A 56,640-nucleotide genomic window follows, 5' to 3' on the forward strand; every position below is an offset into this window, starting at 1 on the left:
GGACAAGAAGGCTGGAGGCGTTCTACAGTTCGGAACCGAGCTCATTACCTCAGGGGATGGCTCCATCGCTGCTCTGCTGGGTGCCTCCCCCGGTGCGTCCACCGCTGCGCCCATCATGCTCAAGCTGATGCAACAGTGCTTCCCCACCCAGTTTGATGGTTGGGCACCCCGTATCAAGGAGCTAGTACCCGGTTTTGGTGTGCAGCTCAACGATAACCACGATCTAGCTGACGAGCTATTTGCTCACACCGCTAAGGTCCTGGGAATCAATAACTAACCCTTTGGGTAACTGCCGCGGCCGTCATGCGACGGTCGCGGTATTTTTTGCCCATAATCCTTGGTCCAGCACACAGGAACCTGCAAAGTGAAGCGGCCCCTTGTGCTGATAGGATGTCTACTGAGTAATTCCCCTGCACCCTGAAGGAACACACGATGTCTCTCGAAGAACAGACCATCAGCCGAGCCGCCACTAAGGGCGAGCATCGGCAAACCCCCAAGCCTGCCAAATTGACAGACGTCAGCGGTAAAAACTGGAAGTACATTTTCAAGCGCTCTTTCAGCGAGTTCATGAATGATGGGTGCACCGATCTCGCTGCAGCTCTCACCTACTTCACCGTGCTGTCCATCTTCCCCGGTCTGCTTGCCGTTGTTTCTCTGCTGGGTGTTTTTGGTCAGGGACAGCAGACCACCGATGCAATTCTCAATTTTCTTCAGGACTACGCTCCGGCAGATATGCTGGCCGTCATTGAACAGCCCATCACTCAGCTCACCTCGTCATCTGCAGCGGGTATCGCTCTGATTACCGGTATCGTGGGTGCACTGTGGACTGCCTCAGGTTTTGTGGGTGCTTTTGGGCGCGCTATGAACAAGATCTACGGTGTACTCGAAGGGCGCCCCATCTGGAAGCTTCGCCCCTTCAACCTGCTGGTGACCTTTGTTCTAGTGCTCATGGTAGTAGCCATGATGCTGGTTTTGCTCTCAAGCGAAGACGTCCTCAACACCATCCAGGACGCTGTTCCAGCTATCGAACTGGGCGGCTTCATCGGTATCTGGATGTGGTTGCGCTACCCCGTAATGCTGGTGATCGCTGTGGTACTTATCAGCCTGCTCTACTACGCTACCCCCAACGTTAAGCAGCCTAAGATTCGCTTCCTCACCCCCGGTGCAGCCATTGCGCTGGTCACCATGGGCCTGGCTGGTTTGGGTTTCAGCTTCTACGTCTCCAACTTCGGTTCCTACAACGCGACCTACGGTCTCATTGGTGGCGTCATCGTCATGCTTCTCTTCATCTGGATCATGAATAATGTGCTCCTGTTGGGCGCTCAGATCGACGCAGAGATTCAGCGCACCCGTGAGCTGCAGGCTGGCATTAAGGCCGAAGATGGGATTAAGCTGCCCCCTCGCGATGATACCCAGGCTATTAAAATTCAGCAGAAGAAGGACGACCTAGTTGAAGAGGGCCGCAAGATTAGGCTCTCCCATAACACGGTTGATTTTCAGCAGATGGCTGAGCAGAAGCAGGATGGTTCCAAGAAGTAGGCTGCGGTGACAACCCTAGCTTTTACACCTTTGGTGGGTGGACGCTCAGCGAAAGCTCCCGTGCTTCTAGTGCATGGTTTCGCGTCCACCCCTTACCATAACTGGGTTTCTACCGGGTGGGTGAGAACGCTTGAAGCTACTGGCTACCCCCTACATTTGGTGACGCTCCCCTACCATCGTTTGCAGGCGGTCGAAGAAGAAAACCTCCGACCAACAACCTTGCTTGACATCTCGTGGGGCGATCACCAGGACGCAGTGGCGGAGCTGTCAGAAAGCCTCAAAACCTATATCGAAGGTTTGGGGCAACCCGCGCACCTTATCGGCTTTTCGATAGGTGCGCGGGTTCTTTGGGATTTAGCAGCAACTTTCCCTCATCTAGCACTGACGCTAAACCTGGGAGCTATGCCGGTCAATAGCAGGCTTGATCAGGTGCATTCATCGCTGCTTGGCGAGACAGATATGCCAGAAGGCTTTGATAGCGTCCTCCCTTTTTCTCCCCTGGCCATAGAAAATCTTGTCTCATTTACCTCAGCACGTTTTCCCGCAGTGGCCCCAGAGATCATTCCTCAGTGCCCGGTCTTCATGTACGAGGGGAGTAAAGACGGTCTTGCTCATTCCCGCTCAGCCTTTGATTTGCTTCCCACGCACCAGGCAACCTGGCTTGAAGTAGCCGGACGGGACCACATCAACGTCCTCACCAGTGGGCAGGTCAGAAAACAAACCGTACGTTTCTTGAACGAGCACTGATGACGCGCTGCCGGTCAGACCAAGAATCCGCGGTGATGGTAACAGCGAGCCAGCCTCATCATATGGGATTCACGCACGCTCTTAGCCAAACTGGGGGTACTAGAAGTAGCGATGCGGTGTGGTCTTAGGTAGCGTTAGAGAATAAAGCCGGGAACACCGGTCAACACAGATAAGAACACGTCACCCCAATGCGTCTCAAGGAGCACTATGCAGACCGTTAAGGCCCTGGTGTCACTGGCCAAAAATGAGCCAGCCACCGTCACCACCATCAATGTGCCTGACCCCATCAAGGGAGAAGCCCTGGTCAAGGTGCTGTCCTGCGGGGTCTGCCAGACCGACCACCACTACGTTGAAGGTGGCGTTGGCGACAACTACCCCTACCTCCTGGGTCACGAATCAACCGGCATCGTTGAGGCCGTAGGCGAAGGCGTCACCAATGTAGCCCCCGGCGACCTTGTCATTCTTAACTGGCGTGCCGTATGCGGGGAATGCCGCGCCTGCGCCAAGGGTCAGCCGCAGTTCTGCTTCGCTACCCACAACGCTACCCAGAAGATGACTCTTGAAGATGGCACCGAACTTGAGCCTGCTCTGGGTATCGGCTCCTTTGCTGAGAAGACCCTGGTCGCTGCGGGTCAGTGCACCAAGATTAATGCTGAACTTACAGAGGAGCAGTATGCAGCTGTTGGGCTGCTGGGCTGCGGTGTGACCGCAGGCCTGGGTGCCGTGCTCAACACCGGTGCAGTCGCCCGCGGTGAGTCCGTTGCTGTGATCGGTTGCGGCGGCGTCGGTACTGCCGCTGTTGCCGGAGCTAAGTTGGGCGGGGCAACCACCATCATCGCTGTTGATATTGACGAAGCGAAACTGGCTCGCGCCAGGGAGCACGGCGCCACCCACACCGTGAACTCACAGCAGGAGGACGCGGTTGAAGCTATCCGTGAGCTCACCGGTGGCTTCGGTGCTGACCTTGTCATTGATGCAGTGGGTGTGCCGGCAACCTTCGAACAGGCTTTCTATGCCCGTGATCTCGCCGGCCGTTTAGTGCTGGTCGGTGTCCCTGCCCCCGGCGCCACCTGGACCATTCCCCTAGATGAGGTCTTTGGACGCGGTGGATCAATCAAGAGTGCTTGGTACGGTGATACCCTTCCCTCCCGTGACTTCCCCATGTTCGTTGACCACTACCTCGCCGGCAACCTAGATCTGGACGGCTTCGTCTCTGAACGAATCAGCCTGGAGCAGGTCAATGAAGCCTTCGAGACCATGAAGACCGGCCGAGTGCTACGCTCGGTGGTTGAATTCAAGTAGGAGCACTACTGTGACTGAACGTATCGAACGCGTTGTGACCTCGGGTACTTTCTCGCTGGACGGCGGCACCTGGGACGTTGATAACAACGTGTGGATTCTGGGGAATGACTCCTCAGTGATTATCATTGACCCCGCCCACGACGTTGATAAAATCGCGGCTAAGGTCGCGGGCCGAACGGTCGAGAAAATTCTGCTGACCCACGCCCATGATGATCATATTGGCTCAGCCAAAGAGGCATCCGACCGCTTTGGTGCACCCGTTTACCTTAACCCAGCGGACCGGGAGCTGTGGGCCATGGTGTACCCCTCCTGGGGTTTCGATGAAGAGCTGGAAGACGGTATGACTCTGGTCCTTGGAGATACCGAGCTCACCGTACTAGCGACCCCGGGGCACTCCCCCGGCTCGGTATGTTTCTACGCTCCCACCCTGAGCTGGGATAACAGTGAGGGCGTAGTTTTTTCAGGTGATACTCTCTTCAACGGTGGGCCCGGCGCAACCGGTCGCTCCTTCTCGAGTTTCGAGACCATCATTGAGTCGATCCGGCACAAGCTACTGACCCTACCGGAATCCACTGCGGTGCTAACAGGCCACGGTGATTCCACCGGCATTGGTCTGGAAGCACCCAATCTGGAGGCATGGATCGCTCGAGGACATTAGACTCTGCCTTCCATAACCCAACGCTGTGGCCCGGTCATCTTCTTAGGTGACCGGGCCACAGTTGAAGCAGCAGGCGATAACGGAGCACGAGCGGCTTTAGTCTTGCGGCAGGGGCGCTAAACGCTCCTCGTACATTCTGCGCCAGAGGAAGCCGTAGAGGTGCCCCAGTATAAAGAAGAAGACAGCGGCAATGAGGGGAACCAAAAGAGCGACCTGGTGGTTGTAGGACTCGCTCAGGTCGGCGGCCCACACAAAGCCCACGGCGATTCCGCCCAGGGAACATGCCTGCATGGTGCTCAGTGCTAAGTCCAGGTTGCTGCGGGCCGCTAAAGAAGTGAGCGCTGAATCCACTACTACCAGGCAAATACCGTAGGACAATCCCACCAGCACCAAGGCCAGCATCAGCCATTCGAGGGATGAGGGCAAGGAAAGAAGCAGGGTAGCTCCAGTCAGCCCCAAACCGCTGAGTAGCCAGGCTATCCACGTAAAGGCGGGTAGCCGTTCAAAGATGATGAAAAGAGCGCTGGCTACAGCGAAGAGACCCAGCAGGGCAATCAGGAAGCCGGTCACGCTTATCTGGTCGGTGGATAGAGCAAAAGCTACGATTGCTGCCTGGGTAGACCCCAGCACCGTGCCCAGACAAATCATGCCAGTTTGCGGAAGCCAGAGCAGGGAGCGGTTGCCACCGCGCAGAGGCTTGGGTTTACCTTCCACCATGTCTCGACGATCGATGGGCAGACTCCCTGGCCTCCAAAGAATCATGAGCAGCCCCAGAACATCGATAATAAGCACAGAAAAGAGGGTTGCCTGGGCATTAAAAACAAGGGTAGAAAGACCGGCAATCACGGCGCCCGCTGGTAGGGCAATGACGTCCAGCATGGTTTCAAGGGAGATGGAGACGTTAAGTTTACGTCTGTCCTTAGTTTTGAGGTACTCAGCACTCCAGTAGGTGCGCATGACGGTACCCAGCGGGACCGTGGTAATGCCGGTGAGGGCCGCTGCTAGCAAAAAACGGGAGATACTGCCACTCGTTCCCTCAGCAAAGCTCAAACTTTCCAGCAACAACCAGACCAGCGCCAAAATATTGAGCACGGTGACGGCGAAGAAGATTTTGTGTTGCCCCCAGCGGTCTGAAAGCTGCCGGTAGACCGGAATCATGAAAGCCGCGCTGATGCCAACAGTTCCGGCGGCGTAGCCCCCCAGCGTGGCTTCATTATTCTGGGAGGCCAGCATCATCATCACCGCCAGCATTACCATAGATGCCGGCAGTCTCATCAGCAGGGAGAAGATAAAGAAACGCCAGCCGTGCGTGAGCAGGATATTTTGCATACGTGTTTGGGCGTAGCGGGAGGAGACCCGCATACGGGTGCCCAGTTCGCTCACGGCCTGACGCGGGGTTCTAGGTTTTTCTGGCAACTTATTGCGGGTACGCAGAGAAGCGAAACCGCTCAGGGGCGAGCTGATGCGCTTATTCTTAATGCGGTACGGGCTCATAAGGCTCCCGTCTCAGGTTTGAGGGATGATCCGGTGGGTGAGGTAGTCAGTTGCACCTGACGGGTAATCCGGTTTTTCATTTCGGCCACGTGCGAGATAAGCCCAATGACTCTACCACCTTCGCGGAGACTATCGAGGGTCGTCATGACCTCTTCAAGGGTTTCCTCGTCCAGCGATCCAAACCCCTCGTCCACAAAAAGTGTATCAATTTCGATCCCACCGTTGGTGCGCTGAACTACATCTGCCAGCCCCAATGCCAGGCAGAGGGAGGCCATAAAGGTTTCACCGCCTGAGAGAGTCGATGGGTGGCGGGTAGCACCGTGCCAGGCATCGCGCACAGTGAGCCCCAGCCCTGATTTGCTGCCGCGCCCCTCAGCGTCATCGGTGTGCTCAAGGGTGTACCGGCCGTGCGTCATCTGTTCAAGATGTTCCGAAGCGGCCTGAGCTACCTCTTCTAGCTGGGCCGCTAGCACATAGGTGGTCAGCGTCATGCGCAGGGCGTTATCCGAGCTCTTGGCTGCCGTTGCCGTTCCCGCCAGACTGCGAGCGCGGTGGGCTAGCGCCAACAGTTCCTGGTTGTGGCTGAGGCTGGCGGTAAGTTCTCTGGTGAGGCTTGTGAACTCTTGGTGGGCAGCACTGAGGCGCGCTCCTGTACGGAGGTAGGTATCGCGCGCTTGCTCTCGGTTCTGGCGCAACTGGATGATTTCCTGCAGATCCTGAGGCGAGGGGGGTTCTTCACCCCGCTGGACGCGAGCAGCGATGCCGGTCATGGCCTCACTGGTCAGAAGCCCATCAAGGGTAAATCTTTTTTGCTGGTGGGTTTGGACCAGCGCGGTGAGATCTCTTTCCCGTTCGCTCGGCAGGTGGGCTTCCACAGCTTCAGCACCGCTAGAGAAACCGCTGTTCTGTACTACCTGGGTTAGTTCTTCTTCAGCCCTGATGTGAGCTTTTTTTAGTCTTTGAGTCTCTTGTTGGATACTGAGAGCAGAAACCAGGCTTTGTGCTACCTGACTCAAAGCTGTAGCACGCTGCGTGAACCCGGTTGTTTGTCGGTGCGCTTCAAGCTCGGCCTCATCTTTTTCAATCCGTTCGGCCAGACTGTTCAACAGGGTGCGGTGGTGGGCCACATCTCTCGCACAGGAATTCTCTTCTACCTTTAGTCGCTCGTGATCCGCTTCAGCTGCAGCACGCTCTTGTGCGAGGTCGCTTCTACGTTGCATATTTCTCTGTTTCTCGGTAAGAGACTCTTGAGCCTGCTGAAGCTGGATGAGAGCAGAACTTAGGTCGCTGGCACCGGCAGCAATCAGCTCAGCCACGCTAGTCTCGGCTGAGGTAAGTTCCAGGAGGGCCGCTTGAGCCTTTGCCTCAGCTTGGTCTCGGGCAGCTAATGCATCCTTCACCTCTTCAGCTGAGATAGCCGGGACTTCCTCTGTGAAAGTAGCTGGGGCAGGGTGTTCTCGTGACCCGCAAACAGCGCAGGGGTGGCCGGGTTCAAGATTGCTAGCCAGCGTTTGAGCGGCACGGTCAAAGCGTTGCTGTTGAAGGTTTTCAGCTCTAATACCTGCGGCCCGGCGAGCCTCATTGGTGGTCTTGGCCGCAGCTTCAGCAGCCGCGACCCGGCTTCTGCTCTGCTCTAGCTTTCGGGCAAGAATTACAGCAGTTTCAGCGGCATCACGCTGAACTTGAGCCGCAGTCAGCTGGGCCCCGGCGTCGTCTAGGGCTGTGAAACGAGCACTGAGTTCCGCGAGTTCGCGTTCCTGCTTTGTTACCGCAGTGTGGGCTGCATCCAGAGCTTTTTGCAGCCCCTCGGTTTTCGTCTCCGCCTGCTTCCGTTCTTGCACCAGAGAGGTGAGCTGGCGGTCACTGCGAGCAAAATCGTTGAGATTCTCGATCTGGCGGGTGAGCTCAGCAACCTGCTCCTCGATCTGACCGTAGTCATCAAGATTTTGCACATCGGTAAGGAGCCTATACTCCGGGGCAGCTGCCTCTATCCCAGCAAGGGCGCTCTCAGTAGCAGTTCCCAGGCGATCGGTCACTGCTTCAAGGCGCCCTTGGGCATCCTTCACGGCCGCAGCGGCACGCGCCTGGGCGGTCGTCATGGGCAGGACGGCGGCGGCCCGCCCATGCAGCGCAAGGCTGGCTTCAGCTTGGGTTACCTGTTCGCGTTTGCTATCCAGGTCTTCCTCCTGGGCCTGTAGGTCACGGTACTGTCCCCAGTGCCGTTGTAGCTCCCCCAGTGAAGCTTCTTGCTGGCGCAGCTCAGTGATTTCAGCCGCCGCGGTATCGGTAAGGTCAGTAGCAGCCCGGTTGAGTTCAGCGACATCCCCACCTAGCTGCTGAGTACGGCTCAGTGCTCCTTCCGGCGCAAGCTCTTGCCAGTCTGGTGATAGGGGCTGTTCGCCTGTAGACGTGGTTTCAGGCAGATCAGCTCCGGCCTCTCCTAGTAGGAGCTGCCGGGCGGCAGGTATATCGGCAGCCTTTTCTGCCCGTTGGGCGCGCTCTATCAGCGAGCGCAGCGCCGCTTCAGCTTCTGCTGCTTTCGCTTCGGCACCCCTAGCCTTGTCTTCTAAAATCTGTTGGATGCGCTCAAATTCTCGGGTGGAGAAGAGCTTTTTGAGCAGTTCCTCGCGGTCTGCTGATTTAGCAACCAAGAACTGCTGGAACTTACCCTGCGGCAGCAGCATCACCTGGTTAAACTGCTGGGCAGTTAGCCCAATGACCGAGTACATGAAGTCCCCGGCGTCCTTGTGCCGGGTGACGCTGGCGTCCTCTTCCCAGTTGCCCGCTTTTGCGTCAAAAACTTCAATGGTGACGCTGGCCTGCTCGCGGGTGAGCCCGCTCCCGCGCTTTTTGGGGCGCAGATACTCAGGGCTTCTGAAGATACGATAGCGTTTACCCGCCACCGAGCATTCAAGTTTGACCCAGGGTTGCATCTCAGGCTCGGCGAAACGGGATTTAAGGTCGGTTCGGCCCGATGAAGTACTGCCGTAGAGGGCATAGCAGATGGCGTCCAGAATGGAGGACTTACCCGAGCCGGTAGGGCCGTTGAGCAGAAAGATACCGGCTTCGTTGAGCTCATCAAAGTCTAGGGTAATGGTGCCGGGGAAAGGGCCGTAAGCGTTGATGTCTAAGCTGTGGATTCTCATTCGGAGGCTCCTGCCAGTCGCGCCAATTCGGTAACCTCGGTCAGATAGGCGGTCTCTTTATCGTCTAGAGGGCGGCCCCGCACATGCTGATAGAAAGACTGACAGACATCAAGGGTGCTCCGTGCCTCGCGGGCGCGGCGGTAGCTATGTTGCTCGGTGTTCTGGGCGCCCTGCGGTTCAAAGAAAAGTTCAAGCACGTGGTCAAAGTATTCTTTCAGCTGCTCTAGAGCTCGTGCCGGGCGCACCGCATCAGTGAGGGTAATGCTGACGAAGGCAGAGCGGTAGGCTTCATAGGAACCGCCGGTAATGTCTTCAAAAGTGCCCCGCAATTTTTTGACCGTGAGGCGGGTGTGCCAAGTGTGTTCCTGCACGCTGAGCCTACCCTGATCGTCGATATCAATGATCCAGGCACCCTTGCGGTGGTTCTGCTCGCTGAAGGAATAGGGCAGGGGGGAGCCAGAGTAACGCACGGTATCGGTGACCCGCTGGCGCCCGTGCAGGTGCCCCAGTGCGGTGTAGTCTGCCGCCTCAAAAAGGGTGGCCGGCACAGAGAGAGCCCCTCCCACAGAAATATCTCGTTCGGAATCTGAGGGGTCAGCCCCGCTGGCAAAACAGTGAGCCAGCACCACCGTGGCCAGAGGTTTCACTTCTGCTGTGTTCTCAGTCACCCGACGCATGGCTTCGGTGAGCACAGAGGTGTGGTTGATGTCGGTGCCCCAGTGAGTGGCGAGTGGGCGTGGCTCGAGGTAGGGAATGCCGTAGAAAGCAACCTCTCCCCCGGACGTCGGGAGCAGGACAGGCTGGCCCACCTGAGTTTGGGAGGTCACCAGGTGCACTCCGCTATGAGCTAACAGATCTGAAGCAAAACCCAGCCGAACCGCCGAATCGTGGTTGCCGCTGATGGCAATAACCTGTGCCCCTGCGTCCACCAGGGAGCTGAGGGTCTTGCTGAAGAGGCGAACGGTTTCGATGCGGGGCTGCGCCTGATCGTAGACGTCCCCACTAATCAGTACCACATCTACCGCTTCAGCGCTCACCAGCTGCACCATTTCATCGAGCAGGTCAGCCATGGTGTCATGCAAAGAGACGCCGTGAAAGGTGCGGCCCAAGTGCCAGTCAGAGGTGTGCAAAATACGCATAAGACCAGTCTAGTGGGAGCCGCGCCAGCTCTGCTCTACACTGGTGCCTATGACCTCTGCCTTCCCCGCGCCCTCCGCTACCTCGCCCGCCTACCGTGCTGCCCTGCGCGGCGCCCTCTTCGGAGGTGCGATCGGGGATGCCCTGGGCTACCCCGTTGAAATGCTCAGCCGCACCGAGATGTTAGAGCGGTACGAGGTCAAGAACTCTTTAGAGCTTCTCGACACACTTGCCGCCCAGCCCCTGCTGATTTCCGATGATACCCAGCTAACCCTCTATACCCTTGATGGGCTGAGCGAAGTATTGGAATGGAATAACGACGGTCAGGCAGCCGATGAGCTCGCCTGCATTTGGCTTGCCTACCTGCGCTGGTACCGGACCACCGGTAACCCCTACCCCGCTACCGCTCCTTTCGCTCTCACCCGCCCTCTGGATGCCCAGCCCAGCATGAGCGTCGCCCGAGGCCCCGGCAAAGCCACCCTAGCGGCACTGGCAGCCGGTGAAATGCAGTTCATCTCTAAGAACATCAACCCCCATGCTCTGGGTACCGGGGCTCTCATGAGGTCGGCGCCCTTTGGTTTTCTGCCCGTGGCAGATGATGCCACCGTCATCAAGCTATCTGCCCACTCAGCGGCTCTCACACACGGCCACCCCGACGCTATTCTGAGCGCCAGCGCCTACGCTCTGCTGGTGCGTTACCTCCTAGGTTCCCACGAAGCTATCGACCTCCATTTGCCGGCTCGGCAAGCCCTAGAAGCTGTTGTGCAGTGGCTGGGCACGGTGGAGCAAAGTCAGGCTCTACCCGGGGATGCGGCTCTGACCATAGCGGCCTTACAGACAGCGCTGAGCTCGGTGGACGCCGGTATGCCCCTTGAGCGCGCAGCAGAGAGTTTTGGGGACCTCTGGTTAGCCCCCGGCTGTTTAGGTTTTGCCGTCTACCTGCTGCTAACTGCAGAACGGGAAATAGCCGATGGTGATAGCGGGCCGGCAGTTGCTACACGGAAAGCCTTGGCGCAGGCAGTAAGCTGTGACGGTGACTCGGATTCAATTGCCGCTCTGACCGGCGCCCTGCTGGGTGCCCTCTATACCGAGGATGTCTACGAGGCTCAGCTACTTGCGTCCCTTGACGCTGCCCCAGCTATCGAGCTTGTCCTTGAGAACTGGTTGAAGCAGTTAGGTGTCAGCTAACCCAGGATTTCACTGCGGTGGTCAAGGTACCATTCATCAGCGCGTTCAACAGCTAGTCGCTGAATGGCACCGCCCATGCCATTCTTCATGGTGTAGGCAAGAGATTGTAGGGGCAAAAGGCCAGCCACCGTTTGGGCGCGAGCTATCTGAGTTGCATCAAGTGCTTTTGAGAGAGATTCCCAGCCGTAGAAATTACCCAGAGAAGCGTGGTCAACGGCAGGGTCGCCCAGGGTTGCGTGGTCCCAGTCGATGACACCGACCAGCTTATCTCCGTTCCACAGAATATTGTGCCCCGCTAAATCACCGTGGACAAGTACGGGTTCAACCGGTGGTAGCTCCAGGACGCGGTCAATTGCTCTCAGCGCAACCTTTTGGGCGCCGGTAAGCAGCTGGGGCACCACGTTGGCACGCAGGTGGGTATCCCACTCTTCTAAACCTCGCCAGTGTTCGTACTGGTTATCTAGGTAGGGACCGTACCCGCGGTAGTCAATGGCGTGGATGCCTTTGAGGAGTTTGGCTAGCTGCTTGGGTGGTGCTGCCCCCTGGGAGCGGGGTTCGCCCTTAATCCAGGTGAGGCCCACCGCGGTAAAACCAGCGCGGGTAATCACGCGGGTGATGGGCCGGGGCAAGGTGAAGGGCAAATTCTGCGGTAGGCGACGTAGAATTTCGGTGCGCCGAGCTACCAGGTAGCCGGTGAGCTGTGTTTTGGCTACGCGTACGCTCAGCTGCCCACCCATGTTGACCACGATATGGGCAGAGCCCGTGGTGCGAACGTCCCAACGGTCCATCGGAATATTGAGACCAGCCTGGGTCATCACTGCGTTAATGACCGGCAGGCTGTTCATCTGTTCTAGCTGTGCAAGGTGCGCTACCATAGGGAACCTTCTCTGCTCTTGGTGTTAGTGGCCGGCTAAAGCTGCCCGGATATGAGGGACCAAAGCCGCCAGGGCTTGAGCGCGGTGACTCATAGCGTTCTTGACCTCAGGTGGCACCTGGGCGCAGGAGAGGCCATCATATTCACCGGTAAAGGCTGAGGGGGCAAGAATGGGGTCATAGCCAAAGCCGCCCTCACCGCGAGGTTGACGCAAGAGAATTCCAGCAAGTTCACCGTGTTCTATTGCCTCAAAACCGCCAGGGGCGGCCAAAGAAGCGGCGCAGACAAAGCGGGCACCGCGGTGCTCATCTTTGATATCAGCCAGCTGGGCCAGCAAAAGTTCAAGGTTGGCGGTGTCATCGCCGTGTTGACCAGCCCAGCGGGCGCTAAAAATCCCGGGGGCACCGTTGAGAACATCAACCGCCAGCCCGGAGTCATCGGCAATAGCGATTAGGCCGGTTGCTTGGGCTACGGCACGGGCTTTAAGCAGTGAATTCTCGGCAAAGGTCACGCCGTCTTCGAGGACGTCGGGGGCACCTACCGCACCTGCGTCAACCACTTCGGTGTCAACGTCCAGCCCGTCAATGGTTCCGCGCAAAATCTCGCGAAACTCCCGCAGTTTACCGGCATTATGGGTCGCTAAAACAATTTTGGCTGGCATTAGTTCTTCAAAGCCTCACGCTGGATTTCAGACAGTTCATAGGTACCTACCAGAGCCAGATCTAGCAGGGAGTTGAGCTCTTCGCGGTCGAAGGGTGCGCCTTCAGCGGTTCCCTGAACTTCAACGAATTTACCGTCACCGGTAACGACTACATTCATATCGGTCTCGGCGCGAACGTCCTCAACGTAGGGTAAATCAAGCATGGGAACACCGTCGATGATACCCACTGAGATAGCTGCCACTGAGCCCGTGAGCGGTTGAGCTTTGGCAGGAATAATGCCCTCAGACTTAGCCCAACTAATGGCATCTGCCAGTGCCACGTACGCCCCGGTAATAGCCGCGGTGCGGGTGCCACCATCTGCCTGCAGGACGTCGCAGTCCAGGACGATGGTGTTTTCGCCCAGTTCTTTGGTGTCGATGACTGCGCGCAAAGAACGACCAATAAGACGTGAAATTTCGTGGGTGCGTCCGCCAATCTTGCCTTTGACAGACTCACGGGAATTACGGGTATTAGTAGCCCTGGGGAGCATGGCGTACTCGGCAGTAACCCAGCCCTTACCCTCGCCCTTGAGCCAGCGGGGCACGCCTTCGGTGAGCGAGGCGGTGCAGAGCACGCGAGTGTTGCCAAATTCAATCAGCGCTGAGCCTTCAGCGTTCTTGGACCAGCCGCGTGTGATGGTGATGGGGCGCAGCTGGTCAACGGTGCGGCCGTCTGCTCGAACGATGGTGATTGCCGTGTTATCAGTCATGGCTTTAGCCTAGTACCTCCTGCAGATTTTTGCAGAATTAAGGGTGGCTATCTCAGGGTTTCGACCTAGCTGATGCGGTGCCGCGAGACCACTTCAAGGGTGGTGGTTTTGGGGTTGGCAGCATACTCTTCCGGGCTGCGGCGGGGGTTAACACGGTAGGTTGCAGATTCTTCGGCCACACTGACCGGGCCATCAAAAACTTCTTTAGCTTCGGCGAGCGCGGTCTCTGCGTCGTTCCACACCGGCAGGTGGGTCAGCAGTAGGTTGCGTACACCGGCTTCTCGGGCAGCTTCACCGGCACGCTTGCCGGTCAAGTGGATGCCGCGCAGGGCGTCATCGCGCCCCTCCTGGTAGGCCGCTTCGCAGAGGAAGAGGTCAGCGTCCCTAGCGGCTTCAATCAGGCCAATGCAGCTGTCGGTGTCCCCCGAGTAGGTCAGCACGGTCTTGCCCTCAGAGGTCTCGCACTCAAGACGCAGGGCGTAGGGCTCCTTGGTGGGGTGAACTACGGTGTGAGGGGTAACGGTGAAGGGCCCAATTTTTACTTCTTTGTAGTTAGACCATTCATGGAATTCAAATTCGGTGTGCATTCCGGGGTCCAGTGGTAGCCCGTGGGTGTTAACCAGGTACTGGTGGATGTCGCTGGGGCCGTAGAGCGGAATCGGTCCCTTTGACCAGCCCTTGGGGTCCCATTTAATCGCCACGTGAAGCCCCGAAAGGTCAATGCAGTGATCGGGGTGCAGGTGGGAAACCAAGATAGCGTCAATATCTTCTAGGTTAATGTGGGTCTGTAGGGTGCCCAGGGCACCGTTGCCCATATCAATGATGATGCGCCAGGTCTTGCCCAGGTCATCAATGGTCGAGACCATGTAGCAGCTAGCTGCGGCGTTGGGCCCGGGGAAGGAGCCGGTGCAACCAATAACAGTTAAACGCATAAGTCGGTCTTTCTAGTCAGCGGTGCGATCGAGGTTATGGTCGATCGATACGGTAGGAGTTGAGAGGGCCGGCGGCACGATGGACAGGGAACCGGTAGGAAAGCGCTCAGCAACCGATTCGGTATGGCTGACCCTGGCTACCTCTGGGCCCAGGAAGCGGCGGGCAAGGTGTTCGAAGGTGTCGGTTTCGCCGGTGGCAAGAAATTCGTGGGACGCCGGTAAGTCGGTGGGGCGTTCCAGCTCGGCTTTCAAGAGTGCCTTGTAGACATCCTTAGCTGATTCTTCAGACGAAGAAACCAGGGTAACCCCATCGCCCATGATGTAGGAGATAACCCCGGTCAGCAGGGGGTAGTGGGTGCAGCCCAGAACTAGGGTGTCAACCCCGGCGTCCTTCAGCGGTTGCAGGTAGGCCTCTGCGGTTTTAAGTAGTTCTGGACCGGAGGTAATGCCCCGCTCAACAAACTCAACAAAACGGGGGCAGGCTACCGAGTGAATTTCAAGGTCACTCATGACAGAAAAAGTGTCCTCGTAAGCTCGCGATGTCACGGTTGCCTCGGTGGCGATCACCCCAATTTTGCGGTTACGGGTAGCTGCTACGGCACGGCGGGCAGCCGGCTGAATCACTTCAACCACCTGAATGCCGTACTTGCGGGTGTAGCGTTCACGAGCGTCCCGCAGGACTGCGGCAGAAGCAGTATTGCAGGCGATCACTAGCAGCTTGACGCCAGAGTCAACCAGCTCATCCATGATACGTAAGGCGTGGGCTCGTACCTGGGCGATCGTCAAAGGCCCGTAGGGGCCGTGGGCGGTGTCCCCCACATAAATGACCGACTCATTGGGCAGCTGATCCATGATGGCACGTGCAACCGTTAAGCCACCCACCCCGGAATCGAACACACCGATGGGGGCACTAGCGTGAGGTTCTGCTAGCACCTGAGTTCCCCAGGGGGTTTGAAGGGTTGAAAGTGAATCGTTCATCGTGACCTGACATTAGCTAAAAATGAGAGAGAACAATAGGTTGGCGGTCTCACCCACACGCTTTTGAGTGGACTATCACGCCGAAGCCGCCTCTAACCCGTCATATAAGCGTAGATTTGTAACAAAAGGGTAAGTAGGCGGGCGAAGCCGGAAGAGTCCTACCTGCTAATCATCGAGCTGGCTAAGCATAGCTTCCATGAGGGAGTCCTGCAGCCAGGTAATGAAGTTATAGAGCAGGGCCATGTACTGGTCAGTGGTTTCCACGTCCTTCCACTCGGTCATCTGACTGATGCGAGCGGCGTCCTCTTCGGTCTTCAGTTCAAGCCGGGTAGCCAGGGTCAGGCGTACATCGTTGAGGGCGGTTGCCCAGGCACGGGCGTGCTCGGCGTCCAAGGCTAGGTCACCGCTCCGGGCGTCCATAGCAGCCATGTTGAGGTTAGCTATTTTGCCCCGGCGCAGTGAAAGCTCAGTAAAACGGCGGAACTCATCGGCGACCTCGGGGTCATCGCTAGCTACAGGGAGCATACGGGCCAGAGCAGGGTCGGTGGGAACCTGGGCGTTTTCAGAGATACCCACCAGGTCAGCCAGCGGGTCTGTTGCAGCTTCTTCATCGGGCTCGAGCGTAAAGGCGACGTCCTCAAAGAGCTGGGTGAGAACCTGCACCTCTTCAGGTGTAAAGCGGGCGGTATAGCCTCTGGGTGTTGATTTGAAGCCCTGTGCCATTAGCTTTCAGCCCTTTCAAAAGTAGCCCACAAACCCCAGGTATGCAGTGCTGAAGTGTGCCGTTCGGCTTCTTCTTTACTGCCGGTGAATACGGTGGCCTTGCCCTCGGTGTGCACTGTCATCATCAGTTTTTCTGCCTTGGCACGGTCATACCCAAAGTGCGAGCGGAACACGTAACTCACATAGCTCATCAGATTGACCGGATCATTCCACACCAGCACGTGCCAGGGCACATCGGGGGCTGTGAAGGTATCAGCATCAAGAAGCTGATTAAGATCAGGCAGGGTTTCAGTACCGGCGGTTGATAAAACCGGCTGATAGTGATTGGACATCTCGCGGAGGCACTCCCTTGTGGGCAGGTTGTGGTGGGTTAGTTGCTGACTAACCCTATCTATCATAGGGCTCGGCTAAGTCTAGCTAACGGATTGAACCGGGCAGGGGTAAACTTGTGCCCGTGACTTCTTCAACTACACTTTTCACCGACCACTACGAGCTGACGATGTTGCAGGCTGCCCTGGCATCCGGGGCCGCTCACCGCAAGACCGTCTTCGAGGTCTTTACCCGCAGGCTCTCCGGTGGACGCCGCTACGGCGTGCTGGCGGGCACCGGTAGGTTCCTCGAAGGGCTAGAAAACTTTCGTTTCACCTCCGATGAGATCGATTTTCTTGCCGAACGCAAAGTGGTGAACGAGCAGACCCTGGACTACCTCCAAAATTTCCGTTTTACCGGCACTATCCGGGGCTACGCTGAGGGTGAGATTTTCTTCCCCCACTCCCCCGTTTTGCAGGTTGAAGCGACCTTTGCAGAGGCCTGCATCCTAGAAACCTTCATACTCTCCATCTTCAACTACGACTCAGCTGTTGCCACCGCGGCCTCCCGCATGAGCGTCGCCGCAGGCACCCGACCCTGCCTTGAGATGGGCTCCCGCCGAGCCCACGAAGAAGCAGCCGTAGCAGCTGCCCGCGCCGCCGTCATCACCGGCTTTGCTGGCACTTCTAACCTTGAAGCTGGGCGGCGTTATGGTCTGCACACTATTGGTACCAGCGCCCACTCTTTCACCCTGCTGCACGATTCTGAGCGCGAAGCATTTGAGGCTCAGCTCGAATCTCTGGGCAAGGGCACCACCCTGCTCGTTGATACCTACGACGTTGAAAAGGCTGTGCGCCTTGCTGTTGAGCTGGCTGGCCCAGAGCTGGGCGGCGTCCGCCTGGACTCCGGTGACCTGGTGGCACAAGCTCAGTACGTTCGAGAGCTACTGGATTCACTCGGAAACACCGGCACTAAAATTACCGTGACCAGCGATCTCGATGAGTTCGCCATTGCTTCACTGGCCGCTGCGCCCGTCAATGCTTACGGCGTGGGCACCAAACTGGTCACCGGCTCCGGTGTTCCCACCTCGTCCATGGTCTATAAGGTAGTGCTGCGCGAAAACAGCGAAGGTGTTATGGAGCCCGTAGCTAAAGCATCCTCGGGTAAAGCCTCCATCGGCGGTAAGAAGAGCGCGGTGCGCAGGCTCAACTCTAAGGGCAGGGCAACGGCTGAGACCATTGGTGTTGATATCATTGCCCCGGCTGACTCCAACGACCGTGATCTCATGGTTGACCTGGTGGTGGACGGTGCCGTTCAACCGGGTTTCACCGGTGCCGAAGGGGTACGCAGAGCCGCTGAGCGTCATGCCCGTTCCCTCACTGAGCTGCCTGTTGCCGCAACCCGCCTTTCACCCGGCGACCCCGTGATTCCCACCGAATTTGTGAACAGCTAAACTAGTAGATTCATTCTCTAGCGTAAGGAGCACCCATGCCCAAAGCACTGATTATTGTTGATGTTCAGAACGACTTCTGCGCCGGCGGTAGCCTACCCACCAAGCGCGGCGCCGAGGTTGCTGCGCTGATTAGCGAGTATGTAGAAACCCGTCACGGTGACTACGAGGCAATCGTGGCTACCCTGGACTGGCATGTGAGCCCGGGCGACCACTTCTCTGATACCCCGGATTACAAGACCTCTTGGCCCCGCCACTGTGTAGCCGAGAGCCGCGGGGCTGATACCCACGAAGATTTGGATACCGATTACATTGAAGCTTTCTTTCGTAAGGGTGCCTTTGAGGCTGCCTACTCGGGGTTTGAGGGGCTGTTAGCACCCGAGAACTCGGTCATGACCGGTGAGCGCGAGGCCGGAGCAGCTGTTGAGGATGAAACACCTAAACTCTCCCTCGATGATTGGTTGCAGGAACACGAGATTACCGATGTTGACGTGGTGGGCATCGCCACCGATTTCTGCGTCAAAGCAACTGCCCTCGATGCTGTGGACGCTGGCTACGAGACACGAGTGCTCCTGGATCTCACTGCCCCGGTGTCTGAAGAGGGCCAGGACAACGCTGTTGATGAGTTGGAGGACGCCGGCGTGACGGTCACCGAGGTTCTCTAGGATCTTCAGAGCATCAAAAACTTTTCGCCCATAAGGGGTTAAAAACTTTTCGTTTTTAACCCCTTATGGGCGAAAACTTTGTGGGTGAGCTCTCGCTATTTTCTGCCCACGAACCAGTCCTGCAGTTTTTCGAGACGGGCTTGGAGCTGCTCGGCTGATGCCTGGGCGACGGCGGGCCCACCGCAAATACGGCGCAGCTCATTGTGAATGGAACCGTGGGGTTTGCCGGTGCGGGCTGCCCAAGCAGCAACATTCTTAGAGAGCTGGTTACGCAGGTCCTTGAGCTGACGGTGGTCCACCACCTGCGGCGCGCTGGTGGCAGGACGCCTGGAGGCATGATCCTGCTGGCGTGCACGCAGGAGAGTGCCCACCTGGTCGGCGTCCAGTAGCCCAGGTATGCCCAGGAAGTCCTGTTCTTCGTCTGACCCCACTTCAAGACCGCCGGAAGCAAATTCACTGCCATCAAAGAGAACACCGTGGAAAGATGCCTGAGAACCGATAGCCTCAAATCTGCCGCGCGTTAGCTGATCCGAGGCTACTTCTTCACGGTTGGCTTCTTCAATGAGGTGGTCATCCAGGCCCTCGTTGAGCGGGTCTACTGGCTCATCATTGGCGCCTTTTCGATCCAAGGCGTGATCGCGTTCAGCTTCCATCTCGTTAGCTAGCATCATGAGCTGGGGAACCGAGGGCAGGAAGACCGAGGCGGTTTCGCCGCGCTTACGCGAGCGCACAAAACGTCCAATCGCCTGGGCAAAGAAAAGCGGTGTGCTGGTTGAGGTGGCATAGACGCCCACGGCTAGACGGGGCACGTCCACGCCTTCGGATACCATGCGGACCGCCACCATCCAGCGAGCCATTCCCTCGCTGAAAGCCTCGATGTTATTGGAGGCTTCTTTGTCATCGGAGAGAATGAGGGCTGGCTTTTCCCCCGTAATTTTCTGTAGCTGGGCAGCATAGGCGCGTGCGTCAGCGTGGTCGGTAGCGATGACTAGCCCACCGGCGTCCGGTACGGTGCGGCGCACCTGTGTTAGACGTTTATCAGCAGCCGAGAGCACGGTAGGGATCCATTCACCCTCAGGGTTGAGGGCAGTACGCCAGGCCTGGGCGGTCACGTCCTTGGTGAATCCCTCCCCCAGATTGGCCGCCATTTCTTCGCCGGCGCTGGTGCGCCAGCGCATCTGACCTGAGTAGGCCATGAAAATAACCGGGCGCACCACGTGGTCTTTAAGAGCTGGGCCATAGCCGTAGGAGTAGTCAGATGTAGAGCGGCGGATGCCCTCTTTGTCCTCTTCATACTGCACAAAAGGGATAGCTGAGGTGTCTGAGCGGAAGGGTGTACCGGTCAAGGCCAGACGGCGGGTGGCCGGTTCAAAGGCCTCATGCAGACCGTCACCCCAGGAGAGGGCATCGCCTGCGTGGTGGATTTCATCCATGATGACCAGGGTGCGGCCATTTTCGGTGCGTGCCCTGTGCAGCATGGGTTTGTTAGCAACCTGGGAGTAGGTCAGAGCTACGCCCTGGTAGCCCCGGCCCGTGGTGCCGTCAGAGTTTTTAAAGTTGGGGTCAATGGAGATACCCACTCGCGCAGCGGCATCCGCCCACTGGCGCTTGAGGTGATCGGTCGGGGCCACCACGGTCATGCGGTTGATGGTGCCACGGTTAAAGAGCTCTTTCGCTACGGTGAGCGCGAAGGTAGTCTTACCCGCACCGGGGGTTGCCACCGCCATGAAGTCCCGCGGGTTCTCAGCAAAATACTTCGTCATTGCCTCCGACTGCCAGGCGCGCAGTTTAGGCGCTGTGCCCCAAGCCGCGCGGTCAGGGTAGGCCGGAGGCAGAGGGGCTGAGCCTTCTCCAAAGAGTGTGGGCTGTGCATCTGACATGGTGAGTCCCTTCCCTCGCAACGACGCTGTGCCCAAAGGGGCACCAGAAAAGTTTAGCCCCATTCGGTCAGGAATGGGGCTAGAAAAACTACCGGCTTGGTCACGCCGATGAATTTCTATCAGCTTTAAGTCCCTAAGGTGCTGTGATGACAGGCAGTTCAGCGGTGACAGTGCGCCCCGCCAAATCGTAGGTCACGGTCTGCCCGTCGTCAGTGACTCCCACCAAGCTTCCGCTGACCACGCGGAGAGTCACCGAGAAAGATGCCTCAGGATTTTCCATGTAGAAGGTAGGGTGCTGGCTGAACAGTAGCTGGGCGTACTCCAGCTCGCCCGTGCTTGAGACAGCTGAGTCAGTCGTGGTGAAAGTGGTGGTCGCAGACCAGGTCACACCGTCCTGAGTCTCTGCCCCGTCTACTGCCCGCATGGGGGCACTATTAGCGCCGGTCGCTTCAACAGCGGGACCAGTCGTCTGGGCAACGATGGTATTGGAGGTGTTCTGCTGGTAGATATCCGGCCCGTAGACTAGGTAGTCTTCATCGAATGTCACCGTGTAGGTAGCTTCAATGACCGCCCCGCTAGCCAGTGTTGCTGTACCGGCCAGTTTGTTACCGCTTGCGTCCTCGGGCGAGCTAAACCAGAGCCCCATACCTCCGTACAAACCGCTATTAAAACCGCCCAGGCTACCACCCGGGGTAAAGTCGCCCGCTCCATGTGAGACGGTGCCGGTGGTACCAGTAACTGTTCCATTGGTGGAGGGGGTGCCGCCGAATTCTGAGCTGGTGCCCAAACGAGTAATCAGTTGACCAGCGTCCTCTACAGCCACCTGTGCAAAAATACCGAAACGCAGCACTGGCTCAGGGATAGAAATAGAAGCCGCGTAGGCAGGGATGTGGGAGGTCGCTGCAATCATGGGAGCTGACCATGCACCTGCTTTTGCAAAAGAGCGACGGGTGGTAACGGGGGATCTCATGGGGGAATCCTTTATGGGGTAAGGGTGGGGAGAGCTAGCCTTGTCAGGCAGAGATTCTTAGAAGGTTGCCAACAAATAAGGGGGTAGTTGACGAAGAGTCTGCACATAAATGTAGCAAGGGCGCAGCTGGGGAAGCGCCCTTGCTACAGGTAGGGTTTTAGTTGTTGTCTTGGCCCGGTGCTAAGCCTTCGTAGATTTCCTTGCATTCGGGGCAGACCGGGAATTTTTCAGGGTCACGGCCCGGCGTCCATTTTTTGCCGCACAGAGCTCTGACCGGCTTTCCGGTGAGGGCAGATTCCATGATCTTTTCTTTGCGGACGTAGTGGGAGAAACGCTCGTGATCACCTGGTTCAACGTCCTGGACTTCTTCGCGTTCCAGCAGCGCGGTGCCACCTGTTCGCTGAGTTTCAGGGAAGGGATCTTCGATTCCGGGAATGGAGGACATGGCTTTCCTTTCGTGGGTTTGTTCCTAGTGTAATGGAGCTACTAGCCCTGTTAGCCGAAGCGGGCAACACGCTGCAGCGCATCTGCCGCATGTTGTTCAAAGCGACGTGATCCTAGCCTGATACCTAAGAGCAAGATGACGAGGCCAAGTATGAGCATGGCACCGCCACCGAGCCACCCCCAGAGCGGATTACCTGTCATTGATTGAGCCAGTAGACCTGCACCACCGGGTACAGAGAGGACCATAGGAATTAGCATAATGAAACCGCGTAAGAGAGCCTTAGCGAAGCCATCGGGCTGTTTAGGGGTCTTCCAGGGGCTGGAGCCGGGCGGGGGTGCCGGGACTGAGAAGTACATATCCGATACCGCTGAGACACCTAAACTCACCAAGAAAACGCCAACCGTGGTCAACATAATCGGAGCGATGTAACCAGTCTGCTGGCTAACCAGCACATAAACCAGGCTGCCCACCAGCATCAGTGGGAGGTAGATGATCAGCATGGCATAGAGCCGCCCCAGTCTGTCTTCAATCCCGCGTAGGGGTGCCAGCACGTGCATGGAGAAGGCGGTGTTCTCATAGGAAATCAGGTAGGCAAAAATATACCCGGCGAAAGCTGGTAGGAAGACCGTCAGGAAGAACAGGCCCATGACATCACCACCCATTTCACGAGACGACATCGAGGTGCCCATAAAAATAAACATAGTGTAAAAGAGGGGCACCATCAGAATATTCAGGTTACAGCGGGTGTCCTTGAACATCATATGGAGAACACGAGCGGTAATAGCCCACCTGGGCTTATCGGGGAAGAGCCCCAGTAAGCCAAGCTTGCCCGCCTCTAAGCTGGCAGCGGCCTTATGGGCGGTTAATGCCCCGACGTTAGCCATGGTCTTCTCCATTGCACGCTGCCACATCATCCAGGCAAGAGACAGGTAAACCAAGCTGACAAGTACCAGCAAACCGGCTGCGCCCCAGTTTCCCTGCCCTGCATGAACTGCCACCGCCCAGGGAGCCGCAAAAGGCGTCCACTGCAAGAAGGAAACCACAGTGGGTAGCCGGTCAATCATTGAATAGAGCCCGGTGACTGCACCCATCATGATAGGGCCCAGCATGACCAAAATGCTAAAACTAATAATGGTGAGAAGATTGGTGACGCCGCGCCGGGCCCTCAAAGGGATGGAAAGCTGTGTAATCAGGCGCGATACCACCACAACCAGCGCCAGACCCAGCACCAGCGAAAGCGGATAGAAGGCTAGAGCCCAACCGGTGCTGGTCAACGAGGTGGCAGCGGCCAGGCTCATCACCAGGGTAACTGCTCCGGGGATTCCCACGAAAGCTCCCAGCACCTGCCCGCCCATGAGTTGCGGAGCGGTCAAGGGGTAAGGTGCTAGACGCTCAGGGTCTAGGGTGGCATCAGCGGCTGCCGCTACCAGAGGAACAATCCACCAGATCAGGGAAAGCACGGTAGCAAACAGCACCATAAAAGTAAGGGACCAGGTTTTATCAACGGTAAAGCCCAAAGCCCCCAGCCCGAAGGCTGCGCCCAGTGCGTAGAGACCACCGAAGGCTACGCCGACGATCACCCACACATTTTTGCTGGTGAAAAGGGCAGCGAAGTTGGCCCATTTGAGTTTTAGGAGGACTGCAACCATGAGATACCCTCCGACACCACTCTGCCGCCGACCAGGCTAACAAATCGTTCTTCAAGGCTCTGCCCTGCTCTGACCTCGTCCACTGTGCCTGAAGCCAGAATGCGCCCCTTGTCCATGATGGCAACATGATCGCATAGACGCTGTACTAGATCCATGACGTGGGAGGAGATAATTACCGTACCCCCACCACCCACGTAGGCTCGCAGTATGTCCTGAATATTTGACGCTGATACGGGGTCAACTGCCTCAAAAGGTTCGTCAAGGACCAGCAACTGCGGCGCATGAATCATGGCACAGGCTAGGGCCACTTTTTTGGTCATACCGGCTGAGTAATCGGCAACCTGTTGGCCTGCAGCCCCGGTAAGATCCATGGCGACCAGCAGGTCACGGGTACGCTGAGCTACCGTCTGCTTATCTAGCCCATGAAGCCTACCGGCGAACGTAATCAGCTGCTCACCGGTCAATTTATCGAAGAGGTGGACGCTATCGGGCAGCACCCCTACTTTACGTTTGGCGTCCAATGGCTGCGCCCAGATATCTACCCCGCCAATGAGCACCTGTCCTTGGGTGGGCTTGAGCATACCGGTCGCCATAGAGATGGAGGTCGTCTTACCCGCCCCATTGCGCCCTACCAGCCCGTAAAATGAGCCGCGGGGAACGGTCAGGTTGATTCCATCAACCACAGCTCTTTGATCAAAAATCTTGACCAGAGAACGTATATCGAGTGCTGGGGTTCCGTGGCTCTGCGGAGCCACTTCAGCGTCTACAATGTTGTCGGAAATATGCGCAGCCACCTGGGCAGTTGCAGGGTTTTGCTGCGGCGAATCACCTTGGGCTGGGACAGCGGTGGGGGGAAAGTTTTCTTCACTCATACCATCCATAGTAGTGAACTAACGCACCGGTGCCCTCCCCCGTCAGGGGGATTATCTTTTTTGTTGGCTTATCGATACCCTGTAGCCGTGTGAATCTAGAACAGGGCGGTCATCAGAGCTGACCGAGCCTTGGTAACGCGAGGGTCGCTGGAACCTACCACCGTAAACAACTCCAGCAAACGTTCGCGCACCGAAGTTTTAGCCTCAGCATCAACGGCTTTAAAGAGGCGCAGCAAGCGCGCAAAAGCGTCCTCGACATGCCCACCGGCTATATCGAGATCAGCCACGTTGAGATGCGCCTGCACATCAGTGGGGTCAGCAGCAGCCTTCTCACGCTCATCCGCGAGGCTCAGCCCAGCTACGCGTTCCAGGAGGTGCACCTGAGCTAGACCAATCTTGGCATCAGAGTCTGCGGGGTTCTCGTTGAGTGCACGGGTGTAGGCTGATTCAGCAGCGGCGTAATCCCCTCGGTCAAGGGCCTCAATTGCCTCAGCATGCAGCGGTGGCAGGGGCTTTCCCTCTTCAGGCACCACGGGTTCAAAGCCGCCACGGAGGCCCTGTTGGGCAGCCAGTTGAAGCACCTGGCCCAGGACGTCCGTCAGCGCCTCAGCATCAACAGGGCCATTGAAGAGCGGGGCTGGGCGACCACCAATGACCGCTACCGCCGTTGGCACGCCCTGGATTTGAAAAGCCTGCCCGATTTCGGGTGCTTTGGTGATATCTACAGCTGCCAGCAGAAGGTTGCCACCAGCAGAGTTAACCAGAGCCTCCGCCTGTTCCAGCATCGAGACCGAAGCTGGTGAGTGCGGTGCCCACAGGGCAAAAATAACCGCCCCCTGGTTGGAGAGCTGCACCAGCTGCTGGAAGCTCTCAGTGTCCGTTACATCCACGCGCCAGCTGGGTTTGCCCGCTGCCGGTGCATCAGAAGGAGTTAGTGAGCCGCCTTGCTCGTTCTGATCGTGGAGAGAAACACTTAATTCCGGGGCATTACGCACAGAGGCGGGAAGGTGTTCAGCAGAAAATTCGTTGTTAGCGGTGCTCATGGTGGTCTCCTGACTAAATCTAAATACTGTACTCCATGGTGCCAAACAAATCAGGGCGTGCCCACCCCAGCGGGTTTTTTCTAGCCTAAGGCTGAATCAGGTATACAGTGGTAGAAAACCAGCCTTACCAGTTACGAAAATAGCCCATGCCAAAAATTCCGTGTCCCCGCCGTTTGCGCTTTATAAATCGCAGAGCTTCTTCCCAGACATCGCCGAAGAGTGATCTTCCAACATCTGGTTCGGGGGCTGAAGCGCAGCAAGAATGGTTCACGCTCCCAGCCATTCCAGGAGCTCTCCCCCGGCACCGCTTTGAGCTACCCGATGAACCCACAACGGTAGAAGCTGAAAATCTTACCACCGGTGAACAGCCTCGTTTATCGAAATCAGCTCGTGTTCCAGAGGGCAAGGCTCGGCACATCACCAACCCCATTTACTTTGGATTTATGGTGACCGTGGGAGTAGGTTTTGCCTTGCTCTGCTACTACCTGATGATCAACGTCGGGGCCCTAGCGGGCTGGCTAACAGGAGCCGTCTTTATTGGTTTGGGCCTTGACCCCATGGTGAGAAAGCTAGAAAAGCTCGGGATCCCCCGGGGCTTTGGTGTAGCCACCGTTTTCCTTGCCTTCGCAGCCATCCTTTCAGCTATCATCTTCTGGGTCATCCCGGTGATTGCCCACCAGGCCATTACCTTCATCAACGGCTTCCCCCAACAGTTCGAAGACTTCCTCAACTCAGATTTCTTTGAGGGGCTCGATAGCCGCTACAACATTCGCGCAGCAGTCGATGCTGAAGTCGATAAGTTCTTTGCCGATATCACGGCCGATTCTTCAGTGATGAGCAGCTTTTTCAATTCGCTCATCAACGCGGGTTCCACGCTGGCAGAATTTCTCACCGGCACTATCATCGTTCTCTTTTTATCGGGCTACGTCCTGGCTTCGCTACCCACCATCAAGGCTTGGGGAGTTCGTTTAGCGCCTGCGTCCAAGCGGGACCGGGTTGCAGACCTAACAGAAAAAATCACCAGCTCAGTAGGTCAGTACGTCTCAGGTCAAGCGGTGGTAGCGGTCTGCAACGCCACCTTCGCTCTAATAGTGATGCTTATAGTAGGTGTGCCCTTCCCCCAGCTACTCATGCTCTTCGTGCTCATCCTAGCTTTCATTCCCCTGGTGGGTGGAGTGAGCGCCGCCGCCCTTGTATCGCTGGTAGCTCTTCTAGAAAGCTGGCAGACTGCCCTCTTCTTCTTGATCCCCTACCTGGTCTACTTACAAATTGAGGCATACTTTATTTCTCCGCGGATTATGAGCAAAGCAGTGGCTGTGCCGGGTGGGGTGGCAGTTATCGCCGTAGCAGCAGGTGCCGCCCTCTGGGGTGTACTCGGTGCCATTATCGCTATCCCCGTTGCCGCGTCCCTGCTCATCTTGCTCCGCGAAGTACTCATCCCCCGGCAGGACACTCTCTAGGCCTGCAGAGGGAAGTGTTTCTACCAGAGTCTGCGAGTCTCCCAGCAGCGTTTATGCCAGTGTCGCCGCTCTTCGATGGCTCTTTGTTTGCCGAACATATGATCTTGCTGCCAGACCACCAGATGGGCGGTACCGGGGGTAATGGAACGTTCGCATTCGGGGCACTTGTAGGTCTTGACAGCGTTGACTGAAGGAATGTGCTGAACAAACCAGTCCCCATCCCCTGCCCGCTCGATATAGGGTGCCGGGTCTAAGATGCGCGAAATATCCCGCCCCTGGGGGCGAGCTTTCTGCCATTTGCTGGGGGCGGATCCAGAATTATTTTTGCGGGGTGCGTGGTGGGCTTTTCGGGGCATGCTCACCATTTTCTCACGGTTTGTGGGCCAGCAGGTTGAAGGCCAAAACCTGGGTGCTAGAGTGGTACGGTGCGTTTAGTATTTGCTGATTGTTCTGTTGACTATATGGGTAGGCTCTCTGCCCATCTCCCCCGCGCCACCCGGCTCCTGGTGATCAAAAATGACGGGTCCGTGCTTATTCACTCGGATGGCGGTTCCTACAAGCCGCTGAACTGGATGAGCCCACCTGCCCGCCTGCACATTGCCGACCGGGCTGAAATTGACAGCACCTCCTTAGCCGATGAGCTGGACAGCGATGTCTGTGAGCTCTGGACTGTGCAGGCAGCTAAAACCGATGACCGCTTGGTGATTAGAGTTTTCGACAAAATCAACGAAATGAGCCATGACCTAGGCATAGACCCCGGGCTCATCAAAGACGGCGTTGAAGCTGACCTTCAGCGCCTGCTGTCCGAGCAGATTGAGCTTTTGGGTGCTGGCTACCGCATGGTTCGCCGTGAATACCCCACCGCGATTGGTCCCGTTGATATCCTCGCTAAGGACGCCTCTGGAGTCTCTGTTGCTGTTGAGCTCAAGCGTGTGGGCGATATAGACGGTGTTGAGCAGTTAACTCGCTACCTTGAACTCCTCAACCGTGACCCTCTGCTAGCTCCGGTCCAGGGTGTATTTGCTGCGCAGCGTATCAAGCCTCAGGCGCGTACGCTGGCTGAGGACAGAGGCATTCGCTGCGTATCCCTCGACTATGACGCCATGCGCGGGGTGGACGATGTGGAGTCCCGCCTCTTCTAACCGGCAGGTTACAGCAACCCTAACCTTCAGAAATTGCTTGTTCTGATCTCATTAAAAACAAAAGCCGGGCTACCCCACTATCGTGGGGAAGCCCGGCTTCTATGCAACCTAGATGGTCGCGTGCTTAGCTGCGATGGTGACTCGATCGTTTGAAACGGTCAAGAAACCTTCGTGCAGGCGGGTCACCTTCTTCTCGCCGGTAACCGACTCGATGAGAAGTTCGCCGTCTTCAGCTAGAAGAGCCATGGTGGGAATGTGACCCGGCATGATACCGATATCACCGTTGACGGTGCGAGCACGCAGGTACTGCGCTTCGCCAGTCCACACGACCGATGCACGTGAAACGACTTCTACTTTGAGTGCCATGATTACTTGGCTCCAGACTGTGCCTTGAGTTCCTCGTAACGGCGCATAACGTCGTCCATACCACCGATGTTGTAGAAGGCCTGCTCAGGGATGTGGTCTACATCGCCGCGGCAGATCATCTGGAATGATTCGATGGTGTCCTTGACCGAAACGGTTGAGCCCTCAACACCGGTGAACTGCTTAGCAGTGTAGGTGTTCTGTGAGAGGAACTGCTCGATACGGCGGGCACGGGAAACAACGACCTTCTGCTCTTCGGAAAGTTCGTCCACACCAAGAATCGCGATGATGTCCTGGAGTTCCTTGTTTTCCTGCAGAATTGCCTTGACCTGGATCGCGGTGTCGTAGTGATCCTGCCCGATGTACTGGGGGTCCAGAATACGTGAGGTCGAGGTCAGCGGGTCGATCGCGGGGTAGAGACCACGTGAAGCAATTTCACGTGAGAGCTCAGTGGTCGCATCGAGGTGCGCGAAGGTGGTCGCGGGTGCGGGGTCAGTGTAGTCATCCGCGGGAACGTAGATAGCCTGCATCGAGGTAATGGAGTGACCGCGAGTTGAGGTAATGCGTTCCTGCAGCAGACCCATTTCGTCCGCCAGGTTGGGCTGGTAGCCCACAGCAGAAGGCATACGACCCAGTAGGGTTGAAACTTCTGAACCTGCCTGGGTGAAGCGGAAGATGTTATCAACGAAGAGCAGAACGTCCTGGTTCTGAACATCGCGGAAGTACTCCGCCATGGTCAGACCGGTCAGCGCTACGCGCAGACGAGTTCCAGGGGGTTCATCCATCTGGCCGAATACGAGGGCGGTGTCTTTGAGAACACCTGCCTCTTCCATTTCAACCCAGAGGTCGTTACCTTCACGAGTACGCTCGCCAACACCGGTGAATACTGAGGTACCACCGAAGTTACGGGCAACACGGGTAATCATTTCCTGGATCAGAACGGTCTTACCAACGCCAGCGCCACCGAACAGACCGATCTTACCGCCCTTGATGTAGGGGGTCAGAAGGTCGATGGACTTAATACCGGTCTCCAGCATTTCGGTTGAACCTTCAAGGTCAGCGAAGTTAGGAGCGGTACGGTGGATCGGCCAGTAGGTATCAGCCTTGATCTCATCGTTGGGTACGTCCAGGGCATCGCCCAAAACGTTGAAGATGTGGCCCTTAACGCCGTCCCCCACGGGGACGGAAATAGGAGCACCGGTATCCACTACAGCCTGACCGCGCACGAGGCCGTCAGTCTGCTGGAGTGAAATTGCGCGTACCAGCGAGTCACCGAGGTGCTGAGCAGTCTCGAAGGTGATCTTGCGGGTGGTGCCGTTGAGGGTCAGGTCAGCGGTCAGCGCGTTGTAAATGTCAGGTACCTGGCCGGCAGGGAACTCAACGTCGACGACGGGGCCGATAACGCGAGCAATACGACCGGTTGCGCCCTGAGTCGGCTGTGCAGCCGATTCGTTCAGAGTTGCAGTCATTGTTCTCACTTACTTGTGTAGAGCGTGGAAAAGTTGTCTTCGAAGTTTAGGAGGCGAGTGCGTCCGCGCCGCCAACAATTTCGCTCAGTTCCTGAGTAATCTCAGCCTGGCGAGCGTTGTTCATCAGGCGAGTGTACTTCTTGATGAGTTCGTCAGCGTTGTCACCTGCGGACTTCATCGCCCGCTGGCGTGAAGCAAGTTCGGACGCTGCGGCCTCAAGGAGGCAAGCGTAAATTCGAGAAGCGACGTAACGGGGCAGAAGTTCATCGAGTACTTCCTGAGGGTTCGGTTCGAATTCAAAGACTGAATTCTGTTCGAACTGATCGTTCTCAAGGCGTTCACCGGGAACAATTTCTTCCCCCAGAGCGCGAGCGTCAGCTACCGCGATGGGTAGCAGGCGCAGAACGCGGGTTTCCTGGGTAACCATTGAAACGAACTCGGTGTAGACGATATGAAGGTCATCTACCTCGCCGCTTTCAAAGGCTGAAAGAATGGCATCGCGGGCAGCTACAGCCATCTCCACGTTGGGGTTATCGGTGTTGCCTTCCCACGCCTGCTCGTACTCACGTTCACGGAAGTCAAAGTAGGACTTTGCCTTTCGCCCCATGAGGTAGAGCTTGACCTCGCGCCCTTCACCGCGGAGCTTCTCAATGAGCCCCTCAGTTTTTTTGAGGACGGAAGATGAGTAGGAGCCAGCAAGACCGCGGTCGCTGGTGAGAACCAGTACCGCTGAACGGCCGCTATTGCCCTTGCTTCCAGATGCAAGGAGCGGGTGCTCAATGTGATGCTGGGTAGCAATGGCGGTGACAGCCTTGGTCAGCGCGTTAGCGTAGGGGCTTGCAGCCTCTGAGCTTTTACGTGCTTTGCTGATACGTGAGGTCGCGATCATCTCCATCGCCTTGAAGATCTTCTTCATAGACGATGTTGAAGTAATCTTTTGGCGGTAAACCCTAATCTGGGCTCCCATATAGATTCCTTTCGTTCCCTGCTCTGTTGGTGCTCAGCTCATTGACGAGATGAGCACCAACAAAACTCGGGTAAATCGCTAACCGATGGTTTCCTGTGAGACGTCACCGTCAGCAAGGGGCTTGTGCTCCTCGTGACCAGCCTCAACCAGGTGGCTTGAGCCCTCTGAACGGAAACCTGACTTGAAGTCTGCGATTGCAGTCTTCAGGGCGTTGACGGTTTCGTCTTCAAGCTTGCCGCTAGCTGCAATGTCCTGCAGAACGGAGGTTGAACGGCGCAGGTGATCCAGGAATTCTGTTTCAAAGCGCAGGACGTCAGAAACTTCTACATCGTCCAGGTAGCCGTTGGTGCCGGCCCAGATGGAAACAACCTGGTCTTCAACCGCGTAAGGGGTGTACTGGGGCTGACGCAGCAGCTCGGTGAGGCGAGCACCGCGGGTCAGCTGAGCCTTTGAGGCGTCGTCCAGGTCGGATGCAAACATAGCGAATGCTTCCATTGCGCGGTACTGAGCAAGGTCAAGCTTGAGGGTACCGGAGACCTTCTTCATTGCCTTAGTCTGTGCTGCGCCACCCACACGGGAAACAGAGATACCTACGTCAACTGCGGGACGCTGGTTAGCGTTGAACAAGTCTGACTGCAGGAAGATCTGGCCGTCGGTGATGGAGATGACGTTGGTGGGGATGAAGGCTGAGACGTCGTTAGCCTTGGTTTCGATGATCGGGAAGCCGGTCATGGAACCTGCACCCAGCTCATCTGAGAGCTTTGCACAGCGCTCGAGCAGGCGGGAGTGGAGGTAGAAGACGTCGCCGGGGTAAGCCTCGCGGCCCGGGGGGCGGCGGAGCAGCAGTGAAACCGCACGGTAAGCTTCTGCCTGCTTTGAGAGATCATCAAAGATGATGAGAACGTGCTTGCCGCCGTACATCCAGTGCTGGCCAATGGCGCTACCGGTGTAAGGTGCCAGGTACTTGAAGCCTGCTGCATCTGATGCAGGTGAAGCGACGATGGTGGTGTATTCCAGCGCGCCCTTCTGCTTCAGGGTTTCACGAACTGCCGCGATGGTCGAAGCCTTCTGGCCGATTGCTACGTAAACGCAACGAACCTGCTTGCTGGGGTCACCGGTTTCCCAGTTATCCTTCTGGTTCAGAATGGTGTCAACTGCGATGGCAGTTTTACCGGTCTGGCGGTCACCAATGATGAGCTGACGCTGTCCACGACCAATGGGAATCATGGCGTCGATAGCCTTGAGACCGGTCTGGAGGGGCTCGTGCACTGACTTACGCGCGGTAACGCCGGGTGCCTGAAGTTCCAGGGCACGGCGGCCTTCAGCTTCAATCTCGCCCAGGTCATCGATGGGGTTGCCCAGGGGATCAACGACACGGCCCAGGTAGGCGTCGCCTACGGGTACGGACAGAACTTCACCGGTGCGGTGAACTTCCTGGCCTTCTTCGATACCGGTGAAGTCGCCCAGGACGATTGCACCGATGTCGCGGGTATCAAGGTTCTGTGCCAGGCCAAGGGTGCCATCTTCGAAGCGAAGAAGCTCGTTAGCCATTACTGAGGGAAGACCCTCGACGCGTGCGATGCCGTCGGATGCTGATGCAACACGACCCACCTCTACGCGCTCTGCATTGCCGGGTTCGTAAGACGCTGCGAATTCGTTCAGCGCGTTACGGACATCATCGGCATTGATGGTCAAATCGGCCATCTTATGTCCCTGCTCTCCTAATTGGTTGATGGTCTGCACCGAACGGGTGCGTCCATCTAAACTTGCAAGACGTAGGTTCCCGCCCGCCACCAGTGGATGAACGGGAACTCGCTACTGTCTTATGTATCTTCTAAATCACCGTCGTAAACGGTTTGTCACACTGCCTATGCGAAGGATCGGCTGAGATCTGCTAGGCGGGTTGAAAGAGTGCCATCAATGACCTCGTCACCTACCTGAACACGCAGACCGCCCAGAACCGAAGGATCGACAGTGATATCGAGCTTTAGGTCCTTACCGTAGGTTGTGTTGAGTGACCCCTGCAGCTTAGCGATCTGCTCAGCTGAGAGTGCCTCAGCAGCGGTTACTCGTGCAATCCAACGGTCTTGACGCTTGACGATGATTTCAACAAACTCATTAGCCAGGCGAGCTGCGGCGCTACCGCGAGTCGCTGAGCCAACTCGTTCGAGCAGAAGCTTGCCCTCTTCAGTGGTAACCTGACCACCGAGATTAACGGCGAGCTTCTTGAGTGCTTCTTTGCTTGCCCTGCTGTCAGCTAGCGCTGACTGAGCCTCCGCTGAGCTATCAACGGTGTTGACAAAGGTCAACAGTTCGTTGACGACTGCGTCCAGTGCATCTGCACCGCCGCGCTGCTCAGCTGACATCGCAATCGCGGTCACGGCAGTTTTTTCAAGAGCATCTGCCAGGTCTCGCTCGGAGCTCCAGCGTGCCTCTGCAGCTGCAGAAACGACGTTGAGAGCGCCTTCTGAAACCTTGCCGCTCAAAACTGCGCGGGCAATACCGGCGCGCTGTTCCGCTTCGCGAGAAGGATCGGTTAGACCTCGCCTCAAGCCACCGTTGCCATCGATAAGATCGACGACAGCGAAAAGCTCTGCTGCGAGGTGGTTGGGGTTAGAGGCAGTATTATCTGCCAGAACCTGTTCCACCTTGTTCAGTGATTCAGTTGACACTGCTGACATTAGCGAGTAGCACCTGCCTGCTGCTGTGCATCGAGATCAGCAAGAAAACGGTCGACCACACGTGATGAACGCTGATCGTCAGCGATTGACTCGCCAACAATCTTGCCTGCTAGTGCAGTCGCAAGGGTTCCAACTTCGGTGCGAAGTGAAGCCTGTGCAGATGCACGTTCAGCGGCAATAGTCTTCTGTGCGTTCTCGGTGATGCGAGCGGCCTCAACCGATGCACGTTCCTTGGCTTCAGCGATGATGCTGTCACCTTCGGCACGGGCCTCTTCACGAATTTTCTGAGCCTCAAGTCGAGCGCTTTCAAGCTGCTGACCGTACTCTTCGCGTGCTGCTGCTGCTTCTGCTTGGGCCTTTTCAGCCTTAGCAAGACCGCCTTCGATTGCTTCCTTACGGTCCTGGTAAATCTTTTCGAATGCCGGGACGACGTACTTGGTAACGATGAAGAGGAGGATCAGGAACCCAATGGCGGTAATGGCGATTTCCCAAATGTTGGGGATGAGAGGATTAGCGCCCTCTTCCGCAGCCATTAGAAAAGACATAGGGGTTTTTCCTGTTCTATAGATTGGTCAAGTAGGTTCGACATCAGTCGAACATTACATAATGAATGCCAGGACCAGACCAAGAATTGCCAGTGCTTCAACCAGAGCGAAGCCCAGGAACAGCATGGGCTGCAGGGTCTTCTGTGACTCGGGCTGACGGGCAACGCTGGTCATGTAAGCAGCGAAGATCAGACCTACGCCGATGCCGCCGCCGATAGCTGAGAGACCGTAGCCGATTGCGGTAAGTGAACCTTCCATGGTTTTTCCTTTCACAGAGCCCACAGTGAGTTTGTGTTGTGTGTGGGCAGAGTTTTCTTGTGGATAACTACCCGCTAAAGCGGGTTGCTTTATTCATCTACTGCCGTAGCAGCAGAGAAAATCTTTAGTGGCCTTCTGAGACCGAGCCCTGCAGGTAAACAGCAAGGAGCAGGGTGAAGACGTAGGCCTGGATGCACTGAATCATCAGCTCCAGGAAGAAGAGGAAGATGCCCAGGACACCAGAACCAACCGATGCCAGTGCAGCGAAGCCGCCTGCCTCCATGATGAGGTACTGGGTCAGTGAGGCGGCAACCATAATCGCCAAGTGACCACCGAACATGGTGGCGAAGAGACGGAGAGCATGGGTGGCTGGGCGGATCAACATGTTGGACATGAACTCAATGGGAATGAGGATGACATAGATGACCGGAGGAACACCGGATGGCATAGTCATGTCCTTGAAGAAAGTACCCAGACCTTTTCGCTTAATACCAACACCAACCCAGGTCACATAAGCAATGATCGCCAGTGCGTAGGCTGAGCCTACATGTGACATGGTGGGGAGCTGAATCAGCGGAATGGAACCGTAAAGGTTGTTGACCAGGATGAAGAAGAATGCTGTAAAGAGCAACGGCACGAAGGGCTTATAGGCGTGAGCGCCGATAATTTCTTTCCCCAGGCTGTTGCGTGCCATACCGTAACCCATTTCGCCAATGAACTGGGTGCGGGATGGAACCATGGCACGCTTGCGAGCGGCATACATAAAGAAGCCTGCCACAATTACCACCGACAACATCACCAAGAGCATCTGCTTGCCAAAAGCAAACGAGCCGATCTCGAAGATTGCAGGTAGGTGCATGTCATCAATCGTGGGAGCTTGATAGCCCTGCTGTTCTCCAGCTGCAACAACTAGCCCGTTTGAAATCAAGGCAAGTCCTTTCTTGCTACTTGTCGGCCGCTTGCGCAACCTCATAGGTGTTCAAAGAATCAAAAGTATGTGTGGTCTCTTAGCGAAAAGAGATATTTATTTTTGGTGCGTCTGTCGCATATGGAGGAAGACCAAGTAGACACCGCCAAAGGCGCCAAGAAGAACTCCTGCCCACCGGATCCAAGAGGTTCCAAGTAAGTGGTCCAAGCCATATCCTACCAAACCCCAGACCGCTATGCCGATAATGACGTAGAGAAGCGTCATAAAGGCACCGGCAGTCCCTCCCCCGGCAACCAATTCGCCGGTGGAGCGAAGCTTCTTATCCTGGCTGTACCAGGTGTCCTCATTTTCTTTCAACAGCCGCTCACTTTCCATCAGTCAGTTGCGTCGAAGTACAGCAGTCGTTGCTTGGTGATGACGTACGTTTCAAGCCCCAGCTGCAGAAGAACCGCGATAAGAGCCGCTACCATCATCCAACCGTTCCTGAAACCATCGGGTACAGGAGCGAGAATCAACAGCAGCGTAAAGATAACTACCTTCACAACATAAGCGATAACCAGTGAACGCGCAGCCGATGTCATCGACCACCGCTCCCCTACAAGCACCGTTACGATACTGATCAGGAAACTGAGGTAGACGATACCTACACCGGTTGAAAAGCCACCAGCGCCGTCAAAGCCTTCTGTTATCGCTCCAATAATCGTACCGATAATGGCCAAGATTACAAAAGATAGTGTCACGTAACACAGGATGCGCCACCAGGGCATCTGGCCCACACGCGGGTTACCGAATAGTCGATGCACTTTTAACCTTTCTCAGAGCTGAGGGAAGGGACAGGTACATCGCCAGCAAACACACCACGAGGATTGCTGACCAGATGGCATTCTGAGTTTCAAAGGGTAGAGCCAGAACCGTGATTGCTGTAATGACCAGGGTAAATACTGTTACCAAAGACGCGCTGCCGATATGGCTCAGTCCGCAGTCCGTAAGCTGTTGATAGACGTGGGTGCGGTGGGGTTTGTACCACTGCTCCCCCCTGAGTACTCGCCGCAAGAGAGTTACACCGGTATCAGTCAGATAGACCAGTAGGGGCGCCAGGATGTACTCAAGATAGATTCCCGACAGGAAGGCGCCGATAGCCATTGAAGCGATGGCTCCACCCAGGAAGTAGGACCCTGCGTCCCCGAGAAAAACATTCTTGCCGGTGCGCACGTTCCAGGGCAGGAAAGCAAGGTAGGCTGCGGCTAAGGCGGCGCCGCCTCCTACGAGCCAGGGTGTGGAGTTTACCCAGCCAGCGTAACTGTAGGCCACCCCGACGGCAAGGCCGTGTAGACCTGAAATGCCGTTGATGCCATCCATAAAATTGGTGACATTGATGTAAGCAGCCACAGCGATGACACCCAGCGGTAGCCACCAAATAGGGGTGCCCAGAGCATAGGTGAGACCTAGGGTAACGATGACACCAATCAGCACCTGAGCCCCAGCTCGCACCTTAATGGAGACACCGCGGTAGTCCTCAAGCCAGCCGAGAAGCCCGGCAGATATCATGCCAAAGAGGACGCACAAGGCAACCGAGCGGTCGGTATATATTTGCCCATCGACCAAGACACTAACGTACCCCAAAAGCACTGCTAGCGCCGTTGCTAAACCCATTCCCCGGTAGACCGGAGAAGTATGGGATGAGCGCTCGGTTGGGATGTCTACGAGGTTCCAACGATGCAGAAGCGGCCGTACTGCAAAAGGCAGCAGAAGACCCGCCACGGCAGCTACACCACCGGCTACCAGAATAAGGAGTAAAAGCTCTGAGTTCATGGCTTACTCCCCCTGCCCTGCGTGGTCAGCACGTTCATACCCTCTGTGCTCCCGGTAGTTTCTGAACCAGAGAGCGTAGTCCAGCTCGCTGGGTGCTTGTACGGGCGCCTTGGCATGTAGGATATAAGGATTAAGCTCGCTTCGGCGGGCCTCTTCACCCGCACCGAAAAGCACTTCGTCCTTTTTCTCACCGGGACGAAGCCCGATAATGTCAATCTCGACATCGTAGCGCTCGTACATACGGCGCATGTGCTCAGCAATCTTGAGGATTGATACCGGCTTCCCCATATCGAGCACCAGCACTTCACCGCTATCACCGATATGGCCGGCCAGCATGACTAAGAGACAGGCGTCCGAGATGAGCATAAAAAAACGGGTGGCTTCTTCGTGGGTGACCGTAATGGGCCCACCATCCTGTATTTGCTGTGTAAAGAGAGGTTTGATGGAACCTCTAGAGCCAAAGACATTACCGAAGCGTACCGACACATATTTCTTGCCGGTTTGCTGCCCATACCAACTGGTCAGCATCTCAGCTGTTCGCTTGGACTGGCCTAAAGCAGTAGTAGGATCAGCAGCTTTATCTGTTGAAACGTTGACAAAAACTTCAACGTCTACTTCAGATGCAGCTTTGAGAACATTCCCGGTGCCCAGGGCATTAGTTTTGTAGGCTTCCTTAGGGTAAGCCTCCAGAGCTGACACATGCTTTAGTGCCGCAGCATGAAATACAACCTGAGGTTGACGTTCAAGAAAAACCGCCATGATGGCGTCCGCATCGCGTACATCAGCTAGCACAATGGAGCGATCATCAAGACTAGAAAGCCCGGTCAGGGAGTATTTTGTATCCATGAGCAGGGATTCATCGCGGTCCAGCATCATCAGTTCAGCTGGAGCGTACTTACTCAGTTGCCGGCAGAGCTCAGAGCCAATCGAGCCACCGGCTCCCGTCACCAGGACCCGTTTACCCTCAACGTAGGAGGCAATAGCGTCCCGATCAATCTGGTAATCGATTTTTCCGCGGATGTTCTCTAGAAGGAAGCGGTCATCGTTAGCCAGCTCCTCCCCCTTGATACCCGAGATGTCAGGAATAGCAGAAGTGATGCGGAGAGTTTCTACGCCCAGTTCTTTCATCGCCTGGGTGACCCTCACCAGACGGCGCTCTGAGATGTTCTCCCCAATAGCGATGAGCACCTTGCCAACGTGCAGACGCTTGACCAGCTGCGGGAGGTCAGCACTTTCACCGGCGACATGCACCGAATGAATCCGCGCATTTCTCATCGACGGATCATCATCGACAATGGCTACCGGTCGGTACTTAGATTTGGGGTCCGACATGAGATTAGAAACCACGTTTCGCCCCAGGAAGCCCGCGCCAAAAACAATCACCGGCTCAGAGCTATCCAAATCAGGCCGGTTAGTGTGGTCCTCATACATGCGTTTGACGTAACGCAGCCCCATCATCAGCAAAATAGCGATGGGGAAGGCAATAACTACCACAGAACGCGGAACACCAATATGGCGGGCAAACAGTAGCAGAACAAACTGGATGGTAATGACGTTGGCAACCGCTAGAGGATAGAGAATGCGACCTTCATGGAAGCTGCCGTAAGAGTAGCGATCACGGTAGAGCCCAGCGCAGAGACCAAAACCCAGCTGCAATACCACGGCTAATGAAGCGACAAGAGCTAAACCGCTACCGTCGATCTGCCTAATATCAAGGCCGTATCGGAGAATAAAGGCTACGGGAAGGGCGACCAGCCAGGCTACAGAGTCAAGCCCCATCTGAACGTACTTCCACCAAGTTTTGCGCTCATAGGTGTTGGGGAGCACGGGCATGCTGGCTGTTTGCAGGGATGCTTCTTTAGCCACGGTCTCCCTCTCGCTGAACTACTGCTATTTTGCCGCGCGTCACCGCTCTAAAAATCTTTTTCCGAACATCTTCTGGAACGAAACGGTAGACGGAACGAACGGTGATGTTTCGTGCCCACTGAAGTTTTGATAAAGCTCCACCGTTATAGAGTCTGCGCTGCACTTCGTAATCCTTGGAAAAAGCAGCAAGCCCTCCACGCCGAGCGTAGGCTTCAGTGACCCGGTAGGCGACCAGGGGCTCCTGGACGTTGCCAAAGATGAAGCCGGCTTTATTCATGCGCACCCACAGCCAGTAATCTTCTGCCCCGGGAACTTCGGTGTAGCTCCCCACGGCAAGAACCGCTGATTTCCTGAAGACAACGGTGGGGTGCAGCATAGGGTTGCGGGTTGCAAATGTACTGCTGATAGTCCGGGGGTGGGAAGGTGCCGACCGCACAGACTCCACCACTTCTGGATCGGTAAGGAACTCGTTCATCGCTGATCCAACAACATCGTAGGTGCAGTTGGCTACCAGAGGGATTTGAACGTCAAACCGGTGAGGCAGCGAAATGTCATCAGCATCAGCCCGAGCCACAATATCGTGGGTGCAGGCGTCCAGACCTTCACGCAAAGCGGCGGCTAAACCGAAATTCTGCGGTAGGGCAAGACGCTTAACTGGCATAGACGCTGAGACTTCAAATTCATCGAGCACAGCCGAGAGTTCAGCAGGAAGAGGCCCATCTTCAACCAGAACCACTTCATCAGGGCGCAGCTCCTGCGCTTCTGTATTAGACAGCAGGGCATCTTTAAGCTGGTGTGCTTTATCTTTGGCGTACACACTCATGAGCAGGCTGAAAGCAGCACTATCAGACCGGTCACTTCTCTGCCTTTGAGAGGATGTAACGGTTTCCAGGTCATAGACACCAGCCAGCACCTGGTCGTTACTGCGGTAGCCGCGGGCGGCGTCCCGCACTCCCTTGAGAAAGTAACCGGTATAAATCTTCTTGTCGGTGGTGCGGAGTAGGGTGCTAGCCCACAACCTGGCGGTTGAACCACCGTAGAGCAGCTTCTCTAGTGGGCTCAGCGTGCGCCGTGCACAGAAAACCCAGAGCTTGTTGCGTACATCGTTGTAAAAGCGGGGCCCTGGATTGGCGTCGGTAGTACCAAAAGTTTTGGTGTGGTGCAGAGCCACCGATTTTTCGGTAGCTATAGCATTACCATGATGGGCAAGGCGAGTGGTGTACTCGAAGTCATCATTCCAAATGAAGAAATCAGCCAGAGGCAGCTCGGTGGCCCGCATAGCTGCAGCATCGAGCAGAACGGATACGAAGGACGCCGAGCGGATGGGACGGGCTCCCACAGCTGCCGCTTTCTGGGTGCGCTCCTGACCGGCTGCGAACATAGTACGCATGGTGTTCATGGGATGGTCGCGTCCGTCATCCCACACCACCTTCGAAGCTACAAAGACGGGGCGTTCGCTTCGAACAGGTGAGTAATCCACCCAGGCTCGATAGGCCTCGCTCAGGGTATTGGCGGTCGGTTCAGTGTCATCGTCCATCACCCATACTAGATCCGCGTCATGGCGTGCCAAAGCTCGGTCAATCCCTACCGCAAAACCTCCGGCACCGCCCACGTTCTTAGGTAAATGCACGATATCGGTGTCTAGCCCGTAGCTCAGTGAGTCAAGGTAGTCGCCAGTGCCGTCTGTCGATGCGTTGTTGATAATCACCACGGCATGCGGCACCAGTTGACCGGACGCTATTCCAGCTAAAGTTTGGGGAAGCAAGTCTAGACGGTTGTAGGTAACAACCACCGCCACAATGCGTTCTGAGCGAGCAGCCTGTGCTGCTGTGGGTTCACCGGGAGAAACCATTGAAACCTGCTTAATCCTTTCAGCGGGTGGTAGCCTGTTCAAGCTGTGCGGCAGAAACACCGCATAATCTTCTAAAGTTTACCTAACTTCTAGCTTAAACCATTTACAGCCAGCCGGTGAGCGCAGAAGATACCGGCTTTTCTCAGGGTTGCTTACGGGGTTTTAGCGGCACTGTATGACACCCTAGAGGTAAACCCGCACAGGTGCGGGAGCTTATTTGAACTGATGGGACATACTATGGCAGATACTTCCTGGAAAATCATTGGCGCGAGTGGGTTTGTTGGCTCATCTATTCTGGCTAGGCTGACGGCTGAGGGCCTCACGGTTGATGCAATCGAGGCTCCCCGGCTAGTCACCCGTGAAACAAACCCCCAACAGCTAATTCGCGACGCCCGCAAGCTAGAAGGCATCATTGACTCCCTTGCAGATTCCTTCGCCGGCTGCGATGTGGTCATCAATGCCTCCGGACTAGCAGCCCCAGATCAGGAGGATTTAGCACCCCTACTCGGTGCCAACGCCCTGCTGCCAGCCGTTATCGCTATCGCAGCTCAGCGTACCGGGGTTCGCCGACTTATCCACATGAGTTCAGCCGCTGTGCTTGGCCCGGTTCCCGTGCTCACAGACACCCCAGACACAGACCCCTTCTCTGCATACTCCTTCTCCAAAGCGCTGGGCGAAGAAGTGCTGCTAGGCTTGCGTTCATTCATTGAAGAAAAAGCAGCCCAGGGAACAGCACCAGGATCTGCTGAATCGCAGTTCCCAGCAGCTCCCTCCTACGCACCTGCCCAGGTAGCCCGCCACCACGCCCTCGAAATTTGCATACTGCGAGCAACCAGCGTTCAAGGGCAGGGCCGCCGCACCACCCAGGCTTTCGCTAAGATTGCCTCTTCCCCCCTAGCCTCCGTCGCCGGGAACGGGCAGCACCGCACCCCCGTCTCATCAAACTACGCCCTAGCAGAGTTCACCGCCATGGTGGGAGCCTTTGACGGCGAACTGCCCCCCATCGTCCTTCAGCCCTGGGAGTCAGCCACCACTGAATCAGTGCTCATCGACGCCGGACGACGCCGCCCTCTGCACCTTCCTGAAAAGCTCTGCCGCACCCTGCTCAGCGCCGGCTACAAAGCCTCAGACTATGCAGGTGACAGACTGACCGGCCCCGTGCGCCGTCTCGAAGTCATGTGGTTCGGTCAGGACGTCGATGACAGCTGGGCACGCACCAACGGTCTCATTCCTACCGCCCGCGTTTCGGAAGTGCTGCGCACTGCCCACAGTTCACTCGGCAAAAAATCAGACCGCCGCTTCGCAGACTAAGCCTTTAGATAGGTCAAAAGAGAACTCCGACCAGCATGGTAATGGCGAGCTGACCCTCTCGCCCGGCTCGCTAGCGCTCGCTAGGCGATTCATGCCAGCCCCATGCCAGCTCGCCATTACCATGCTGGTCTGCGTAAAAACATACAGCTACCTGACACCAGGACAGAAAAAAAGGGGGACCCACGAGGTCTCCCTTTTCATCAGAAAATCTAGCTGGCCGAGTGAGACTTAACCTGCCTGTTCCTCAGACTCAGTGCCTTCGGGCAGTTCTGTTCCGCTAGCCGAAAGCACCTCGGCTGCCACCGGTGCCGCACCAAAGACTAGGTTCCTTGCAGCATCTACGGAGTAGGGTTTAGCGCTATCACGCACTACCTTCGTCTCAGGAGTCTGAGCATGAGAAACACGTCGCTGGTCTATACCAGCAACCGATGAGGTACCCACCAAGCCGGCAGCAACGGTTCCGCTCTCAGGTGCCGGTGCACGCCGAGCCAGCGGCTCTGCGTCAGCAGCAGCCTCGGGTGCATCATATTCAGTTTGCTCCATGGCCTCTTGGGTTTCGTTAGCCACCGCCTGTGCTTCACGTGCTGCCTGCTCCTGGGCCTCTACTTCAGCACGAGTCATGAGGTTGGGTACCACCTCACGTAGCCGCTCTGCCGAAATTGCGCCCTCGCGCACGACGACCAAGCGGTCAGAGGTACAGTCAACAATGGTAGAGGGCAGAACAGAGGCAGCATCAAACCCTTCGCCTCGTTCGAGCGGCCTGGGGCCACCATCGAAGATCACCTCGACATCATTGCCCAGCTGTTCCATCGCTTCTTCAGCGGTCGTAGCTGCCGGGCGTCCGGTCTTATTAGCTGAAGAGACAGCGAGCGGGCCAAGGTTACGCAGAAGTTCAATAGCCGTGGGGTCATTCGGTACGCGCAGAGCAACCGTCCCCTGGGTCTCCCCCAGGTCCCAGTTCAGCGAAGGCTGAGCATAGAAAATCAGGGTCAGCGCACCGGGCCAGAACTCAGCGGCCAGCGCCGCGGCGTCCTCAGATACACCGTCTGCCAGGCCAGGGAGCACCGACTGGTTAAAGATCAAAACGGGCGGTGGCATCTGACGGCTACGACCCTTGGCTGCCAGGAGTGCAGAAACCCCCTCAACGGAGAAAGCGTCAGCAGCGATTCCATAGACCGTATCGGTGGGAATCACCACGGTCTTATGAGAGCTAATCGCTGCTTTGGCAGTCTCAACCGCCTCGCGGCGGGAGGTCTCATCGGTGGTAGTAACAATGCTTGCGTTCACGCTCATTATTCTTTCACACTTGTAGGGGCAGGCAAGGGCTTATAGCCGCTGGTATGACGCGGTTCACCGGCAAAGTCATCTATTGATTCTATACCCTCAAAACCGGCCCGTTTGAAGGCAGTTACCATGAGTTCCCGCTGAGTTTCAGCATGTTCAATGATGAAATAGCCCCCCGGAATGAGCAGGTCAAAAGCTCGCGCGGTGATGGCTCGGGGCATTGTCATGCCGTCCTCCCCACCACCATACAGGGCTAGGTTGGGGTCATGGTCCCGCACCTCTGGATCCTTCGGCACAGCACCATCGGGAATATAAGGTGGGTTGGAGGCCACAACAGTCACCTGCCCCAGCAGTTCTGGCAGAGCAGTCAGCGCGTCCCCCTGCACCAGGTGAACACCGTGCTCAGCCAGATTGCGCTGCGCCCAGGCAGCAGCCTCCGAGGAAAGCTCAATGGCGTGGACGCTGGCACCCGGCAGTTCTGCCGCCAAGCTAGCAGCAATGGCGCCGGAGCCGGTGCAAAGATCCACAACTACCCCGGCACTCCCCTGGTTAACCAGTGAGTGGTAGGCAGTCTTGGCATGCTCAACCAGCAGTTCGGTTTCAGGTCGCGGCACGAAAACTCCGGGGCCGACGCTGAGCGTTAGCCCGCGGAAGTGCGCCTGACCCGTCAAATGCTGCAGAGGTACTCTGTCCCCACGCAAGTTGATGAGATCTTCAAAGCCTTCGGGAACCGCAGATCCCATCAGCGCTAAAGCCTGAACCCGGCCACGAGATACCGGCTCTTTCCCGAACTTTTCCAGCAGGAAGGCAACCAAGAGCTCAGCGTCCACCTGGCCAGATTCAACACCGCAGTTCTGCAGGTATACGCCAGCCCGGCGAAGGGCTGTTGCCAGCTCTTCACCGGGCTGCAGTGAAAACTCACCCACGGTTTACTTTCCCTGGCCCAGCTTCTCTAGGCGGGCTGCCTCGTCCATCTCGATGGCGGACTGGATCACAGCTTCAAGGTCACCGTTAATCACGGCGTCCAGGTTGTAGGACTTGTAACCGGTGCGGTGATCCGCAATGCGGTTTTCGGGGAAGTTATAGGTGCGGATACGCTCTGAGCGATCCATGGTACGCACCTGGGAGTGACGCTTTTCAGCGTTTTCAGCGTCAATCTGCTCCTGCTGCCACGCCAACAGGCGGGCGCGCAGCACGCGCATAGCGGCTTCACGGTTCTGAATCTGTGACTTCTCGTTCTGCATTGCAACCACGATGCCGGTAGGCAGGTGGGTAATACGGACTGCAGAGTCGGTAGTGTTCACCGACTGGCCACCGGGGCCTGATGAACGGTAGACATCGATTTTCAGATCGTTCTGGCTGATCTCGATTTCCTCGGGCTCATCGACCTCGGGGAAGACCAGCACACCAGCAGCTGAGGTGTGAATACGTCCCTGAGATTCGGTCGCGGGAACGCGCTGGACGCGGTGAACGCCGCCCTCGTACTTCAGGTGAGCCCACACGCCCTCTGCCGGGTCGGTGGAGTTAGTCTTGATCGCGACCTGGGCGTCCTTGTAACCGCCCACATCGGTGCTCTGTGCCGAAATCATTTCGGTCTTCCAGCCCTTGGACTCGGCATAGCGCATGTACATGCGCAGCAGGTCAGCAGCAAAGAGGGATGCCTCGTCGCCGCCTTCACCGCCCTTAACTTCAAGGATGACGTTGCGCCCGTCGTCCGGGTCGCGGGGAATCAGCAGACGGCGCAGCTTCTCTTCTGCTGCCGGTAGCTGTGCTTCTAGTTCCTTAACCTCTGCTGCGAAGTCTTCATCTTCAGCTGCCATTTCACGGGCCGCTTCGATATCATCGCGCAGGGTATTGACGCGCTTGTGGGCCTCAACGATACCGTTGAGTTCGGCATAGCGTCGCCCCAGTTTGCGGGCCTTGCCCTGGTCAGCGTGCACTGCGGGGTCAGCCAGTTGCTTCTGCAGGTCTGTGTGCTCATCGAGCAGACCCTGGATTGAGTCAATCACGTCTCTTGTGCCTTTATCTTGATGGCGCCCGGTGCCCGGGCGCAAAAAATTTGATGGTTAAGCGGCTGAGCACCACCCCGCATTTGGGGTGGTGCTATCGCTCGGTTACTCTGAGTGGCCCAGGCCGCTCTTGGCAACGGTAAGCAGGAACTCAACGTTAGAGCCGGTCTCGCGCAGCTTGGAGAGCAGGACAGAGAGTGACTGCTCAGGGTCCATGCCAGCCAGTACGCGGCGTAGGCGCCACATAATCTTGATTTCGTCAGCCGAAAGCAGGTTCTCTTCGCGGCGGGTGCTTGAGGCGTTCAGGTCGATGGCGGGGAAGATACGCTTGTCAGCGAGCTGACGTGAGAGGCGCAGTTCCATGTTGCCGGTGCCCTTAAATTCCTCGAAGATGACCTCGTCCATCTTTGAACCGGTCTCAACCAGAGCAGTAGCCAGAATGGTGAGTGAGCCACCCTCTTCAATATTGCGGGCAGCGCCGAAGAAACGCTTGGGCGGGTAGAGCGCAGCGGCATCAACACCACCGGAGAGGATACGGCCTGAAGCAGGAGCTGCCAGGTTGTAGGCACGGCCCAGGCGGGTCATGGAGTCCAGCAGAACCACAACGTCACGGCCCTGTTCCACCAAACGCTTGGCACGCTCAATGGCTAGTTCAGCCACAGTGGTGTGGTCATCTGCGGGGCGGTCAAAGGTTGAGGCAATAACCTCACCGTTGACGGTACGCTGCATGTCGGTGACTTCTTCGGGGCGTTCGTCCACCAGAACCATCATGAGATGAACCTCAGGGTTATTGGTGGTGATTGCGTTGGCGATGGACTGCAGCATCAAGGTTTTACCGGCCTTGGGCGGTGCAACAATCAGACCACGCTGACCCTTACCGATGGGGGCGATAAGGTCAATGACGCGGGTTGAAATCTTCTTAGCGTCAGTTTCCAGACGCAGACGCTCGTTGGGGTAGAGCGGGGTGAGCTTATTGAACTCACGGCGGCCCTTAGCCTCTTCGGGAGTCATACCGTTGATGCTGGTCAGCTGCACCAGGGCGTTGAACTTCTGGCGGCTGCTGTTATCGTTCTCGCGGGGAGCGCGAATGGTACCGACCACGGCGTCGCCCTTACGCATACCGTAGCGCTTGACCTGGGCCAAGGATACGTAGACATCGTTGGTGCCGGGCAGGTAGCCGGAGGTGCGCACAAAAGCGTAGTTATCGAGCACATCAAGGACGCCAGCTACAGGGACCAGCACGTCATCTTCGGTAATCTCAGGCTCATCGAAGTCACGGCGGTTGCCTCGACGGTCGCGGCGTTCGTTCTGGCGGTCGCGGCGGTTTTTGCGAGCGTTGCGGCGGTCTTCGTCGGGGCCATTGTTAGAGGAACGTTCTGACCGGTTATCGTGGTCTGAGCGGTCGTTCTTTGAAGAACGGTCGTTACGGTCTGAACGGTCGTTACGGTCGCGGCGGTTGTTCTTGCGGTCCCCGCGGTCTGAGCGGTTCTCGCGATCGGACTTCTCACCGTTGTCGTCAGAGGATTCGGTTGCAGCAGTCTCGTTCTTTTCGCCCGCTTCCTGGTTGCCCGAGGCCTCATTCTCAGGGCGGCCACGGCGGCGATCGTTGCGGTTACGAGTGCGGGTGCGCTTGGTGCCGTTTTCGCCGTCAACCTCATCAGACTTCTGGTTCTTTTGCTCGGCTAAGGCGTTCTTCTCAGATTCAACGGCGTCCAGCGCTGCTTCTACAGCTTCCAGGCCGGGGGTCTCAGCCTGGGGTGCACCTGCGCTGCTTGCGCGGCGGTTGCCGCGCCGCTTGGCACCTGTGGTCTCTTCAGTCTTTTGCTCAGCGGGAACCTCTGAAGTTTCAGCAGTAGCTTCAGACTTAGCCGAGGTCTTACGGGTGCGGGTGCGATTGGGCTTCTCTTCTGCTGCCGCAGTCTCTGCATTTGCGTCTTCAGTCTTAGCTGCAGTTTTGCGGGTGCGTTTGGGCTTTTCCTCATTAGCAGGTGCTTCGGCACGATCAGCGACTGCTCCGCCACGCTGATGAGAGGTAATAGCCTCAACCAAATCGGACTTGCGCATACGGCGAGCGCCGGTGATGCCCAGCTGTGAGGCGAGGGACTGGAGTTGAGCTAGTTTGAGGGTGCTCAGGCTGGGAGCTTTATTGTCAGCCGCGTTTGCGGTCTCCGTACCTGCGGTGAGGTCGGTAGTTTCTGCCACGAAGATTCCTTCTTTCGAAATGCGTTTGGTTTCGCGGGGCGGGTAGGTCGGGCTGCCTCAGATTGGCTGGCCCTTGCCCCGTGGGTGCGGTAGACACGGTGCTCTCGTCAGCACTGGTGGGGCTATCGCTGGGGCGTTGACTGCTCAGCTAAGCGCACGGCTGCGCGCTTGGAGCAGAGAAACACTGGTTTTCGGTGGTCCGAGAGTGTTAGGGAACGGTAGAGGTACGGGCTTCACGCGGCTCTAAACCGTGGGTAAGAAGAAAGCAGGGCTTCATGCCCTGGGGCATGAAAGCTCTTAGGCTTTATCCTTCATGTGTAAGCATAACACCTTCTGTGTCGATATCAACGGGCAGCACGCGCCAGCTGATAGGTGAGCCTTCATACTCGCTGATAGCCGGTGTGCTGGTGAGTCTTTCAATGGCGTCAAGGACGCTAGCGCGTTCTTCCTTGCCATTAGCTAGCACCATGACGGTGGGGCCGGCGCCCGAGATGACGGCTGCGTAGCCTTGGCCTCGCAGAGCCGAGACCAGTGCTGCACTGGGTTTCATGGCGACCGCGCGGTAGGGCTGGTGTAGCAGGTCAGAGGTGGCAGGTAGCAGGAAGTCCGGGTAGGTAGAAACGGCCTGGGTAAGTAGCGCTGCTCTGCCCGAGTTGGTTGCCGCTTCGCGGTGCGGCACGGTGTCAGGGATGAGGCCACGGGCAATCTTGGTAGGTACCTCATAGTTAGGAATGGCGACAACAGGCAGCACCCGTTCATGAGCTGCGATGGGCAAAGAGTGCCAGCCGGCGTCGTCCCCGTAAGACACCACCAGCTTGCCGTACAGGGAGGGGGCCACGTTGTCCGGGTGACCTTCCATGCCCGAGCAAATCTGGAGTACAGCATCATCGTCCAGGCGCAGCTCTTCAGGCAGCAGACCGTTAGCCGCGGTTACCCCGGCTACGATTGCGGACGCAGAAGAGCCCATACCCCGTGAATGCGGGATGCGGTTGTGAGCCTTAATGTGCAGGCCGGGTAACTCCAGCAGCCCCACTGCCTTCCAGGCTGTCTGCATCGCCTTGACGACCAAATGGCTAGCATCCTGAGGCACCTGGTCGGCACCCTCACCGGTCAGTTCAAAGGTGAGCCCAGAATCTGTGCGGGTAACGGTCAGGTCATCGTAGTGAGCTAGTGCCAGACCCAAGGAATCATAGCCCGGGCCAAGGTTGGCAGAGGAAGCCGGTACCCTCACAGTAACCGTGCAGCCCACAGGAATGACATCGGGTGAAAGCGCCGGTTCGTTAGAGCCGTCAATCATAGGAAGGTTCATCGTCAGGGTGCTCCTGGTAGTAGTAGCTGAATCTTAGCCTTCAACGCGGATAACGGAGGTAATCTCGTTGACGGTATCAAGAGCGTCCACTACCGCCATGGTTTTGCGCAGGTTGGAGTCAGTAGCCCGGTGGGTCACGATACGAATAATCGCGTGCGCGGTTTCACCGTCACGCTTCTTGGTCTGACGCATGGTTTCAATTGAGACACCGTGCTCGGCAAAGATACGGGCGATGTTAGCGAGCACGCCAAGCTTGTCCTCCACCACGATACCCACCGAGTAGCGGCAAACAACGGCGCTCATGCCGGTAGCCGACAGATCAGCGTAGGAGGATTCGGGAACGCCAGGGCCACCCAGCACCAGGCGGCGGGAGAGGGAAACAAAGTCACCCAAAACGGCTGACGCGGTGGGGGCTCCACCGGCACCGGGGCCGTAGAACATCAGCTCACCGGCATTATCAGCCTGCACAAAGACAGCATTGAAAGCGCCGTGAACGTTTGCAAGCGGGTGATCTACAGGCACCAGGGTAGGGTTGACTCGGATGTTGACCCCATCGCCGTCCCTTTCGCAGACTGCCAGCAGCTTGATGACATACCCATCGGCTTCTGCAGCCTGCACATCATCAGCGGTAATGGAGGTAATGCCTTCGCAGTGAACATCATCAATAGTGAAATCTGAGTGGAAAGCCAGGGAGGCGACAATTGCAGCCTTGGACGCCGCGTCGTGCCCCTCAACATCAGCGGTGGGGTCAGCCTCGGCGTAGCCCAGACGCTGGGCCTCAGCCAGGGCGTCCTCAAACTGAGCGCCGGTGGTGTGCATCTGGTCAAGGATGTAGTTGGTGGTACCGTTCATGATGCCCAGCACGCGGGTCACGCGGTCACCTGCCAAGGAATCACGCAGGGGGCGCAGAATCGGGATAGCGCCAGCAACAGCCGCCTCATAGGACAGCTGCGCACCGCTCTTAGCGGCAGCACCAGCGAGTTCCACACCGTGCTTAGCCAGCAGAGCCTTGTTACCCGAGACAACCGACTTACCTGCCTTCAGAGCGCGCAAGATACGCTCGCGGGCAGGCTCGATGCCACCGGTCAGCTCAATCACCACATCAGCCGCGTCAATCAGCGCTTCAGCATCGGTGGTGTAGAGCGAAGGATCAGCAGAGTAGTGACGTTTAGCTGAGGTGTCGCGGACCGCAATACCAATCAGCTCAATCTGCGCGCCAATGCGATCGCTCAGCACCTGAGCATCTTCGGTGAGCATACGAGCTACCTGAGAGCCGACGTTACCGGCACCCAGTAGGGCAACTTTAATGGACGGGACGGAGCTCATAGGCTTCTCTCCTGAAATTGGTTTCACACTTAGACTAGCCCGAGGTCACGGGCCAACATATCTTCTTCGGTTTCACGTCGCACGATAGCACGAGGAGCCCTAGCTCCAGAGGTAGCAATCACCGGCGGACGGGTGAGGTAGTTGTAATTAGAGCTCATGACGTGGTTGTAGGCTCCAGTACCAGGCACCGCCAAGATGTCTCCCGCAGCCAGGTCAGCAGGCAGGTAGCAGTACCGAATCACGATATCGCCTGATTCACAGTGCTTACCCACCACGCGGCTCAGAATCTGCTCCCCGACAGGTTCCCTGTTAGCCAGGGTCACCGCGTAGTCGGACTCGTAGAGGACGGGGCGGGGGTTATCGCTCATACCGCCGTCCACCGAAACGTAGCGACGCACGCGGGTGTCCCCGTTCTCGTCTTCAATCGCCACATTCTTGATGGTGCCTACGGTGTAGAGGGTGATACCGGAGGGGCCAGAAATGGACCGACCTGGCTCGAAGGACAGGTGGGGTATGGGCATACCGACGTTGGCGCAAGTCTTAGAGACCATGTCTGCAAGTTCGGTGGCAATTTCAGCGGAGCCGCGCGGGGCGTCCTGCTCGGTATAACCGATGCCGTAGCCGCCGCCCAGGTCGATTTCAGGAAGCACAAACCCAAAGCGTTCGTTGAGCTGCTGCATATAGGTCAGCACCTTCTGGGCAGCGGCACCAAAGCCATCTGCCTCAAAAATCTGCGAACCGATGTGGCAGTGCAAGCCGCGTAAATCAATGCTCTCAGCGCGGTGGGCCAGAGCAACAGCCACGGTCGCGTAAGCGTCTTCAGCGATAATACCCAGTTCATCTAGCTCCGCCACGGTAAGGCCAGCTAAAGGAGCCGTGCCCGCTGCCATGGACTGCCCAAACTTCTGATCCTCGTGCGCGGTGGCGATGAAGTCATGCGTTGAGGCATGGACGCCGGGGGTTACGCGCAGCATCACAGGAGCGACAAGGCCCATCTCTGCGGCGATGCTGGCAATCATCTGAACCTCGGGGACCGAGTCAGCCACGATGCGCCCTACCCCGTAGTCCAGGGCTCGGCGAATCTCAGCAACCGATTTGTTGTTACCGTGCAGGGCGATACGCTCCCCCGGCACGCCGGCACGCTGGGCAAGAGCAAGCTCGCCGCCCGATGCGGTGTCTAGGTAGAGCCCCTCTTCTTGTGCCCACTTTGCTACGGCGGTGGTCAGGAAAGATTTACCGGCATAGTAGACCGAAACTTCTGCCCCGTGCGCCGCAAAAGCGGTTTCAAACGCCGAGCGGAACTCGCTGGCACGGGAACGGAAAGTGTCTTCTGAAAAAACGTAGGCAGGGGTTTGGAAATCTTGGACCAGGGTAGAAACCGGCGTGCCATCGACGGTCAGCTCACCGCTTTCAGCCCGTTTGAACGAAGGCATCCAGATACTACGCGGAAGGTCAGCAGGCTGCTGCGGGTAGGTCAGCCAGCTGGGGGCAAAGAGAGCAGGTTCGGCGCCCATATTACATTTTCTCCGGAGCTGAAACACCCAGCAGGCCCAGGCCGTTGGCCAGCACCTGGCGGGTTGCGTTATTCAGCAGCAGGCGGGTGCGATGCAGGTCGGTGACCTCTTCTTCACCCTTGGGAGCCACAGGTGAGACGCCGTACCAGCGGTGGTAGGCACCGGCCAAGGTTTCCAGGTAGCGGGCAACGCGGTGGGGTTCGCGGAAGTCAGCTGCTTCTTTGACGGCACCGGCGAACTGACCCAAAGCTGCCAGCAGCGCTGAATCAGCCTCGGTGCTCAGCTGAGCAACATCGTAAGAATCAGTGGTAACACCGGCAAGTTCTGCGTTGCGTGCCAGTCCGCAGGTGCGGGCATGGGCGTACTGAACGTAGAAGACCGGGTTCTCGTTGGACTGCTTGGTTAGCAGGTCCAGGTCAATGTCAATGTTGGAATCTACCGAGTAGCGGGTCAGCGAGTAGCGAGCAGCGTCCACGCCTACAATCTCGACCAGGTCTTCCATGGTGACTACGGTACCGGCGCGTTTAGACATACGCACGGGTTTGCCGTCCTTGACCAGGTTAACCATCTGGCCAATCATGACCTCCACCATATCGGGGTCATCGCCCAGGGCTGCAGCTGCTGCCTTGAGGCGTGCCACATAGCCGTGGTGGTCAGCACCCAGCATGTAGATGGCGAGGTCAGCAGGGTTTTCGGCGCGCTTAGTCTTGTCCTGGAAGTAGGCAATATCGCCAGCAATGTAGGCAGCGTTGCCGTCTGACTTGATGACCACGCGGTCCTTATCATCACCGAAATCGGTGGACTTCAGCCACCAGGCACCGTCCTTGAAGTAAAGGTTCTCAGATTCTTTGAGCTTCTCTAGCAGCTCGGCAACCTTGCCGTCCTCGAAGAGGGAGTTCTCGTGGAAGTAAACATCGAAGTCTACGTGGAACTCGTGCAAGGACTGCTTGATTTCCTCGAACATGAGCTCAACACCCACTGAGCGGAAGACCTCCTGGGGGTCCTCAGCATTCAGCGCCTCGGGGTTGGACGCCAGAACACGGTTAGCGATGTCGGTAATGTACTCGCCGCCGTAGCCGTCCTCAGGAGCTGCCTCACCCTTGGCACGAGCCAGCAGAGACCTAGCGAAGCGGTCAATCTGGTTGCCGTGGTCGTTGAAGTAGTATTCACGCACAATCTTGGCGCCCTGGGCTTCCAGAATACGGGCCAGGGAGTCGCCAACAGCTGCCCAGCGAGTACCACCCAGGTGGATAGGGCCGGTGGGGTTAGCAGAAACGAACTCAAGGTTAATGGTCTTGCCAGACAGCCCCTCCGTGGTGCCGAAGGCTGAACCCTGCTCAAGAATGGTCACAGCAAGCTCACCGGCAGCAGCGGCATCCAGCACAATATTGAGGAAGCCGGGGCCAGCGATATCAACGCTGGATACACCCTTAATCTCGCCAATACGGCCTGCCAGGACCTGCGCCACCTCGCGGGGGCTACGCCCAACCTTCTTAGAAATTTGCAGGGCGATGTTGGTAGCCCAGTCACCGTGGTCACGGTTCTTGGGGCGCTCTACGCGCACGGCAGGAAGGGCCGCCCCTTCCTGGAGGGTGAGGTCACCGGCGGCTAGGGCTTCTGCGAGTACGCCATCAATGGCTTGTGAGAGTTCTTCGGGAGTCATAGGGCAAGTTTACCGAATATACCCACCTCAACGCACTTAGCCCGATTAGAACTATGCCACCAACATCTGCTATATTCTTCTGTGTTGCCCTGCTTGTTAGGGCAGTTGCCTCTGTAGCTCAGTGGATTAGAGCACCAGTTTCCGGTACTGGGGGTCGAAGGTTCGAATCCTTTCAGGGGCACTTTTTTATGCCCAAAAACAGGCAGGACTCGCCCCCCAATCCATCACTAGGAACCCGCAGGACTACCCACACACCCTCCGAGAGCATCAAACAAACCCACCCTGCGGGGAGCAGCACAGGATGCCCCATCAGGCCCTCCATCTGGCCGAGCCTCCCAGCAGGCACCCTAGCAGGCTTCGCACTTCTTGACCTTTCAGGAGAAAAAGGCAAGGAAACCTCCTGTAGCGGGCCAAAAGATTGGCATACTTGTGACCTAACAGCCCCAAAAGAACCATTCAATGTCGAAGGAGTCTGCATGGAAACCGGCTTCTACACCCAGGCCCAGGTTAATTCCCAAAGCTACGACTTCTACCCCGCCACTTCGCCCGCCGCTCCCCTCCTGATCTATATTCACGGTGGGGCCTGGCGCTTTGGGGATAAGTCAGTAGTCAGCTTCAGCGACACCGGTACCCACCACCTCCGGGAGGCCTTCGCCGCCGCAGGGCTTGCCGTGGCCTCCATCAACTACAGGCTCTCCCACGAAGCCCTCTTCCCGGCTCAGATTAACGACGTGAAGGCAGCCATCCGCTACTTTAGGGCTGGTGCAGACAGGTTTGGGATTAACCCAGCGCGTATTGTGGTCGCCGGTTCATCTGCCGGTGGTCACCTGGCCATGCTGGCCGCCGCCACATCTGGACTGAACCAGCCCTACCTTGAGGGAGCTGAGAATAAGGCAGTCTCTAGCGAGGTTGCGGCGGCGGTTAGTATCTACGGAGTGTCCGACCTCCGCACCATCTTTGAGGACCGGCCTCTCTGCGGCCAGCCCCTAGCCCACAAGGACGATGACGGAGCCGAGTGGCGGCTTCTGGGCAGTACCTACCCGGCACCTGCCGGAAGTGTTGCCGAGGTGAATTGGGCTCATGCCCACCCCATCGACTACTACCGCACCGGGACTGATGCTGCCCCCACCTACCTTGTGCACGGCACGGCAGACGGCTGTGTACCCTACATCCAGTCCCAGCGGGTTTTTGACACCCTCACCGACCGGGGCGTGGACAGCCGCCTAGTGCTGGCGGAAGGGGCCGACCATGCCGACCCTCTCTGCTACCGGGATGAGGTACTAGCCCCGATGGTGGATTGGGCCCTCAGCCGCATCGGCTAGGCACCATGTCACTAGAACTCCGCCAGGGTTTAGTTCCCTGCCCTAAAGCTTTTTAGCGACCACTAGCTCAACCTCAAAGCCCTCCTGGTTCACCAGGTAGAGGGCAGTATGCCCTTCGCCCCCTGCATGAGGGTATTTCTCGGCGTAGAGCTCTTGCCAGCCGTGGGCCCCCGCAAGGCTGCGAATCTTCTCCAGGGCTGGGAAACTGGAACAGTTAAGGGCCAGGTGATTCATGCCGGGGTTACAACGGTTGAGCCCGCCCACGGTGTCAGGGGACTCTTCAAGGACGATATAGCTACCGTCCTGAGCCACCCAGCTCATGCCCTGCTCCCAGCGGTTGCCAGCCCGCAAACCTATCTCCTGCAAGAGCCAGTCCCAGCCGGGGTAGGCAGCAGAATAATCAGCAGTCCACAGTTCTAGGTGGTGCACGGCCGCTTGTGTTCCAGCCTGCGCTAGACCTGAGTCTGTTGCCAGCCGCCCCGCCACCACGGCATCAATGGCTTCACCGCGAATCAGGAATTTTTCACGCTCCACTCCCTCAACGCTAAAGCCCGCATACCTAGCAATAGCTCCCGAAGCCGGATTATTGGTCCGATACCCCAATTCCAGACGACGGAGGCCGGGCGACGCTTCAGCGGCAAGAAGCCCGGTATCCAGCTCCCGGCCGCCCGGCAGACTCACGCTGGCAGGCACCCCGTGCCCCAGGACCCAGTCACAGACAGCCCTGACGGCAGTTCGGGTAACCCCCTGCCCTCGCAGGGTGAGGGAGGACCAATAGCTCACCCAGCCACGGTCATAATGAACGCTATCCATATCCCGCATGAAAGCAACAGAAACACACCCAGCAATCGCCCCGTCCAGCTCAATAGCCCATTCGCTCCTACCCGTTGCCGGAAGAAGATGCCTTTCCAAGCAGTCGCTAGCATCCTCAACCGTAGCAATAGGCGGTAACTGCCGGTCCAGGTCAGGGGTTGCCCGGTAAATCTCAAAAAGACGGGCAGAGTCAGTAACTGCCCAGGGGCGTAGGCGGATGTTGGAGGAAGTACCCATGATGCTCCTTAGGTTTTTCTCGACATCATTCTAAATCTCCCAACCCAGACTCCAGATAGTTGATTATAAGAATCATTATCATTTACTATTGCCTGGGGCAGCCCTATCCGGCGCTCGCCTTCCTTCCTCCGGCCAGGGCCCACCCCTGCCCGTCCCGTCCTCTCCAGGAAAGACCCACCATGCCCACCCTCCGAAAGGTCACACTGCTCTGCCTCGCCCTAGTCCTCGGCCTCCTTGGCCTTCCCCTAGCCCAGGCCGCAGACAACCGCATCGAAATCTACAAGGACCACACCGACGGCTTCTACGTCGTCACCACCAGCGGCACACCCGTCGTCAAGGTAGCCAACGGCATCCACAACACCCTCTACGACCCCAACGACGTCATCTTCGTCATTGACTCCTCCACCTACGGCAAGGACTACGCCTTCCCGGGCCTAGACCGCAACTCCTCCGAGGGCTACTACACCGCAAGCTGGGACGCCGAACACTACTTCGAACCGGGCTGGAATGCCCCCGGCTACCGCGACAACGGCTTCAAAGAAATCCGCATCGAATTCACCCAAGCAACAGGCCCGGCACCCTTCGCCATCTTCGGCAACGACCCCCTCAATGAAGAGGACGAAAACGCCACCGCCCCCTTCCTCAAAGACGGCCGCTACTATGTTGAGGCAGGAACCACCCTGCCCATCCTGGGCCACACCCACGCCCACTGGTACTTTGAGCAGGCGGGCACCTACACCATGAGCGGCTACGCCGTAGGGGTGCGGGAGGACGGCACTGAGGTTGCCTCCCAGCCCTTTACCGAGATGTTCCGGGTCGAAAAACACGAGGAAGATACCCGGCCCGACCAGGCTCCAATCCCCCTACTCCCCCCCGACGCCCCCCCCCCCACCCCC

Annotated in this window: 52 protein-coding genes and 1 tRNA gene (1 of these 53 cut by a window edge); 14 read left to right on the forward strand and 39 right to left on the reverse strand. The window is 57.2% G+C overall.

The annotated features are described in order from the left end of the window. From L6990_RS10130 to L6990_RS10150, 5 genes are all read left to right on the forward strand, one after another. Window positions 1-277 carry the 3' end of a malate:quinone oxidoreductase gene (locus tag L6990_RS10130; protein WP_272879283.1) on the forward strand. 1,202 nt of this gene lie to the left of the window's left edge, so the window shows 277 of its 1,479 coding nt (coding positions 1,203-1,479); the start codon falls outside the window, past its left edge; its stop codon occupies window positions 275-277. A 155-nt stretch (window positions 278-432) separates the two neighbouring features. Further along, window positions 433-1,539 (forward strand): YihY/virulence factor BrkB family protein, encoded by a 1,107-nt coding sequence (locus L6990_RS10135; RefSeq protein ID WP_237204005.1) that lies wholly within the window; start codon window positions 433-435, stop codon window positions 1,537-1,539. 6 nt (window positions 1,540-1,545) lie between these two features. Continuing rightward, window positions 1,546-2,286, forward strand: a complete 741-nt coding sequence (locus L6990_RS10140) for an alpha/beta fold hydrolase (protein ID WP_237204006.1) — start codon at window positions 1,546-1,548, stop codon at window positions 2,284-2,286. Window positions 2,287-2,493: 207 nt separating this feature from the next. Beyond that, window positions 2,494-3,588 carry an S-(hydroxymethyl)mycothiol dehydrogenase gene (locus tag L6990_RS10145; RefSeq protein WP_237204007.1) on the forward strand — a complete coding sequence of 365 codons (1,095 nt, stop codon included), beginning with the start codon at window positions 2,494-2,496 and terminating at the stop codon, window positions 3,586-3,588. A 10-nt stretch (window positions 3,589-3,598) separates the two neighbouring features. After that, the gene (locus L6990_RS10150) at window positions 3,599-4,246 is read left to right on the forward strand and encodes an MBL fold metallo-hydrolase (protein WP_237204008.1); all 648 of its coding nucleotides are present in this window, start codon (window positions 3,599-3,601) and stop codon (window positions 4,244-4,246) included. 96 nt (window positions 4,247-4,342) lie between these two features. On the opposite strand, the gene L6990_RS10155 is transcribed toward L6990_RS10150, so the two are convergent. Genes L6990_RS10155 through L6990_RS10165 form a run of 3 tightly spaced genes read right to left on the reverse strand, consistent with a single transcriptional unit; the run spans window position 4,343 to window position 10,025 of the window. Then, window positions 4,343-5,740: a hypothetical protein gene (locus L6990_RS10155; protein WP_237204009.1), complete on the reverse strand. Its 1,398-nt coding sequence runs from the start codon at window positions 5,738-5,740 to the stop codon at window positions 4,343-4,345. Further along, complete coding sequence (locus L6990_RS10160; protein ID WP_237204010.1) at window positions 5,737-8,886, reverse strand: AAA family ATPase; 3,150 nt, start codon at window positions 8,884-8,886, stop codon at window positions 5,737-5,739. The genes L6990_RS10155 and L6990_RS10160 overlap by 4 nt, the downstream gene beginning before the upstream one ends. Beyond that, entirely contained in the window at window positions 8,883-10,025 is a 1,143-nt protein-coding gene (locus L6990_RS10165; protein ID WP_237204011.1) for an exonuclease SbcCD subunit D, read from the reverse strand. Before L6990_RS10165 ends, L6990_RS10160 begins: the two co-directional genes overlap by 4 nt. A gap of 49 nt (window positions 10,026-10,074) precedes the next feature. Here L6990_RS10165 and L6990_RS10170 point away from each other — a divergent pair, with 49 nt between their 5' ends. Continuing rightward, window positions 10,075-11,211 (forward strand): ADP-ribosylglycohydrolase family protein, encoded by a 1,137-nt coding sequence (locus L6990_RS10170; RefSeq protein WP_237204012.1) that lies wholly within the window; start codon window positions 10,075-10,077, stop codon window positions 11,209-11,211. Here the strand turns inward: L6990_RS10170 and L6990_RS10175 are convergent. From L6990_RS10175 to clpS, 7 genes are all read right to left on the reverse strand, one after another. After that, window positions 11,208-12,086 carry a phosphotransferase gene (locus L6990_RS10175; protein WP_237204013.1) on the reverse strand — a complete coding sequence of 293 codons (879 nt, stop codon included), beginning with the start codon at window positions 12,084-12,086 and terminating at the stop codon, window positions 11,208-11,210. The genes L6990_RS10170 and L6990_RS10175 overlap by 4 nt on opposite strands. A gap of 24 nt (window positions 12,087-12,110) precedes the next feature. Further along, window positions 12,111-12,746, reverse strand: coding sequence for a non-canonical purine NTP pyrophosphatase (locus L6990_RS10180; RefSeq protein ID WP_237204014.1), 636 nt, complete (start codon window positions 12,744-12,746; stop codon window positions 12,111-12,113). Further along, window positions 12,746-13,495: a ribonuclease PH gene (rph, locus tag L6990_RS10185; protein WP_237204015.1), complete on the reverse strand. Its 750-nt coding sequence runs from the start codon at window positions 13,493-13,495 to the stop codon at window positions 12,746-12,748. Before rph ends, L6990_RS10180 begins: the two co-directional genes overlap by 1 nt. 65 nt (window positions 13,496-13,560) lie before the next feature. Then, window positions 13,561-14,427, reverse strand: a complete 867-nt coding sequence (locus tag L6990_RS10190; RefSeq protein WP_237204016.1) for an MBL fold metallo-hydrolase — start codon at window positions 14,425-14,427, stop codon at window positions 13,561-13,563. A gap of 12 nt (window positions 14,428-14,439) precedes the next feature. After that, window positions 14,440-15,405 carry a glutamate racemase gene (murI, locus tag L6990_RS10195; RefSeq protein WP_237204017.1) on the reverse strand — a complete coding sequence of 322 codons (966 nt, stop codon included), beginning with the start codon at window positions 15,403-15,405 and terminating at the stop codon, window positions 14,440-14,442. A gap of 165 nt (window positions 15,406-15,570) precedes the next feature. Then, a complete protein-coding gene (locus L6990_RS10200) occupies window positions 15,571-16,128 on the reverse strand; it encodes a DUF2017 domain-containing protein (protein ID WP_237204018.1) in 558 nt (185 codons plus the stop codon). Continuing rightward, window positions 16,128-16,460: an ATP-dependent Clp protease adapter ClpS gene (clpS, locus tag L6990_RS10205; protein ID WP_237204019.1), complete on the reverse strand. Its 333-nt coding sequence runs from the start codon at window positions 16,458-16,460 to the stop codon at window positions 16,128-16,130. The genes L6990_RS10200 and clpS overlap by 1 nt, the downstream gene beginning before the upstream one ends. Before the next feature lie 122 nt (window positions 16,461-16,582). On the opposite strand from clpS, the gene L6990_RS10210 reads away from it, so the two are divergent. Together L6990_RS10210 and L6990_RS10215 are read left to right on the forward strand one after the other, a co-directional pair. Continuing rightward, window positions 16,583-17,890 carry a nicotinate phosphoribosyltransferase gene (locus tag L6990_RS10210; RefSeq protein ID WP_440480502.1) on the forward strand — a complete coding sequence of 436 codons (1,308 nt, stop codon included), beginning with the start codon at window positions 16,583-16,585 and terminating at the stop codon, window positions 17,888-17,890. A gap of 35 nt (window positions 17,891-17,925) precedes the next feature. After that, the gene (locus L6990_RS10215; RefSeq protein WP_237204020.1) at window positions 17,926-18,552 is read left to right on the forward strand and encodes an isochorismatase family protein; all 627 of its coding nucleotides are present in this window, start codon (window positions 17,926-17,928) and stop codon (window positions 18,550-18,552) included. A 95-nt stretch (window positions 18,553-18,647) separates the two neighbouring features. Here L6990_RS10215 and L6990_RS10220 read toward each other — a convergent pair whose 3' ends face one another. The 6 genes from L6990_RS10220 to L6990_RS10245 form a co-directional block, all read right to left on the reverse strand. Further along, window positions 18,648-20,432, reverse strand: coding sequence for a DEAD/DEAH box helicase (locus tag L6990_RS10220; protein WP_237204021.1), 1,785 nt, complete (start codon window positions 20,430-20,432; stop codon window positions 18,648-18,650). A gap of 133 nt (window positions 20,433-20,565) precedes the next feature. Next, entirely contained in the window at window positions 20,566-21,402 is an 837-nt protein-coding gene (locus tag L6990_RS10225; protein WP_237204022.1) for a hypothetical protein, read from the reverse strand. Window positions 21,403-21,559: 157 nt separating this feature from the next. Continuing rightward, the gene (locus tag L6990_RS10230) at window positions 21,560-21,847 is read right to left on the reverse strand and encodes a DUF3039 domain-containing protein (RefSeq protein ID WP_237204023.1); all 288 of its coding nucleotides are present in this window, start codon (window positions 21,845-21,847) and stop codon (window positions 21,560-21,562) included. Between the two features lie 50 nt (window positions 21,848-21,897). Then, window positions 21,898-23,496 (reverse strand): hypothetical protein, encoded by a 1,599-nt coding sequence (locus L6990_RS10235; RefSeq protein ID WP_237204024.1) that lies wholly within the window; start codon window positions 23,494-23,496, stop codon window positions 21,898-21,900. Further along, on the reverse strand, window positions 23,478-24,368 hold the full coding sequence (locus L6990_RS10240; protein ID WP_237204025.1) for an ABC transporter ATP-binding protein: 891 nt from the start codon (window positions 24,366-24,368) through the stop codon (window positions 23,478-23,480). The genes L6990_RS10235 and L6990_RS10240 overlap by 19 nt, the downstream gene beginning before the upstream one ends. 95 nt (window positions 24,369-24,463) lie before the next feature. After that, a complete protein-coding gene (locus L6990_RS10245; protein WP_237204026.1) occupies window positions 24,464-25,411 on the reverse strand; it encodes a tetratricopeptide repeat protein in 948 nt (315 codons plus the stop codon). Window positions 25,412-25,557: 146 nt separating this feature from the next. Between L6990_RS10245 and L6990_RS10250 the strand changes: the two genes are divergently transcribed. Further along, window positions 25,558-26,871 (forward strand): AI-2E family transporter, encoded by a 1,314-nt coding sequence (locus L6990_RS10250; RefSeq protein ID WP_237204027.1) that lies wholly within the window; start codon window positions 25,558-25,560, stop codon window positions 26,869-26,871. A gap of 20 nt (window positions 26,872-26,891) precedes the next feature. On the opposite strand, the gene L6990_RS10255 is transcribed toward L6990_RS10250, so the two are convergent. Next, window positions 26,892-27,227, reverse strand: coding sequence for an ATP/GTP-binding protein (locus L6990_RS10255; protein WP_237204028.1), 336 nt, complete (start codon window positions 27,225-27,227; stop codon window positions 26,892-26,894). Between the two features lie 69 nt (window positions 27,228-27,296). Between L6990_RS10255 and nucS the strand changes: the two genes are divergently transcribed. Beyond that, window positions 27,297-28,013, forward strand: a complete 717-nt coding sequence (gene nucS / locus L6990_RS10260) for an endonuclease NucS (protein ID WP_237204029.1) — start codon at window positions 27,297-27,299, stop codon at window positions 28,011-28,013. A 108-nt stretch (window positions 28,014-28,121) separates the two neighbouring features. On the opposite strand, the gene L6990_RS10265 is transcribed toward nucS, so the two are convergent. From L6990_RS10265 to L6990_RS10325, 13 genes are all read right to left on the reverse strand, one after another. Then, the gene (locus L6990_RS10265) at window positions 28,122-28,379 is read right to left on the reverse strand and encodes a F0F1 ATP synthase subunit epsilon (protein ID WP_237204030.1); all 258 of its coding nucleotides are present in this window, start codon (window positions 28,377-28,379) and stop codon (window positions 28,122-28,124) included. A gap of 2 nt (window positions 28,380-28,381) precedes the next feature. Continuing rightward, window positions 28,382-29,845 (reverse strand): F0F1 ATP synthase subunit beta, encoded by a 1,464-nt coding sequence (atpD, locus tag L6990_RS10270; RefSeq protein WP_237204031.1) that lies wholly within the window; start codon window positions 29,843-29,845, stop codon window positions 28,382-28,384. Window positions 29,846-29,891: 46 nt separating this feature from the next. Next, window positions 29,892-30,812 (reverse strand): F0F1 ATP synthase subunit gamma, encoded by a 921-nt coding sequence (locus tag L6990_RS10275; protein WP_237204032.1) that lies wholly within the window; start codon window positions 30,810-30,812, stop codon window positions 29,892-29,894. A 78-nt stretch (window positions 30,813-30,890) separates the two neighbouring features. Next, on the reverse strand, window positions 30,891-32,516 hold the full coding sequence (gene atpA / locus L6990_RS10280; RefSeq protein WP_237204033.1) for a F0F1 ATP synthase subunit alpha: 1,626 nt from the start codon (window positions 32,514-32,516) through the stop codon (window positions 30,891-30,893). 164 nt (window positions 32,517-32,680) lie between these two features. Beyond that, complete coding sequence (locus L6990_RS10285) at window positions 32,681-33,493, reverse strand: F0F1 ATP synthase subunit delta (protein ID WP_237204034.1); 813 nt, start codon at window positions 33,491-33,493, stop codon at window positions 32,681-32,683. Continuing rightward, window positions 33,493-34,038, reverse strand: a complete 546-nt coding sequence (locus tag L6990_RS10290; RefSeq protein WP_237204035.1) for a F0F1 ATP synthase subunit B — start codon at window positions 34,036-34,038, stop codon at window positions 33,493-33,495. Before L6990_RS10290 ends, L6990_RS10285 begins: the two co-directional genes overlap by 1 nt. Before the next feature lie 54 nt (window positions 34,039-34,092). Further along, window positions 34,093-34,296, reverse strand: a complete 204-nt coding sequence (atpE, locus tag L6990_RS10295) for an ATP synthase F0 subunit C (protein ID WP_237204036.1) — start codon at window positions 34,294-34,296, stop codon at window positions 34,093-34,095. Window positions 34,297-34,420: 124 nt separating this feature from the next. After that, window positions 34,421-35,224: a F0F1 ATP synthase subunit A gene (gene atpB / locus L6990_RS10300; RefSeq protein WP_237204037.1), complete on the reverse strand. Its 804-nt coding sequence runs from the start codon at window positions 35,222-35,224 to the stop codon at window positions 34,421-34,423. A gap of 96 nt (window positions 35,225-35,320) precedes the next feature. Next, entirely contained in the window at window positions 35,321-35,581 is a 261-nt protein-coding gene (locus L6990_RS10305) for a hypothetical protein (protein WP_237204038.1), read from the reverse strand. 17 nt (window positions 35,582-35,598) lie between these two features. Further along, entirely contained in the window at window positions 35,599-35,964 is a 366-nt protein-coding gene (locus L6990_RS10310) for a hypothetical protein (RefSeq protein ID WP_237204039.1), read from the reverse strand. Window positions 35,965-36,007: 43 nt separating this feature from the next. Continuing rightward, on the reverse strand, window positions 36,008-37,036 hold the full coding sequence (locus L6990_RS10315; RefSeq protein WP_237204040.1) for an MraY family glycosyltransferase: 1,029 nt from the start codon (window positions 37,034-37,036) through the stop codon (window positions 36,008-36,010). 3 nt (window positions 37,037-37,039) lie between these two features. Beyond that, the gene (locus tag L6990_RS10320; RefSeq protein WP_237204041.1) at window positions 37,040-38,902 is read right to left on the reverse strand and encodes a nucleoside-diphosphate sugar epimerase/dehydratase; all 1,863 of its coding nucleotides are present in this window, start codon (window positions 38,900-38,902) and stop codon (window positions 37,040-37,042) included. Next, entirely contained in the window at window positions 38,895-40,754 is a 1,860-nt protein-coding gene (locus L6990_RS10325; protein ID WP_237204042.1) for a glycosyltransferase, read from the reverse strand. Before L6990_RS10325 ends, L6990_RS10320 begins: the two co-directional genes overlap by 8 nt. A gap of 237 nt (window positions 40,755-40,991) precedes the next feature. Here L6990_RS10325 and L6990_RS10330 point away from each other — a divergent pair, with 237 nt between their 5' ends. Further along, complete coding sequence (locus L6990_RS10330) at window positions 40,992-42,065, forward strand: NAD-dependent epimerase/dehydratase family protein (RefSeq protein ID WP_237204043.1); 1,074 nt, start codon at window positions 40,992-40,994, stop codon at window positions 42,063-42,065. A 228-nt stretch (window positions 42,066-42,293) separates the two neighbouring features. On the opposite strand, the gene L6990_RS10335 is transcribed toward L6990_RS10330, so the two are convergent. From L6990_RS10335 to argS, 8 genes are all read right to left on the reverse strand, one after another. Continuing rightward, window positions 42,294-43,358: an L-threonylcarbamoyladenylate synthase gene (locus L6990_RS10335; protein WP_440480503.1), complete on the reverse strand. Its 1,065-nt coding sequence runs from the start codon at window positions 43,356-43,358 to the stop codon at window positions 42,294-42,296. Further along, the gene (gene prmC / locus L6990_RS10340) at window positions 43,358-44,275 is read right to left on the reverse strand and encodes a peptide chain release factor N(5)-glutamine methyltransferase (RefSeq protein ID WP_237204045.1); all 918 of its coding nucleotides are present in this window, start codon (window positions 44,273-44,275) and stop codon (window positions 43,358-43,360) included. The genes L6990_RS10335 and prmC overlap by 1 nt, the downstream gene beginning before the upstream one ends. A 3-nt stretch (window positions 44,276-44,278) precedes the next feature. Then, on the reverse strand, window positions 44,279-45,358 hold the full coding sequence (prfA, locus tag L6990_RS10345; RefSeq protein ID WP_237204046.1) for a peptide chain release factor 1: 1,080 nt from the start codon (window positions 45,356-45,358) through the stop codon (window positions 44,279-44,281). A gap of 105 nt (window positions 45,359-45,463) precedes the next feature. Further along, a complete protein-coding gene (gene rho / locus L6990_RS10350; protein ID WP_237204047.1) occupies window positions 45,464-47,560 on the reverse strand; it encodes a transcription termination factor Rho in 2,097 nt (698 codons plus the stop codon). Between the two features lie 304 nt (window positions 47,561-47,864). Beyond that, window positions 47,865-48,869 (reverse strand): homoserine kinase, encoded by a 1,005-nt coding sequence (gene thrB, locus L6990_RS10355; protein WP_237204048.1) that lies wholly within the window; start codon window positions 48,867-48,869, stop codon window positions 47,865-47,867. Window positions 48,870-48,902: 33 nt separating this feature from the next. Then, complete coding sequence (locus L6990_RS10360; protein ID WP_237204049.1) at window positions 48,903-50,195, reverse strand: homoserine dehydrogenase; 1,293 nt, start codon at window positions 50,193-50,195, stop codon at window positions 48,903-48,905. Window positions 50,196-50,224: 29 nt separating this feature from the next. After that, window positions 50,225-51,709: a diaminopimelate decarboxylase family protein gene (locus tag L6990_RS10365; protein ID WP_237204050.1), complete on the reverse strand. Its 1,485-nt coding sequence runs from the start codon at window positions 51,707-51,709 to the stop codon at window positions 50,225-50,227. Window position 51,710: 1 nt separating this feature from the next. Further along, window positions 51,711-53,372 carry an arginine--tRNA ligase gene (gene argS / locus L6990_RS10370; protein ID WP_237204051.1) on the reverse strand — a complete coding sequence of 554 codons (1,662 nt, stop codon included), beginning with the start codon at window positions 53,370-53,372 and terminating at the stop codon, window positions 51,711-51,713. 107 nt (window positions 53,373-53,479) lie between these two features. Here argS and L6990_RS10375 point away from each other — a divergent pair. Both L6990_RS10375 and L6990_RS10380 read left to right on the forward strand, forming a co-directional pair. Further along, a tRNA-Arg gene (locus L6990_RS10375) sits at window positions 53,480-53,553 on the forward strand. Window positions 53,554-53,848: 295 nt separating this feature from the next. Then, complete coding sequence (locus L6990_RS10380; RefSeq protein WP_237204052.1) at window positions 53,849-54,694, forward strand: alpha/beta hydrolase; 846 nt, start codon at window positions 53,849-53,851, stop codon at window positions 54,692-54,694. Window positions 54,695-54,736: 42 nt separating this feature from the next. Here the strand turns inward: L6990_RS10380 and L6990_RS10385 are convergent, their stop codons facing one another. Then, a complete protein-coding gene (locus L6990_RS10385; RefSeq protein WP_237204053.1) occupies window positions 54,737-55,744 on the reverse strand; it encodes a GNAT family N-acetyltransferase in 1,008 nt (335 codons plus the stop codon). Window positions 55,745-55,923: 179 nt separating this feature from the next. Here L6990_RS10385 and L6990_RS10390 point away from each other — a divergent pair. Further along, on the forward strand, window positions 55,924-56,640 hold a 717-nt coding region (locus L6990_RS10390; protein WP_237204054.1), incomplete at its 3' end, for a choice-of-anchor M domain-containing protein.

This window comes from Rothia endophytica, from assembly GCF_928381505.1.
In the GTDB taxonomy this organism is placed as follows: domain Bacteria; phylum Actinomycetota; class Actinomycetes; order Actinomycetales; family Micrococcaceae; genus Rothia; species Rothia endophytica_A.

Bases quoted from the DNA above. Each gene is read 5' to 3' on its own strand.
- L6990_RS10135 (WP_237204005.1), top strand. From the start codon at position 433: ATGTCTCTCGAAGAACAGACCATCAGCCGAGCCGCCACTAAGGGCGAG.
- L6990_RS10145 (WP_237204007.1), top strand. From the start codon at position 2,494: ATGCAGACCGTTAAGGCCCTGGTGTCACTGGCCAAAAATGAGCCAGCC.
- L6990_RS10155 (WP_237204009.1), bottom strand. From the start codon at position 5,740: ATGAGCCCGTACCGCATTAAGAATAAGCGCATCAGCTCGCCCCTGAGC.
- L6990_RS10160 (WP_237204010.1), bottom strand. From the start codon at position 8,886: ATGAGAATCCACAGCTTAGACATCAACGCTTACGGCCCTTTCCCCGGC.
- L6990_RS10165 (WP_237204011.1), bottom strand. From the start codon at position 10,025: ATGCGTATTTTGCACACCTCTGACTGGCACTTGGGCCGCACCTTTCAC.
- L6990_RS10170 (WP_237204012.1), top strand. From the start codon at position 10,075: ATGACCTCTGCCTTCCCCGCGCCCTCCGCTACCTCGCCCGCCTACCGT.
- L6990_RS10175 (WP_237204013.1), bottom strand. From the start codon at position 12,086: ATGGTAGCGCACCTTGCACAGCTAGAACAGATGAACAGCCTGCCGGTC.
- L6990_RS10180 (WP_237204014.1), bottom strand. From the start codon at position 12,746: ATGCCAGCCAAAATTGTTTTAGCGACCCATAATGCCGGTAAACTGCGG.
- rph (WP_237204015.1), bottom strand. From the start codon at position 13,495: ATGACTGATAACACGGCAATCACCATCGTTCGAGCAGACGGCCGCACC.
- L6990_RS10190 (WP_237204016.1), bottom strand. From the start codon at position 14,427: ATGCGTTTAACTGTTATTGGTTGCACCGGCTCCTTCCCCGGGCCCAAC.
- murI (WP_237204017.1), bottom strand. From the start codon at position 15,405: ATGAACGATTCACTTTCAACCCTTCAAACCCCCTGGGGAACTCAGGTG.
- L6990_RS10200 (WP_237204018.1), bottom strand. From the start codon at position 16,128: ATGGCACAGGGCTTCAAATCAACACCCAGAGGCTATACCGCCCGCTTT.
- clpS (WP_237204019.1), bottom strand. From the start codon at position 16,460: ATGTCCAATCACTATCAGCCGGTTTTATCAACCGCCGGTACTGAAACC.
- L6990_RS10215 (WP_237204020.1), top strand. From the start codon at position 17,926: ATGCCCAAAGCACTGATTATTGTTGATGTTCAGAACGACTTCTGCGCC.
- L6990_RS10220 (WP_237204021.1), bottom strand. From the start codon at position 20,432: ATGTCAGATGCACAGCCCACACTCTTTGGAGAAGGCTCAGCCCCTCTG.
- L6990_RS10225 (WP_237204022.1), bottom strand. From the start codon at position 21,402: ATGAGATCCCCCGTTACCACCCGTCGCTCTTTTGCAAAAGCAGGTGCA.
- L6990_RS10230 (WP_237204023.1), bottom strand. From the start codon at position 21,847: ATGTCCTCCATTCCCGGAATCGAAGATCCCTTCCCTGAAACTCAGCGA.
- L6990_RS10235 (WP_237204024.1), bottom strand. From the start codon at position 23,496: ATGGTTGCAGTCCTCCTAAAACTCAAATGGGCCAACTTCGCTGCCCTT.
- L6990_RS10240 (WP_237204025.1), bottom strand. From the start codon at position 24,368: ATGAGTGAAGAAAACTTTCCCCCCACCGCTGTCCCAGCCCAAGGTGAT.
- L6990_RS10245 (WP_237204026.1), bottom strand. From the start codon at position 25,411: ATGAGCACCGCTAACAACGAATTTTCTGCTGAACACCTTCCCGCCTCT.
- L6990_RS10250 (WP_237204027.1), top strand. From the start codon at position 25,558: ATGCCAAAAATTCCGTGTCCCCGCCGTTTGCGCTTTATAAATCGCAGA.
- L6990_RS10255 (WP_237204028.1), bottom strand. From the start codon at position 27,227: ATGCCCCGAAAAGCCCACCACGCACCCCGCAAAAATAATTCTGGATCC.
- L6990_RS10265 (WP_237204030.1), bottom strand. From the start codon at position 28,379: ATGGCACTCAAAGTAGAAGTCGTTTCACGTGCATCGGTCGTGTGGACT.
- atpD (WP_237204031.1), bottom strand. From the start codon at position 29,845: ATGACTGCAACTCTGAACGAATCGGCTGCACAGCCGACTCAGGGCGCA.
- L6990_RS10275 (WP_237204032.1), bottom strand. From the start codon at position 30,812: ATGGGAGCCCAGATTAGGGTTTACCGCCAAAAGATTACTTCAACATCG.
- atpA (WP_237204033.1), bottom strand. From the start codon at position 32,516: ATGGCCGATTTGACCATCAATGCCGATGATGTCCGTAACGCGCTGAAC.
- L6990_RS10285 (WP_237204034.1), bottom strand. From the start codon at position 33,493: ATGTCAGCAGTGTCAACTGAATCACTGAACAAGGTGGAACAGGTTCTG.
- L6990_RS10290 (WP_237204035.1), bottom strand. From the start codon at position 34,038: ATGTCTTTTCTAATGGCTGCGGAAGAGGGCGCTAATCCTCTCATCCCC.
- atpE (WP_237204036.1), bottom strand. From the start codon at position 34,296: ATGGAAGGTTCACTTACCGCAATCGGCTACGGTCTCTCAGCTATCGGC.
- L6990_RS10315 (WP_237204040.1), bottom strand. From the start codon at position 37,036: ATGAACTCAGAGCTTTTACTCCTTATTCTGGTAGCCGGTGGTGTAGCT.
- L6990_RS10325 (WP_237204042.1), bottom strand. From the start codon at position 40,754: ATGGTTTCTCCCGGTGAACCCACAGCAGCACAGGCTGCTCGCTCAGAA.
- L6990_RS10330 (WP_237204043.1), top strand. From the start codon at position 40,992: ATGGCAGATACTTCCTGGAAAATCATTGGCGCGAGTGGGTTTGTTGGC.
- L6990_RS10335 (WP_440480503.1), bottom strand. From the start codon at position 43,358: ATGAGCGTGAACGCAAGCATTGTTACTACCACCGATGAGACCTCCCGC.
- thrB (WP_237204048.1), bottom strand. From the start codon at position 48,869: ATGAACCTTCCTATGATTGACGGCTCTAACGAACCGGCGCTTTCACCC.
- L6990_RS10360 (WP_237204049.1), bottom strand. From the start codon at position 50,195: ATGAGCTCCGTCCCGTCCATTAAAGTTGCCCTACTGGGTGCCGGTAAC.
- L6990_RS10365 (WP_237204050.1), bottom strand. From the start codon at position 51,709: ATGGGCGCCGAACCTGCTCTCTTTGCCCCCAGCTGGCTGACCTACCCG.
- argS (WP_237204051.1), bottom strand. From the start codon at position 53,372: ATGACTCCCGAAGAACTCTCACAAGCCATTGATGGCGTACTCGCAGAA.
- L6990_RS10380 (WP_237204052.1), top strand. From the start codon at position 53,849: ATGGAAACCGGCTTCTACACCCAGGCCCAGGTTAATTCCCAAAGCTAC.
- L6990_RS10385 (WP_237204053.1), bottom strand. From the start codon at position 55,744: ATGGGTACTTCCTCCAACATCCGCCTACGCCCCTGGGCAGTTACTGAC.